The 55,718-nt window shown below is 64.3% G+C and carries 45 protein-coding genes (1 of these 45 running past the window's edge); 21 read left to right on the top strand and 24 right to left on the bottom strand.

Annotated elements, in window-relative coordinates:
• From FHS82_RS02950 to ilvC, 5 genes are all read right to left on the bottom strand, one after another.
• The coding region (locus FHS82_RS02950; protein WP_208394046.1) for a hypothetical protein at nt 1-474 on the bottom strand (474 nt) is incomplete at its 3' end.
• Nucleotides 475-909: 435 nt separating this feature from the next.
• Nucleotides 910-1,131, bottom strand: a complete 222-nt coding sequence (locus tag FHS82_RS02945; RefSeq protein WP_166948500.1) for a hypothetical protein — start codon at nt 1,129-1,131, stop codon at nt 910-912.
• Nucleotides 1,132-1,646: 515 nt separating this feature from the next.
• Nucleotides 1,647-3,512, bottom strand: coding sequence for a hypothetical protein (locus tag FHS82_RS02940; protein WP_166948498.1), 1,866 nt, complete (start codon nt 3,510-3,512; stop codon nt 1,647-1,649).
• A gap of 593 nt (nt 3,513-4,105) precedes the next feature.
• Complete coding sequence (locus FHS82_RS02935) at nt 4,106-5,806, bottom strand: hypothetical protein (RefSeq protein ID WP_166948495.1); 1,701 nt, start codon at nt 5,804-5,806, stop codon at nt 4,106-4,108.
• A gap of 493 nt (nt 5,807-6,299) precedes the next feature.
• Entirely contained in the window at nt 6,300-7,319 is a 1,020-nt protein-coding gene (ilvC, locus tag FHS82_RS02930; protein WP_166948493.1) for a ketol-acid reductoisomerase, read from the bottom strand.
• A gap of 185 nt (nt 7,320-7,504) precedes the next feature.
• Between ilvC and FHS82_RS02925 the strand changes: the two genes are divergently transcribed.
• Nucleotides 7,505-8,062, top strand: a complete 558-nt coding sequence (locus FHS82_RS02925; RefSeq protein WP_166948491.1) for a DUF924 family protein — start codon at nt 7,505-7,507, stop codon at nt 8,060-8,062.
• Nucleotides 8,063-8,394: 332 nt separating this feature from the next.
• On the opposite strand, the gene ilvN is transcribed toward FHS82_RS02925, so the two are convergent.
• The 4 genes from ilvN to FHS82_RS02905 all read right to left on the bottom strand — a co-directional run bounded on the left by ilvN (nt 8,395) and on the right by FHS82_RS02905 (nt 12,983).
• Nucleotides 8,395-8,928, bottom strand: coding sequence for an acetolactate synthase small subunit (gene ilvN, locus FHS82_RS02920; RefSeq protein ID WP_166948489.1), 534 nt, complete (start codon nt 8,926-8,928; stop codon nt 8,395-8,397).
• 110 nt (nt 8,929-9,038) lie between these two features.
• The gene (locus FHS82_RS02915) at nt 9,039-10,799 is read right to left on the bottom strand and encodes an acetolactate synthase 3 large subunit (protein WP_166948487.1); all 1,761 of its coding nucleotides are present in this window, start codon (nt 10,797-10,799) and stop codon (nt 9,039-9,041) included.
• 301 nt (nt 10,800-11,100) lie between these two features.
• Nucleotides 11,101-11,841: an SAM-dependent methyltransferase gene (locus FHS82_RS02910; RefSeq protein WP_166948486.1), complete on the bottom strand. Its 741-nt coding sequence runs from the start codon at nt 11,839-11,841 to the stop codon at nt 11,101-11,103.
• Nucleotides 11,838-12,983, bottom strand: a complete 1,146-nt coding sequence (locus FHS82_RS02905; RefSeq protein WP_166948964.1) for a Ppx/GppA phosphatase family protein — start codon at nt 12,981-12,983, stop codon at nt 11,838-11,840. Before FHS82_RS02905 ends, FHS82_RS02910 begins: the two co-directional genes overlap by 4 nt.
• A gap of 409 nt (nt 12,984-13,392) precedes the next feature.
• Between FHS82_RS02905 and FHS82_RS02900 the strand changes: the two genes are divergently transcribed.
• The 3 genes from FHS82_RS02900 to FHS82_RS02890 are packed head-to-tail and all read left to right on the top strand — an operon-like array spanning nt 13,393 to nt 21,184.
• Nucleotides 13,393-14,775 carry an MdtA/MuxA family multidrug efflux RND transporter periplasmic adaptor subunit gene (locus tag FHS82_RS02900; protein WP_166948485.1) on the top strand — a complete coding sequence of 461 codons (1,383 nt, stop codon included), beginning with the start codon at nt 13,393-13,395 and terminating at the stop codon, nt 14,773-14,775.
• Between the two features lie 44 nt (nt 14,776-14,819).
• Nucleotides 14,820-17,939: an MdtB/MuxB family multidrug efflux RND transporter permease subunit gene (locus FHS82_RS02895; protein ID WP_166948962.1), complete on the top strand. Its 3,120-nt coding sequence runs from the start codon at nt 14,820-14,822 to the stop codon at nt 17,937-17,939.
• The gene (locus FHS82_RS02890; RefSeq protein ID WP_166948484.1) at nt 17,936-21,184 is read left to right on the top strand and encodes an efflux RND transporter permease subunit; all 3,249 of its coding nucleotides are present in this window, start codon (nt 17,936-17,938) and stop codon (nt 21,182-21,184) included. Before FHS82_RS02895 ends, FHS82_RS02890 begins: the two co-directional genes overlap by 4 nt.
• Here FHS82_RS02890 and FHS82_RS02885 read toward each other — a convergent pair.
• Both FHS82_RS02885 and FHS82_RS02880 read right to left on the bottom strand, forming a co-directional pair.
• On the bottom strand, nt 21,160-21,945 hold the full coding sequence (locus tag FHS82_RS02885; protein WP_166948483.1) for a gamma-glutamyl-gamma-aminobutyrate hydrolase family protein: 786 nt from the start codon (nt 21,943-21,945) through the stop codon (nt 21,160-21,162). The genes FHS82_RS02890 and FHS82_RS02885 overlap by 25 nt on opposite strands.
• A gap of 11 nt (nt 21,946-21,956) precedes the next feature.
• Nucleotides 21,957-22,658 (bottom strand): exopolysaccharide biosynthesis protein, encoded by a 702-nt coding sequence (locus FHS82_RS02880; protein ID WP_246224985.1) that lies wholly within the window; start codon nt 22,656-22,658, stop codon nt 21,957-21,959.
• Between the two features lie 146 nt (nt 22,659-22,804).
• On the opposite strand from FHS82_RS02880, the gene FHS82_RS02875 reads away from it, so the two are divergent.
• Nucleotides 22,805-23,980, top strand: coding sequence for an O-antigen ligase family protein (locus tag FHS82_RS02875; protein WP_166948478.1), 1,176 nt, complete (start codon nt 22,805-22,807; stop codon nt 23,978-23,980).
• 52 nt (nt 23,981-24,032) lie between these two features.
• On the opposite strand, the gene rpsD is transcribed toward FHS82_RS02875, so the two are convergent.
• From rpsD to FHS82_RS02860, 3 genes are all read right to left on the bottom strand, one after another.
• Nucleotides 24,033-24,650 (bottom strand): 30S ribosomal protein S4, encoded by a 618-nt coding sequence (gene rpsD / locus FHS82_RS02870; RefSeq protein ID WP_166948476.1) that lies wholly within the window; start codon nt 24,648-24,650, stop codon nt 24,033-24,035.
• 176 nt (nt 24,651-24,826) lie between these two features.
• Nucleotides 24,827-25,678, bottom strand: coding sequence for a glutamate racemase (gene murI, locus FHS82_RS02865; protein ID WP_166948474.1), 852 nt, complete (start codon nt 25,676-25,678; stop codon nt 24,827-24,829).
• 35 nt (nt 25,679-25,713) lie between these two features.
• Nucleotides 25,714-26,514 (bottom strand): RNA methyltransferase, encoded by an 801-nt coding sequence (locus tag FHS82_RS02860; protein WP_166948472.1) that lies wholly within the window; start codon nt 26,512-26,514, stop codon nt 25,714-25,716.
• A 333-nt stretch (nt 26,515-26,847) separates the two neighbouring features.
• Here FHS82_RS02860 and FHS82_RS02855 point away from each other — a divergent pair, with 333 nt between their 5' ends.
• The 13 genes from FHS82_RS02855 to FHS82_RS02795 all read left to right on the top strand — a co-directional run bounded on the left by FHS82_RS02855 (nt 26,848) and on the right by FHS82_RS02795 (nt 40,522).
• Nucleotides 26,848-27,756 (top strand): LysR family transcriptional regulator, encoded by a 909-nt coding sequence (locus tag FHS82_RS02855; protein WP_166948960.1) that lies wholly within the window; start codon nt 26,848-26,850, stop codon nt 27,754-27,756.
• Between the two features lie 219 nt (nt 27,757-27,975).
• Complete coding sequence (locus FHS82_RS02850) at nt 27,976-29,136, top strand: ABC transporter substrate-binding protein (protein ID WP_166948470.1); 1,161 nt, start codon at nt 27,976-27,978, stop codon at nt 29,134-29,136.
• Nucleotides 29,137-29,457: 321 nt separating this feature from the next.
• Nucleotides 29,458-30,447, top strand: coding sequence for an ABC transporter ATP-binding protein (locus FHS82_RS02845; RefSeq protein ID WP_166948468.1), 990 nt, complete (start codon nt 29,458-29,460; stop codon nt 30,445-30,447).
• Complete coding sequence (locus FHS82_RS02840) at nt 30,444-31,424, top strand: ABC transporter permease (RefSeq protein WP_166948466.1); 981 nt, start codon at nt 30,444-30,446, stop codon at nt 31,422-31,424. Before FHS82_RS02845 ends, FHS82_RS02840 begins: the two co-directional genes overlap by 4 nt.
• On the top strand, nt 31,414-32,229 hold the full coding sequence (locus FHS82_RS02835) for an ABC transporter permease (protein WP_166948464.1): 816 nt from the start codon (nt 31,414-31,416) through the stop codon (nt 32,227-32,229). Before FHS82_RS02840 ends, FHS82_RS02835 begins: the two co-directional genes overlap by 11 nt.
• Nucleotides 32,230-32,258: 29 nt before the next feature.
• Nucleotides 32,259-33,686, top strand: a complete 1,428-nt coding sequence (locus FHS82_RS02830) for a gamma-aminobutyraldehyde dehydrogenase (protein ID WP_166948462.1) — start codon at nt 32,259-32,261, stop codon at nt 33,684-33,686.
• A 264-nt stretch (nt 33,687-33,950) separates the two neighbouring features.
• Nucleotides 33,951-34,535 (top strand): helix-turn-helix domain-containing protein, encoded by a 585-nt coding sequence (locus FHS82_RS02825; RefSeq protein ID WP_343042488.1) that lies wholly within the window; start codon nt 33,951-33,953, stop codon nt 34,533-34,535.
• Between the two features lie 121 nt (nt 34,536-34,656).
• Nucleotides 34,657-35,709, top strand: a complete 1,053-nt coding sequence (locus FHS82_RS02820; RefSeq protein WP_166948957.1) for an extracellular solute-binding protein — start codon at nt 34,657-34,659, stop codon at nt 35,707-35,709.
• Nucleotides 35,710-35,891: 182 nt separating this feature from the next.
• Nucleotides 35,892-36,791 carry an ABC transporter permease gene (locus tag FHS82_RS02815; RefSeq protein ID WP_377592105.1) on the top strand — a complete coding sequence of 300 codons (900 nt, stop codon included), beginning with the start codon at nt 35,892-35,894 and terminating at the stop codon, nt 36,789-36,791.
• On the top strand, nt 36,791-37,579 hold the full coding sequence (locus tag FHS82_RS02810; RefSeq protein WP_166948458.1) for an ABC transporter permease: 789 nt from the start codon (nt 36,791-36,793) through the stop codon (nt 37,577-37,579). Before FHS82_RS02815 ends, FHS82_RS02810 begins: the two co-directional genes overlap by 1 nt.
• Before the next feature lie 3 nt (nt 37,580-37,582).
• Complete coding sequence (locus tag FHS82_RS02805; RefSeq protein ID WP_166948456.1) at nt 37,583-38,707, top strand: ABC transporter ATP-binding protein; 1,125 nt, start codon at nt 37,583-37,585, stop codon at nt 38,705-38,707.
• Between the two features lie 25 nt (nt 38,708-38,732).
• Entirely contained in the window at nt 38,733-40,118 is a 1,386-nt protein-coding gene (locus FHS82_RS02800; RefSeq protein ID WP_166948454.1) for an NAD(P)/FAD-dependent oxidoreductase, read from the top strand.
• A 44-nt stretch (nt 40,119-40,162) separates the two neighbouring features.
• A complete protein-coding gene (locus tag FHS82_RS02795; RefSeq protein WP_166948452.1) occupies nt 40,163-40,522 on the top strand; it encodes a cupin domain-containing protein in 360 nt (119 codons plus the stop codon).
• 158 nt (nt 40,523-40,680) lie between these two features.
• Here the strand turns inward: FHS82_RS02795 and FHS82_RS02790 are convergent, their stop codons facing one another.
• Nucleotides 40,681-41,421, bottom strand: a complete 741-nt coding sequence (locus FHS82_RS02790) for a GntR family transcriptional regulator (protein ID WP_166948450.1) — start codon at nt 41,419-41,421, stop codon at nt 40,681-40,683.
• A gap of 674 nt (nt 41,422-42,095) precedes the next feature.
• Here FHS82_RS02790 and FHS82_RS20890 point away from each other — a divergent pair.
• Together FHS82_RS20890 and FHS82_RS20885 are read left to right on the top strand one after the other, a co-directional pair.
• The gene (locus FHS82_RS20890) at nt 42,096-43,466 is read left to right on the top strand and encodes a type I glutamate--ammonia ligase (protein WP_208394044.1); all 1,371 of its coding nucleotides are present in this window, start codon (nt 42,096-42,098) and stop codon (nt 43,464-43,466) included.
• 12 nt (nt 43,467-43,478) lie between these two features.
• Nucleotides 43,479-44,759: an NAD(P)/FAD-dependent oxidoreductase gene (locus FHS82_RS20885; RefSeq protein ID WP_208394043.1), complete on the top strand. Its 1,281-nt coding sequence runs from the start codon at nt 43,479-43,481 to the stop codon at nt 44,757-44,759.
• Nucleotides 44,760-44,799: 40 nt separating this feature from the next.
• Here FHS82_RS20885 and gabT read toward each other — a convergent pair whose 3' ends face one another.
• From gabT to FHS82_RS02740, 9 genes are all read right to left on the bottom strand, one after another.
• Nucleotides 44,800-46,104, bottom strand: a complete 1,305-nt coding sequence (gene gabT, locus FHS82_RS02780; protein WP_166948448.1) for a 4-aminobutyrate--2-oxoglutarate transaminase — start codon at nt 46,102-46,104, stop codon at nt 44,800-44,802.
• Between the two features lie 138 nt (nt 46,105-46,242).
• Nucleotides 46,243-46,452, bottom strand: coding sequence for a hypothetical protein (locus FHS82_RS02775; RefSeq protein ID WP_166948446.1), 210 nt, complete (start codon nt 46,450-46,452; stop codon nt 46,243-46,245).
• A gap of 3 nt (nt 46,453-46,455) precedes the next feature.
• A complete protein-coding gene (locus tag FHS82_RS02770; protein ID WP_166948444.1) occupies nt 46,456-48,153 on the bottom strand; it encodes a hydantoinase B/oxoprolinase family protein in 1,698 nt (565 codons plus the stop codon).
• A gap of 14 nt (nt 48,154-48,167) precedes the next feature.
• On the bottom strand, nt 48,168-50,192 hold the full coding sequence (locus FHS82_RS02765; RefSeq protein ID WP_343042487.1) for a hydantoinase/oxoprolinase family protein: 2,025 nt from the start codon (nt 50,190-50,192) through the stop codon (nt 48,168-48,170).
• A gap of 13 nt (nt 50,193-50,205) precedes the next feature.
• Entirely contained in the window at nt 50,206-50,940 is a 735-nt protein-coding gene (locus FHS82_RS02760) for a GntR family transcriptional regulator (RefSeq protein WP_166948440.1), read from the bottom strand.
• A gap of 25 nt (nt 50,941-50,965) precedes the next feature.
• Nucleotides 50,966-52,048, bottom strand: a complete 1,083-nt coding sequence (locus FHS82_RS02755; protein WP_166948438.1) for a branched-chain amino acid ABC transporter permease — start codon at nt 52,046-52,048, stop codon at nt 50,966-50,968.
• Nucleotides 52,048-52,962, bottom strand: coding sequence for a branched-chain amino acid ABC transporter permease (locus FHS82_RS02750; RefSeq protein WP_343042486.1), 915 nt, complete (start codon nt 52,960-52,962; stop codon nt 52,048-52,050). Before FHS82_RS02750 ends, FHS82_RS02755 begins: the two co-directional genes overlap by 1 nt.
• 186 nt (nt 52,963-53,148) lie before the next feature.
• Nucleotides 53,149-53,907, bottom strand: coding sequence for an ABC transporter ATP-binding protein (locus tag FHS82_RS02745; RefSeq protein ID WP_166948436.1), 759 nt, complete (start codon nt 53,905-53,907; stop codon nt 53,149-53,151).
• Nucleotides 53,908-54,042: 135 nt separating this feature from the next.
• Complete coding sequence (locus FHS82_RS02740; RefSeq protein ID WP_166948434.1) at nt 54,043-55,245, bottom strand: ABC transporter substrate-binding protein; 1,203 nt, start codon at nt 55,243-55,245, stop codon at nt 54,043-54,045.
• Between the two features lie 223 nt (nt 55,246-55,468).
• Here FHS82_RS02740 and FHS82_RS02735 point away from each other — a divergent pair, with 223 nt between their 5' ends.
• Nucleotides 55,469-55,718: the 5' portion of an ABC transporter ATP-binding protein gene (locus tag FHS82_RS02735; RefSeq protein ID WP_166948432.1), read on the top strand. The gene runs 467 nt beyond the window's last position; the window shows 250 of its 717 coding nt (coding positions 1-250); the start codon lies at nt 55,469-55,471; the stop codon falls past the right edge of the window.

Genomic DNA, 55,718 nt, shown 5'->3' with positions numbered 1-55,718 from the left:
CTGCGCGGACGTTTCCTTCAGCTCGGGACGCCGCGGCGGAACATCGGCGGCGACCGTCTGCGCGGACGTTTCCTTCAGCTCGGGACGCCGCGGCGGAACATCGGCGGCGACCGTCTGCGCGGACGTTTCCTTCAGCTCGGGACGCCGCGGCGGATCGCCGGCGACGACCGTCTGCACGGATATTTCCTTCAGCTCAGGACGCGGCGGCGGAACATCGGCGGCAAGCGTCCGCGACGGCGACTCCTTCGTTGCAGGATTCTCCTGTCGTATATGCTGCAGCAATAGCTCTTTAGACTTGCGGTAATATGCATCGGCATATTTGATCATACGACTGTAAGTCTGCCTGATGCCGTTGATGAGATCCTCATCAGCCCGCAAACGGACGGCCCGGCCCTGAAGCTCCCTGCCGTTGCTCGCCGCATACAGAACACCGCTCGCCGCGCGCGCCGGCAATCGCTGCCCGACATCACCCACGCCAACGCCCCTGACAGCGCCGCCCGGGCACGGCCCTCCGTCTTGGGCAGGGTTGGGATTGACAGGAAACTGAACAGAAGTAACAGGAGAATAAATCATAGTCATTTCAATGACCTTCTAAATAATTAATAACAAAAACCAACGGCATAACAGCTGTCATCACAAATTTTTATGCAACATCAGGCTACAGAAAACGACGTCCTGCAAAACACAAAAAAACATGCCAGCGATCAGCGTTATCAAAGCAACTCACACCATGGCGTCAGTACCATCATATACTACACGCGACAAGTCACATTCGTCATAATTCCGTCGTTTCTGCTTGCGTCGCCCATGAAAATGAGAAACGCGGAGGCGAGGCGCTCGCCCCCGCCGCCGGCGCCCGATCAAATCGAACAAAGACTTGTACGCCGTGCCGGGCGGCGCCCTGGCACCTCAACTGCGGGTTCGGGGAACCGGTCCTGCGGTCTTCTCGTCATCCCCGGCGGGTGTATCAATGCTGATGACGTCCGCCAGAGGCCTACCCGACGAAAAATCCCATTTCATTTTCATCCGCGCGAGCGCGAGGCCGTCCTGCTCGCATTCCTCGTCTGAAACAAGCGGCTCCGCTTCGTCGGGAAGCGGCTGCAATCGCGCCGCAACAGCCTCGGACTGCATGGCAACATTCTCACCGACAGCCCAACTGACCGTCCGTCCCTGAAGCTCCCCGCCATCCCTTGCCGCATCGAGAATGCCGGCGGCCGCATGCGTTTGCAGCCGCTGCGTGAGCCCGGCGATGCCGCTGTCCGCGATCGGACCGTCGGGCGACCGAGCCTGGCCCTCCGCCCCGGGTGCGCCCAGTTCCTGAATGGCAGGCAGAGGAGCCGCAAAAGAAATCTGAGATATAGCCATGTCAGAGACCCTTCAAGTGCTTGATAGCCCATCAATACAACCAGTCATATAGAATAAAATTCATATAAATAAAAAAGTTAACATTTAATTCAAATATAAAAACAAAAATAACATAAAAATTTTTATCATCTTTGAAATTATTTACATGAAATTATTATCACAATATCTTTCGTATAACAAGAAATATATTTCACAATTCTGCCTTTCGCTGTCGTGACTTCCATAAGAGAGGGCCGCCGACGGGCGGCCCTCGTCCGTTTTCGAAATGGCTGGAGCGCGGCTTATCCCGCCTGGGATTGCAGCGTGTCGTTAACCAGGCCGAGCATCTCGTCGAGGACTTTCACGTTGTCGGCCTGCACTTCCTGCTGGATCTCCGTGTAGGCCTTCGTCTCAGCCTCTGAAAGACCGGCCGGTGGCTTCGCCGGCATCCAGCAGGCAAAGTTGACATGTGTCAGCGTCGGCATGTCGCTGGCCCGACTCGGGAACACGATCCTGTAGCCGGAGTCGAGGAAGGCGTCTCCGGAGGCCTCGAAGAGCTTCTTACGCGCCCCGATATCGTCCCGCAGGTATTGGAGCTGATCGCGGGAAAGCCTGGAAAGATTCTCCTTCATGATGGCGTAGGTATCGGCCGCGTCGCCGGGACCGTCCTCCATGGCGGCATCCGGCCCAGGCAGCGTTGGCACAACTTGAAGGTGCTTTCCGCCTGCCTTCCGGACCATGCCGTCGTATTGCAGGGAAACTCTTACGCCCCACGGCAAACCGTCCTGATCGTCATTGGCCTGAATATCAATCCAGTGAGCAATGCTTCCGCCCGCCTGCAGATCGACGGCGTTGCCGCCGATCTCCCGACCATTGTTATCGTAGCGGGGGTTTTTCAGGATGACGAACCTGTTGGCGCTGCCCGCGACATCCTCGTATTCGCCGACATCCCAGGCGTTCACTTCGTCGGCAGGGCCGTTATCGAAATACGCCTTCAAAGTCCGCACGATCGTGTCCGCGTCATATCTCTCCAGCAGGAACTGCTTTTCCATGAATGGAATGGTCTTATCCGCAATCCCGTCGAAAGACGACTTGATATCGTCAAGCTCTCCCGCGTTCTCGTGCCCCGAAACCAGACGACGCGCCTCATGGTGCTCCAGAAGCTTCCTGTAGGCGATGCCGGTTTTATATTTCGCTACTTCGGTCTCGCTGCAGCCGAACTTGATGCAGATCGGCGTGCCTTCGATCAGCAGGACCGGCTCTCTTTCCGGCCCCAGCGTCTCTGTGCGTATCTCGCCGAACCCGTTGATCAGTTCGTGGTCACCGCTCGTCAGTCTATTCACCACCCCCTCGAGATCACGCGCTTTCAGCAGGAGGCTCGCGAGGACGTCCGTATTGAATCTTCCTCCATTGACAGTGAGACTGGGAATCACCTCACCCCCGATGGCGCGAACCGCGCCAAGAAGGCCGGCCCGGAGCGGCTGGCCATTCAACTCGAGGCACCCCTCCCAGTGGAGCAAGGACTTGTACGCCGGGACGAGCGGCTCATCGACATCGCCGACGGGCTGGGGAACCGGCCTGGCGGCGCCAACCCCCTCGGTTGCCCTGACCTGAACCCCGCCGGGCATCTGCGCAGGCGCGCGGTTTGCGAAAGGCGCCATCGTAGAATAGTCCCATTTCGCTTTCATCAGCGCGGGTACGGCATCAGCTGGAATGAACATGTCGTAAGGCGGCGGAGCGCTGGCAGCCTCATCCGGAAAGCCCGGATTCTCTCCGGCAGCAGGCGACGCGAATGACGCCACGCCAACGGCGGGCGGCCGCACCGGCGAAGCCTCGCGTTGCTGCCGCGCGGCTCCGTCACCTGTCTGTATGACCGGCTTCCTCGCGGCGAGAATCTTCTGCCGCTCCGACATGTAACCCTCGACCTCCGTCTGTGAAGGCGCATCTTCCGCTGCAAGATCCTGCTGCTGCATCGACGCCGTAACGCCTTCGGGTCGCCCGGCGATTGTCGGGTTCGGCAGCTTGCCGTTCGGTCCGAGATCTTCGGCAGACCCTTCCTCGCGACCCGCGCGGACAGCCCGGCCGGAAAGCTCCCTGCCGCCGCCCGCCGCGTCGAGAACGCCGGCCGCCGCGCGCGCAGGCATACGCTGCGTCAGCAGCACGTCCACGCCGCCGTTCGTGTCCTGACCGCCGGGACCAGTCGCCTCTTCCTCGTCAAGCTGCGGGTCAGCGGGCAGGGAAGCAAAAGAAACGGAATAAATAGTCATCTCAATAACCTCTCGAATAATGCATAACCAACCTGAACAGCGTCTCGGACGATATCCAATTTGTATAGAGCGCCGCGTTGTGGCTAAAATATTTCCTGTTTACGTTGAAACAGGACAGATTCCAGGTTCCTTATCTTGAGCGAATTCTGATCGATCATATGATTCCATATGATCGGAACGCGCTCTAACGGCCGCCCTCCCTCAAGACAAAAAACAAAGACGCACCATCCGATCGACACCATCGATCCGACGTTCGATGTGTCGTTTTATCATTGTATGTCGCGAAATAAAGTCATATTTGTCACAGCCCGGCCTGCTTTCAGGCCGGGCTGGCCACAAAAAGGGAATCGCGGACGGCCCTCATCCGCCACCGGAATGGGCCGGAGCGTGGCCTGTAGCATTTCGACATTTCATTGAAATGCCGAAATGCTATAAGTTTTTGATATTACATGTTTTCTTCACGAAAACTGGTATCCGCTTTGCTTGAAAACGCTTTATTGCGCCCGGGATTTCAGCGCATCGTCGACGAAGTGGAGCATGTCGCAGAGTCCCATTATCTGTCCGGTGGCCGCTTCCGCGTGATGCAGCTGGTAGTTTCGCGCATCGGCTTCTGAAAGATTGGCGGGCGGCTTCGCCGGCATCCAGCGTGTGACATTGACGTGCGCCATCGTGGGCATATCGTCTTTGTTTGTCGGAAACACGATCCTGTATCCGGAGCCGACGAAAACATCATTGGTTGTATCGAGTGTATTTATACACGCCAAGATACTGTCATGTAGATAGCTGAGCTGGCTGTCGGAAAGCCGGGAGAGATGCGCCTTCATGATGCTTTTGGTATAGGTCTCGGCGCCCGGATCATTCTCAGCCGCCGGCTGCGGCATGGGCACAACATGAAGTACGCTGCTGCCCAATGTCCTGGCCGCGCCATCGTTTTCTACGCGGACCTCGATACCCGCGATCTTGCCGACAGCCTGTGCGTTCTCGATGCATTTATTGTCGCTGCCGTTGACCTGGGCTTCGATCCGGCTTGCAAGGACGTGCCCGACCATCAGATTGACTGCGTCGCCGGACACCTTCTGCCCCCGGTTGTCATAGGAGGGGTTTTTCAGGATGACGAACCTGTTTAGCATGCCTGCCGCATCGAGGTATGCTCCGGTAGAGTAGGCATTCATCTCGTCGGACGGCCCGTATTTGAGATACGCTTTAAGAGACTCCGCAATATTTTTATCAGTATATTTATTATACAGGATACGCATTTTCTGACGGAGAGGACCGGATTTTATACTGTCGATGAATGCCATGATACGGTCGATTTTCCCGACCTCATCAGGTTCCATGTTTCCACAAGACAGCTGATAGTTGTTCAGCAGCCGCCGATAGGCGAGGCCGACGTCGTACCTCGCCAGTTCGTTGCCGCTGCCAAACTTGATGGCGATAGGCGTGCCACTGATCAGCACCAGCTTCTCCCTGTCGGGCCCGATCGTCTCCAGGCGCACCTTGCGGAACTGCGCCTCCAGCCGTTCCGCGACCTCGTCCAGATTTTTCGCGCCTTCCAGCAGGCGCGCGAGTGTGCGCGGGGTAAGCTCGTGCCCGTTGACAAAGAGCGGATAGAGGGGCCCCTCTTTCAGGATAAATGCCCCCCTGAGGCTCTCCGCGTTCCCGCTGAGCATCTCTCCATGTCGTCCACGGCACTCATTCCAATTGAACAGGGACTTGTACGCCGGGCCGGACAACGCATGGACATCGGCGCCCTCACCTGGCGCCCGCACCTCGGCGGCATCCGTCTGCGTGCACACGTCCCTTGTCACAGGACGCACCTGCTGCCGCTCCGGCACCTTACCCGCGGCCGTCTGTGTTGACACTTCCGTTGTCCTGACGTTGTCGAACCGCCTCAACAACGCCGTAGCGCTCGCGAACTGTGTCTCGATCAGTTTACCCAGCTGCTTGTAATCTTGCCCGATTCTTTCACAATCCTGCTCAATTTTAACGAGATCCTCCTCATAGGGGGACCGCCGGATCGCCCGGCCCTGAAGCTCTCTGCCGCCGTTCGCCGCGTCGAGAATGCCGCCCGCCGCGTGTACCGGCGGCCGAAACGTGAGCCCGGCCATGCCGCCGGGGCCCTGCGCCCCTTCATAGACCAGCGTCGGGATAACGGGTGGAAGGGCAGCAGTAGAAGGAACAGGAAGCATGCTCATATCAATAACCTTTCGAATAATGGATAGTCAGCCTGAATATCGCTTCACGCACCATCGCAACCTGTATGGAGCGCCGCAGAACGGCTGACGAAAGCGCCCTGCAAAACGAAAACAAAGAAGTGCTGGAGTGGCGGACGTAGAGCGGGAATTGCATGGCCACGCCACCTATTTAGTTTCGCATCAAATTTATCCAGAAACGGCAGTCGTTCCGCGATTCGATGCACCGTCGATCGGCACCATCGGAACAATGCGCGACATGGCGTTCTTATCGCCATATCTTGCGGATAACAAGTCGTTTATGTCTTGTTCCAACCTGCCTTCGCGCGGCCATAAAAAAGGGCCGCCCCGGGGCGGCCCTCGTTCACCATCCAGACGGCGCGCTCTAAAGCGTTTTCAAGCAAAGCGGATACCGGTTTGCGTGAAGAAAGCGCGTAATATCAAAAACTTATAGCATTTCGGCGTTTCAATGAAATGTCGAAATGCTATAGGCGCATCAGTTCTTCGTCTTGTCGACGAGCGCCTTTTCCTGAATCCAAGGCATCATCGCGCGCAGCTTCGCGCCCACTTCCTCGATGGGGTGGGCGTTGTTGCGGGCACGGGTGGCCTTGAACGACGTCTGGTTGACCTTGTTCTCCAGCATCCAGTCGCGCGTGAACTTGCCGGACTGGATGTCCGTGAGCACGCGCTTCATCTCAGCCTTGGTCTCGGGCGTGATGATGCGCGGGCCGGTGACATACTCGCCGTATTCCGCCGTGTTCGAGATGGAGTAGTTCATGTTGGCGATGCCGCCCTCATAGATGAGGTCGACGATGAGCTTCGTCTCGTGCAGGCACTCGAAATAGGCCATCTCGGGCGCATAGCCGGCTTCCACCAGCGTCTCGAAGCCGGCGCGGATCAGCTCCACGAGGCCGCCGCACAGCACCACCTGCTCGCCGAAGAGGTCGGTCTCGCACTCTTCCTTGAACGTGGTTTCGATGATGCCGGCGCGCCCGCCGCCGTTGGCCGAGGCGTAGGAGAGCGCGATGTCGTGGGCGTTGCCCGTCGCGTCCTGGGCGATGGCGATCAGCGTCGGCACGCCGCCGCCGCGCACGTATTCGGAACGCACGGTGTGGCCGGGGCCCTTGGGCGCCACCATCAGCACGTCGAGATCCTTGCGCGGCTCGATCAGGTTGAAGTGGACGTTCAGGCCGTGCGCGAAGAGGAGCGCCGCACCCTCGCGCAGGTTGCCGCGCAGGCTCTCGTTGTAGATGTCGGCCTGGAGTTCGTCGGGCGTCAACAGCATGACGACGTCGGCCCACTTGGCGGCCTCTGCCGGCGCCAGCACCTTGAGGCCCTCGGCCTCGGCCTTCTTCACGCTGGAAGAATCCGGACGAAGTCCGACCGCGATGTCCTTCACGCCGGAATCGCGCAGGTTGAGCGCATGGGCATGACCCTGGCTGCCATAACCGATGATCGCGACCTTCTTCCCCTTGATGAGATTGATGTCCGCGTCACGATCGTAATAAACACGCATAAGATGCCCTTTCCCTGGCAATATCGTTGTGGCCGAGACGCCACGCACGGTTACTTTCTTCCCCGCCTTGCTGATAATGAGCGAATGGCGGGACGGTCAAGCGGATTTCCGGCCCGCGCCATGAAAGCGCGATACGGATCCTGTATACTGTCACGGCATCACAACGACCTGGCGGAGGAAATGCCATGACGGAAGCTGTCGAAACGGTCCTCGAATTCTGGCGCGAGGCCGGACCGTCCCTGTGGTTCGCGCACGACGAGGCTTTCGATGAGGCCGTGCGCGAACGCTTTCTCGCGCTTTACGAGACCTTCACGGACAACGATCATATCCGCGACCACCGCCATCCGTGGGAGGCGACGGCGGACGGTGCGCTGGCGCTCACCATCGTGCTCGACCAGTTTCCCCGCCAGATCTTCCGCGGCACGGCGCGGGCCTTCGCGGCCGATCCGCTGGCACTCGCCGTGGCACGGCGCGCGCTCGACGCGGGATACGACCACCTGGTGGCGCCCGATCTGCGCGGCTTTTTCTATCTGCCGTTCATGCATTCCGAAAACCTCGCCGACCAGGACCGCTGCGTTGCGCTCTATGAAGCGCTCGGCAATGAGGAAGGATTGAAATACGCGCTCATCCACCGCGACTGCATCGCCCGCTTCGGCCGCTTTCCCCACCGCAACCCGATGCTGGGGCGCGAGATGACGCCCGATGAACAGGCGTATCTCGACGGCGGCGGTTTCAAAGGCTAGAGTTTTTCTCATTTTGATTGAAGCAAAAAGCTGAAAAACTCTTGAGCCCACGCGGCGCTTGAACGTTGGAAAACGACGTTTTCAGCCAGAGACAAACGTCGGCGTGCTTCCGTTTCCAGCGGAAGCACGCTAGAGCATTTTTCAATCACCCGTGATCGCCAAATGCTCTGCGATTCTTTCATTCAAGCGCTTTCAAGCAGAGTGGATACCGGTCTGCGTGAAGAAATCGCGCAATATCAAAAACTTATAGCATTTCGGCGTTTCAATGAAATGTCGCAATGCAATAAGCGAATTCTTATCGATCCGATGATTCCATCTGATCGATAAGCGCTCTAGAGCGGTTCCGCGCCCCGGCTGAGCGCCGCGATGCCGGTCCGCGACACTTCCACGAGGCCGCAATCGGTCATCAGGCTGATGAACCGCTCGGCCTCGTCGGACGCCCCGGTGAACTCGAAGATGAACGACTTCAACGTCGCGTCGACCGTCTTCGCCCCGAACGCCTGCGCCAGCCGCAGCGCCTCCAGGCGATGCTCACCCTGCCCCACGACCTTGAGCAGCACGAGTTCGCGCTCCACCGCCTCGCCCTCGACGGTCAGGTCCGTCACCCGGTGAACAGGCACGAGGCGCGAGAGTTGCGCCTTGATCTGCTCGATGACAGCGCGCGTCCCCCCCGTGACGATGGTGATGCGCGACAGATGCGCCTCGTGCTGCGTCTCGGAAACGGTGAGGCTTTCGATATTGTAGCCGCGCCCGGAGAACAGGCCCGCGATGCGCGCCAGCACGCCCGGCTCGTTGTCGACGATGACAGCAAGCGTGTGGCGGAATTCGGGGGTCGGCGGCGGTGCGTCGGAATAGATCGATGACATGGAAAGGGTTCCGCGGGATGACGTTCCGGTGGGTGAAGATTGCAGCAGTGAAGGCGAAAAATGTTTCATGACGGTTACCAGTTCTGCCCGGTGTTACGGCGGCGGCGCCGTCACACCAGCGCCTTGCCCTTGTCGTCGATGACGGAGCCGATGTCCGTCGCCGCGTCGCCCAGCAGGATTTCGTTGTGCGCCTTGCCGGAAGGGATCATCGGGAAGCAGTTTTCGGCCGGGTCCACAATGCAATCGAAGATCACCGCGCGCGGCGCGTCGAGCATCTGGGTGATTGCGGCGTCGAGATCCTCCGCCTTGTCGCAGCGAATGCCGGTTGCGCCATAGGCCTCGGCGAGCTTGACGAAATCAGGCAATGCGTCGGAATAGCTTTCCGAATAGCGCCCGCCGTGCAGCAGCTCCTGCCATTGGCGCACCATGCCCATGTATTCGTTGTTCAGGATGAAGATCTTCACCGGCAGCCTGTATTGCAGCGCGGTGGACATCTCCTGGATGTTCATCTGGATCGAGGCTTCGCCCGCCACGTCGATGACGAGTGCGTCCGGATGGGCGATCTGCGCGCCGATAGCCGCCGGCAGGCCGTAGCCCATGGTGCCGAGCCCGCCGGACGTGAGCCAGCGGTTCGGCTCCTCGAAGTGCAGGAACTGCGCCGCCCACATCTGATGCTGACCGACTTCGGTCGTGATGTAACGGTCGCGGCCGCGCGTCAGCGCCTCCAGCCGCTCCAGCGCATACTGCGGCTTGATGAAGCGGCCGTCAGCGCGGTAGGCGAGGCAGTTGCGGCCGCGCCAGCGGGCGATGTCCGCCCACCAGGGCGCATAGCGCTGCCTGTCGATGGCGGGTGCCGTCTCCTTCCACACGCGCACCATCTCGCGCAGCACGTGGGCGCAGTCGCCGACGATGCCGATGTCGATCTTCACCGTCTTGTTGATGGACGAGGGATCGATGTCGATATGGATCTTGCGCGCGTGCGGCGCGAAGGCGTCGAGCCGCCCGGTGATGCGGTCGTCGAAACGCGCGCCGACCGCGATGATCAGGTCGGCATCGTGCATGGCGAGATTCGCCTCATACGTGCCGTGCATTCCGAGCATGCCGAGGAACTGCGGGCTGGATGCGGGGAAAGCGCCGAGCCCCATCAGCGTGGAGGTGACTGGGAAGCCGGTGAGGCGTGCCAGTTCCCGCAGCAGGGCCGAGGCCTCCGGCCCGGCGTTGATCACGCCGCCGCCGGTGTAGAAGACGGGCCGTTGCGCGCGCGTCATCAGCTCCACAGCCGCGTTGATGCGCACCGGATCGCCCTGCACCGCGGGCCGGTAGGTCTTGTGCTGGTTGTCGGCGAGCCGCACGTAGGCGCCGGCCTCGAACTGGATGTTCTTCGGAATGTCCACAACCACCGGGCCGGGCCGGCCGTGGCTCGCCACATAGAACGCCTCGTGCAGGATGCGCGGCAGGTCGGCGATGTCCTTCACCAGATAGTTGTGCTTCGTGCAGTGGCGGGTGATGCCGACCGTATCCGCCTCCTGGAAGGCGTCGGAGCCGATGAGATAGGTCGGCACCTGCCCCGTGATGACGACGAGCGGGATCGAGTCCATCATGGCGTCGGTGAGGCCGGTAACCGCGTTCGTCGCGCCCGGGCCGGAGGTCACGAGCACGCAGCCCACCTTGCCGGACGAGCGCGCGTAGCCCTCCGCCGCGTGCACGGCGGCCTGCTCGTGGCGGACGAGGATATGGCGGACCTTGTCCTGATGAAACAGCGCGTCGTAGATCGGCAGGACAGCGCCGCCCGGATAGCCGAAAACATGCTCGACGCCCTGATCCTGGAGCGCCCGTATCACCATTTCGGCGCCGGTTATCGTTTCACTCATCGCCTTAGACTCCGTTACTTCCTGCCGTCGCTGCGGCATTCTCCCGTTTCCGATGCGGTGGCGATCCGTTTCAGGCAACAAAAAAGGGCCCCGAAGGACCCTTGTGCGCCATCAGCCGGATCAGCGGGTTATTCCCGCTCCGTCGATGGCGCCCCCGTTACGATAAGGTTCATGTGCATGATGCGCGTGCTTTCCTCAAAGTTGCTGAAAAGCTAGTCCAGACGAAACGATCGGTCAAGCGCAAACCCGTCAAAAAAGGGGAAATAAGATCGCCCCGTTGCATCGGCGCGGCAGCGCCGCGTCATGCCCCGTCGTCCGGCGTCAAGATCTCGGTCGGCCTGCCGCGGTAGCCGATCGCGAGTACGTAGAGTTCCGCCGAATCGCTGCGGCTCGCCGCCGGCTTGACGTGGCGCACGGTGGTGAAATCGCGCTTCATGTCGGCCAGCAATGCGTTCTCGGTGCCGCCCTGCAGCACCTTGGCGAGGAAGCCGCCGCCCGGCGCGAGCACCTGCCGCGCGAAGTCAAGCGCGGTTTCCGCCAGCCCCATGATCTTCAGGTGGTCCGTCTTCTTATGGCCGGTGGCGTTGGCGGCCATATCGGACAGCACGAGATCGGCCGGCCCGCCCAGCAGTTCCATCAGCCGCGCGGGAGCCTCGGGGGCGAGGAAGTCGAGCTGGATGAAATCCACACCCGGCATGGGCTCGATCTCCAGCAGATCGATGCCGACGACCCGGCCCCTGCCAGCGCCGATGCCGACCTTGCGCGCCGCCACCTGCGACCAGCCGCCCGGCGCGGCGCCGAGATCGACGACGCGCTGGCCGGGCTTCAGCAGCTTGTATTTCTCATCGATTTCCAGCAGCTTGAACGCCGCGCGCGAGCGGTAGCCCTCGCGCCTGGCGCGTGCCACATAGGGGTCGTTCAACTGGCGTTCCAGCCAGCGGGCGGAAGCGACGGAGCGCTTGGCCGCCGTCTTCACACGCACCTTCAGCGCGCGCGTGCCCTCGCCGGCCTTGCCCTTGCCGCCGCTCCGTTCCGTACTCACGCCTTCGGTCCCCTGTCCCAGACGTTATCTTCCCGCATCATGTTGAGCAGGATGCCCTCGCGCAACCCCCTGTCGGCGACGCGCAGGCGCGGGCTCGGAAACGCGCGGCGGATAGCCTCCAGAATGGCGCAGCCTGCGAGCACGAGGTCCGCCCTGTCATTGCCGATGCACGGGTTGGCCACCCGCTGCGCATAAGAGCAGTTCAGCAGATGGGCAATGGCCTCGCTGACGTCGCGGTCTTTCATCCACAGGCCGTCAACCTGCCGCCGGTCGTAGCGGGGCAGGTCGAGATGGACGCCGGCGATGGTGGTGACGGTGCCCGAGGTGCCCAGCAGGTGGAAGCCCTTCATCCGCGATGCGTCGCGCGCGCGCCAGGCGAATGGCGCGAGGTGGCGCTCGACCTCCCTCACCATGGCGGCGAACACCGCGGGCGTGACCTCGACGCCGCCATACCGCTCGGCGAGCGTGACGACGCCCATCGGCAGCGATTCCCACGCGCGCACGCAATGGCCGCTGTCGTCCCTGCCGTGATGGCCATTTTGGCGCGAGGCGCCGCCGTGGTGGCGTCCGCGCCCCTGCGCCCCCTGGGTGCGGCCGTTGCCGCGTCCCGCATGCTTGCGCGCGCATGTCCAGACGAGTTCCGTCGAGCCGCCGCCGATGTCGAACACGAGCACGCTCTCCGCCGCCGGGTCGGCGAGCCCGGTGCACCCGCTGACAGCGAGCAGCGCTTCCGTCTCGCGGTTGACGATTTCGAGCATCAGTCCCGTCTCGTCCTCGACGCGGTCGATGAAGTCCTGCCCGTTGGCCGCGGCGCGGCAGGCTTCGGTCGCGATCATGCGCGCCCGCCCCACCCGGCGCGCATCCATCTTCGCCCGGCAGACCTTCAACGCCTCTATGGCGCGGGATATGGCGTCCTCACCCAGCCGGTTGACGCTGGTCAGCCCCTCGCCCAGCCGCACGATGCGCGAGAAGGCGTCGACGACACGGAAACTATCGTAGGTTGGTTCCGCCACGAGCAGGCGGCAGTTGTTGGTGCCAAGGTCGAGCGCGGCATAGGTGCGCGCGGCCTCCCGCTGTCTGGAGGCAAGACGCGGCCCTGGCTCGCGCGTCGTCCGCGCTCCAACTCCGGATGGCTCCGCCATCCTCGCCGCGCCGCGCCGCTGACACACGTCAGCCGGCTCGGCCGTGGCTACGGCATAGCTGCCCACAGCTTCGTCATTGACCGTCACGGCCTTGATCCTGTCGGGATGCTGCCGGCGCGCGCAGTCTTCGCCGCATACACGTCGGGGAGCATCCCAGAATTGTTAGTTGCGAACACACTAGCAGCCCTCGCGCCGTGTTGCCAAGTCCTCATTTCCCGTCCGTCGCCGACGCGAAAGGCAGACGTCGCCTTACTTTGCCGCAATATGAGCAAATCTTAATCCGAGAAAGAGCGCAAAGGCCTTGATCAAACGACTTCCATGCCCCCATAGCTCAGGCACGGGATGCGGAAACCGTCGTCCTGCGGAACGGTGACGACCGCCGGACGAGAGAATTGCGGGAGAGCGACGGATGCTGTCACCCACCGGGCCGCAGCAGCATGAAGCCACAACGGCGGCCGGCGGCGCACAGGGCAGCGGCAAGCGCCGGCGGCCGTGGCTGGTGCGCATCGTCTGGCTGCTGGTGCTCGCGGCGGCAACGGCGGCAGTCGTCGTCTTTCTGCGCCCTGCCGAAAACGCGCAAACCGCGCAGCGCTCGTTCGGCCCGCGCTCCGGCCAGCCGGCGGCGATGCCCGTCGGCGCGGCGGCGGTGACACGCGCCGACATCCCGGTCACCGTGCAGGCGCTCGGCACCGTCACGCCGCTCGCCACCGTCACCGCACGCACGCGCGTCGCCGGCCAGATCACGCGCATCGCGTTCTCGGAGGGGCAGCAAGTGGAGAAGGGCGCGCTCGTCGCAGAGGTCGACCCGCGTCCCTACCAGCTTGCGCTCGATCAGTCGCGCGGCCAGCTCGCGCGCGATGAGGCGGAGCTGAAGAGCGCGCTGACCGACCTCGCCCGCTACCAATCGCTGGTGCGCCAGAACGCCATCGCCCGCCAGCAGCTCGACACGCAGACCGCCACCGTCAGCCAGCTTCAGGCCACGGTGCAGGCCAGTGCCGCCGCCGTGCGCACCGCCGAACTCAACCTGGAATACACCCGCACCACGGCGCCGATCGCCGGCCGCGCCGGTCTGCGCCAGATCGACGAGGGCAACTACGCCCAGACGGGCGACACGAACGGCCTCGTCACCATTACCCAGATGGCGCCGATTTCGGTGCTGTTCAGCGTGCCCGAGGATCAGGTCACGGCCATCAACCGCCGGCTGACGTCCGGCGAGACGCTGCCCGTGACGCTCTACGACCGCAACCGCGTCAACAAACTGGCGGAAGGGCGACTCGCCACTCTCGACAACCTGATCGACACGACCACGGGCACCGTGCGCCTGCGCGCCGTCTTCGACAATGCGGACAAGGCGTTGTTTCCGAACCAGTTCGTCAATGTCGAGCTGCGCATCGACACGGTGAGGGACGCTGTCGTGATCCCGGCCTCGGCGCGGCTCAGCGGTGCGCCCGGCACCTATGCCTGGCTGATCGACAAGGACAGCAAGACCGTCAGCATCCGTCCCATCACCACTGGCTATTCCACCTCCGACGTCGTGGCGGTGCAGGAAGGGCTCCAGCCGGGCGATCTTGTCGTCACCGACGGCTCGGACCGGCTGCGCGAGGGAATGCAGGTCTCCCTGCCGGGCGACAGGCCCCCGGCTCCCGCGGCGTCTCCGGCCGCACCGGCCGCAGCCGGGCAGCCGCCGCGCGAATCGCGTCAGCGCCGCACCCCGGCGAACGGCGGCAACAACCCCGCCGGCCGCGCCTCTCCGGCGGGCGGTGCTTCGCCAGCCGGCGGCGCTTCGCCATGAGCGATGCTCGGGATGCCGGCGCGCCGGATGACGGCGGCACGTCGGTGAACATCTCCCGCCCGTTCATCCTGCGGCCGGTGGCCACCACGCTGATGATGCTGGCGCTGCTGATCGTCGGCGTCATCGCCTTCCGCAACCTGCCTCTCGCGGCCCTGCCGGAGGTCGACTATCCCACCATCCAGGTGCAGACTTTCTACCCCGGCGCCTCGCCGGAGGTCATGGTCGCGTCCGTCACCGCGCCGCTGGAGCGCCAGCTCGGGCAGATGCCGGGTCTGCGGCAGATGTCCTCCACATCGGCGGCGGGCGCGTCCGTCATCACGCTGCAATTCAATCTCGATCTCGGCATCGATATCGCGGGCCAGCAGGTACAGGCGGCGATCAATGCGGCGGGCAACCTGCTGCCCTCCGACCTGCCCGCGCCGCCGATCTATGCCAAGGTCAACCCGGCCGATGCGCCGGTGATGACGCTTGCCCTGACTTCGGCCACCCTGCCGCTGACGCAGGTGCAGGACATGGTCGAGACACGCCTCGCGCAGCGAATCTCGCAGGTGGCGGGCGTCGGGCTGGTGACGCTCGCGGGCGGACAGCGCCCGGCCGTGCGGGTGCGCGCCAATACGCTGGCGCTGGCCGCCTATGGCCTCAACATCGACGACCTGCGCTCCACCATCGGCAACGCCAACGTGAACACGCCGAAGGGCAGTTTCGACGGCCCGCAGCAGGCCTACGCCATCCAGTCGAACGACCAGCTGAAGGGCATCGACGAGTTCCGGGATATTGTCGTCGCCTACAGGAACGGTGCGCCGGTCCGGCTTTCGGACGTGGCGGAAGTCGTCGACGGCGCGGAGAACGAGCGCCTTGGCGCGTGGGCGGGGCACAGCGGGGCAGACATCAGGCCGGCCATCCTCATCAACATCCGCCGCCAGCCGGGCGCAAATGTCATCGACGTCGTGGACAACGTCAAGGCCATGCTGCCCGCGCTCACGGAAACGCTGCCCGCCTCGGTCGACGTGGCGGTGATGTCAGACCGCACCGAGACTATCCGCGCTTCCGTGCAGGACGTGCAGCGGGAGCTGATGATGGCCATCGGCCTCGTGGTGCTCGTCATCTTCCTGTTCCTGCGCAACATTCCCGCCACGGTCATCCCGAGCCTTTCGGTGCCGCTGTCGCTCGTCGGCACCTTCGCGGTGATGTATCTGTGCGGCTTCAGCCTCAACAATCTGTCGCTGATGGCGCTGACCATCGCCACCGGCTTCGTCGTGGACGATGCCATCGTGATGATCGAGAACATCGCCCGCTACATCGAGAAGGGCGAAAAGCCGCTGGACGCAGCGCTGAAGGGTGCGCGGCAGATCGGCTTCACCATCATATCGCTGACCCTTTCACTCATCGCGGTGCTGATCCCCCTGCTGTTCATGGCCGATGTCGTGGGGCGGCTGTTTCGCGAATTCGCCATCACGCTCGCCGTCACCATCCTGATCTCGGCAGTGGTCTCGCTGACGCTGGTGCCGATGCTGTGCGCGAAAATCCTGCGCCGCGCGGGGCACGATCCGCGCGCGGCGCGCCGGACATGGTTCGATGGCATCGTCGACGGCTACGGCCGCATGCTCGACGTCGTGCTGGACCACGGCTGGATCACGCTCATCGTCGCCGCAGGCACGCTGGCGCTCACCGTCTGGCTTTACATTGTCGTTCCGAAGGGCTTTTTCCCGGTGCAGGATACGGGCCTCATTCTCGGCGTCTCCGAGGCCGGGCAGTCCGTCTCCTTCGCCGGCATGGCGGAGCGGCAGCAGAAGCTCGCCGCCGTCATCCTCGCCGACGCGGACGTGGCGAGCGTCACGTCGTACATCGGCGTCGACGGCACCAACCTGACGCTCAACACAGGCCGCTTCCAGATCGAGCTGAAGCCGCGCAGCGAGCGCACTGCCCCGGCGAGCGAGATCGTGCGCAGGATCACCGCCGAGGCCGCCGGGGTGCCCGGCGTCAGCCTCTATATGCAGCCGGTGCAGGACCTCACCATCGATTCCACCGCGAGCCGCACGCAATACCAGTTCGTACTCGACGATGCCGATCCGGACGTGCTGTCCACGTGGGTGCCGCGCATGGTGGAGTCGCTGCAGGCCCTGCCCCAGCTCGAAGACGTGACGAGCAACCTGCTGGAGCGCGGCCTCGCGGCGCAGGTCACCGTCGACCGCGACACGGCGGCGCGCTACGGCATCACCACGGCCACCGTCGACAACGCGCTCTACAGCGCCTTCGGCCAGCGCATCGTCTCCACCATCTTCACGCAGGCGAACCAGTACCGTGTCATTCTGGAGGCCGATCCCGCGCTGCAGTTCACGCCTGCCTCGCTGCGGGACATCTACCTGCCGTCGGCGGGCGGCGGGCAGGTGCCTTTGTCGGCCATCGCCACGGTGACGGAACGGCTCGCGCCGCTGCAGCTCAACCACCGCAGCCAGTTCCCGACCGCCACCATCTCCTTCAACCTCGCGCAGGGCGTCGCGCTGGGCCAGGCGGTGGACGCCATCCGCGCGACCGCCGCGGGCATGGGCTTGCCGGCGAGCGTCACGACCTCCTTCCAGGGTTCGGCGCTGGCGTTCGAGGCGGCGCTCACGAACCAGGTGCTGCTGCTCGTCGCGGCTGTCGCGGCCATGTATATCGTGCTCGGCGTTCTTTACGAGAGCTACGTGCACCCGGTCACGATCCTCTCCACGCTGCCCTCGGCCGGCATCGGCGCGCTGCTGGCGCTCATCTGGATGCAGCGCGAACTCGATATCATCGGCATCATCGGCATCGTGCTGCTGATCGGCATCGTGAAGAAGAACGCCATCATGATGATCGACTTCGCGCTCGACGCGGAGCGCAACCGGGGCCTGCCGCCGCGCGCGGCGATCCATGAAGCGTGCCTGCTGCGCTTCCGCCCCATCCTGATGACGACCTTCGCGGCGCTTTTTTCCGGCCTGCCGCTGATGCTGGGCGACGGCGCGGGCTCGGAACTGCGCCAGCCGCTCGGCATCACCATCGTCGGCGGCCTCATCGTCAGCCAGGCGCTGACGCTGTTCACGACGCCCGTCATCTACCTCGCGTTCGACAGGCTGGCGCGCGTGCTCGACACCCGCACAAGGGACGAGGAAGAAGACGAGGAGCCGGACAGGGCGCTGCCATGAACATTTCCGCGCCGTTCATCCGCCGACCGGTCGCGACGACGCTGCTGACCATCGGCCTCGCGCTCGCAGGCATGCTCGCCTATTTCAGCCTGCCGGTCTCGCCGCTGCCGCAAGTCGACTTCCCCACCATCCAGGTGACGGCCTCGATGTCCGGCGCGAGCCCGGAGATCATGGCCACCAGCGTCGCCATGCCGCTCGAACGCCATCTCGGACAGATCGCGGACGTGACGGAGATCACCTCGTCGAGTTCGCAGGGCTCGACGCGCATCGTGCTGCAATTCGGCCTCAACCGCGACATCGACGGCGCGGCACGCGACGTGCAGGCGGCGATTTCCGCCGCGCGCGCGGACCTGCCCACCGCCATGCGCTCCAACCCCACCTACCGCAAGGCGAACCCCGCCGACGCGCCGGTGATGCTGCTCGCCCTCACCTCGCAAACACTGGGCCTGGGCGATCTCTACGACGCGGCTTCCACCGTGCTGTCGCAGAAGCTGTCGCAGGTGGAAGGCATCGGGCAGGTGGGCGTCAGCGGCAGTTCGCTGCCGGCGGTGCGCGTGGACATCAACCCCACCGCCCTCTTCAACTACGGCATCGGGCTCGAAGACGTGCGCGCCGCGCTTTCGGCCGCCAACGCCAACAGCCCCAAGGGCGCCATCGAATACGGCGACCGGCGTTGGCAGATCTACACCAACGAGCCCTATCGCCTCGCGGAGCACTACCGCCCGCTGATCGTCGCCTGGCGCAACGACGCGCCGGTGCGGCTGTCCGATGTCGCGGCCGTCACGGACTCGGTCGAGAACGTCCGCAACCGGGGTCTGTTCAACGGCGAGCCCGCCGTGCTGCTGACGCTTTCGCGCATGCCCGGCGCCAACATCATCGAAACCGTCGACGCGGTGAAAGCCCTGCTGCCGCAGTTGCGCGCCGCCATCCCGGCGGGCATCGATCTGTCCGTCGCGCTGGACCGCACCACGACGATCCGCGCCTCGATGGTCGACGTCCAGTTCACGCTCGTCGCCTCCATCGCGCTCGTCATCCTCGTCGTCTATCTCTTCCTGCGCGACTGGCGGGCAACGCTGATCCCCGCGGTGGCGGTGCCGGTGTCGCTCGTCGTCAGCTTCGGGGCGATGTACTGGCTCGGCTACAGCCTCAACAACTTCTCGCTGATGGCGCTCATCGTCGCCACCGGCTTCGTGGTGGACGACGCCATCGTGGTGCTGGAAAACACCATGCGCCACGTGGAGGCCGGCACGAAGCCGATGAAGGCCGCGCTCACCGGGGCGCGGGAGGTGAGCTTCACCGTGTTGTCCATGAGCGTATCGCTCATTGCCGTCTTCATTCCGCTGCTGCTGCTCGGCGGCCTGCCGGGGCGCATGTTCCGCGAGTTCGCGGTGGTGCTGTCGGTGACGATCGTCGTCTCGCTTCTCGTCTCGCTGACCACGACGCCGATGATGTGCGCGCGCCTGCTCGGGCGCTCGCAGGCAACCCGGCGACCCTCCCGCCTGATGAGCGCGACGACGCGCATCTACGGGCGCACGCTGCGCGCCGCCCTGCATCACCCCTGGCTGCTGGTGCTCACGCTCGCGGTCACAGCGGGCCTCAACGTCCATCTGTTCATGATCGTGCCCAAGGGCCTGCTGCCGCAGCAGGACACCGGCGCGCTGATCGGCGGCGTGCGGGCGGACCAGAGCACCTCCTTCCTCAACCTGCGCGACAAGATCGCCGAGTTCGAGAAGATCGTGCGCGCCGACCCGGCGGTGGAGAACGTCGTCGTATTCACAGGTGGGCGCGCCAATTCGGCCTTCCTCAACGTGTCGTTGAAGCCGTTGGCCGAGCGCGGCATTCCGGCCGGGCAGATCATCAACCGGCTGCGCCCGCAGTTCGCGCGTGTGGAAGGCGCGTCGACCTTCCTGTTCCCGGTGCAGGACCTGCGCGTGGGCGGCCGCGAGAGCAGCTCGCAATACCAGTTCACCCTGCAGAGCGACGATCTCGGCGCGCTGCGCGCATGGGTACCGAAGATCACCGAGGCGCTGAAGAACGAGCCGCTGCTGACCGACATCGACTCCGACCGCGAGGAAGCCGGCCTTCAGGTCGATCTCGCCGTCAACCGCGACGCCGTGGCGCGTTTCGGCCTCAGCATGAGCCAGATCAATGGCGCGCTCTATGACGCCTTCGGACAGCGCGCGGTCTCCACCATCTACGACCGGTTGAACCAGTACAGCATCGTCATGGGGCTGGCGCCGCGCTATCTGGAGAGCCCCCGGTCGCTCGACACCATCTACATCAGCGCGAAGGGCGGCACCATTAGCGCCACCCAACAGAGCGGCGCGCTCGCGGGCACGGTCTCCTCCGGGGGCGAGGCGGCAAGCGCTGCCGACGTCGCCAACGATCCGGTGCGCAACCAGATGCTCAACCAGATCGCGGTGACGGGGCGCGTGCAGGCTTCCACCGGCTCCGCCGTCAGCACGGCCAAGCGCGACATGATCCCGCTTTCCGCCATCGCGAGCCACGCCTTCGGCACCACGCCGCTCTCCGTCAACCATCAAGGGCTGTTCGTTGCCTCCACCATCTCCTTCAACCTCGCGGAAGGGGCGGCGCTGAGCGACGCCGTCGTCGCCATCAACCGCGTGATGGCGGAATTGAACGTGCCGCGTTCCATCCATGGCAGTTTCGAGGGCACTGCGCGTACCTTTCAGCAGATGTCCTCATCGATGGCGTGGCTGATTCTCGCGGCCCTTCTCACCATCTACATCGTGCTCGGCATGCTCTACGAGAGCTACATCCACCCGCTGACGATCCTCTCCACCCTGCCCTCGGCGGGCATAGGCGCGGTGACGGCCCTGATGCTGGCAGGCATGGAATTCAGCCTCGTGGCGCTCATCGGCGTGTTCCTGCTCATCGGCATCGTGAAGAAGAACGCCATCATGATGATCGACTTCGCCATCGAGGCCGAGCGCAGCCGCGGCCTCGCGCCGGAGGCCGCCATCGTGGAGGCCTGCCTGCTGCGCTTCCGCCCGATCATGATGACCACGTTCGCCGCGATTCTCGGCGCGGTGCCGCTCGCCGTCGGTCTCGGGGAAGGGGCGGAGATGCGCCAGCCGCTGGGCGTGGCCATCGTGGGCGGGCTCGTGCTCAGCCAGTTGCTGACGCTTTACACCACGCCCGCCGTCTACGTGCTGTTCGACCGCCTGCAGACCCGCCTGCGCGGCGCCCCCGCCGGCGGTCAGCGCGAACGCGCCGCCGCGTAGCCGCGCGCGGCATCTCCGAACGCGCGGAACAGAGCCGTCGACAGCGGATCGGCCCAGACCCGCCATTCCGGATGCCACTGCACGGCAATCGCGAAGGCTCCCTGCTCCCGCGCCGCCGCGACGTGGAATGCCTCGATCAGCCCGTCCGGCGCATACGCCTCCGCCACGAGGCCCGGCGCCAGCCGGTCGATGCCCTGGCTGTGCAGCGAATTGACGCTCACCCGCCCCGCTCCGGCGAGCCCGTGCAGGACGCCGCCCTCGACGAGTTCCACCTCGTGCGCCAGCCCATATTGCGTCTCGACGTCGCCATCCGGCTCGCGATGGTCGCCGAAGCCGTCGATGTCCTGCACATGCTGGTGCAGCGTGCCGCCGAGCGCGGCGTTGATCTCCTGAAAGCCGCGGCAGACGCCGAAAAGCGGCAACCCCCGCTCCACCGCCGCGCGCACCAGCGGCAGCGACAGGTCGTCCCGGTTACGGTCGAGCAGTTCGTCGGCAAACGTGCGCTCGTCGCCGTAGATGGCCGGATCGACGTTCGAGGGGCTGCCTGGCAGGAACACGCCGTCGAGAAACGCCAGCAAGCGGTCGGGATCGGGGCTGATCGCCCGTTCCTCCGCGTCCACGGCGGAGAGGCGGCCGGGCAGGATCACCACTTCCGCATCCGCGCCGCGCGCGACTGCGTAGAGATACTTTTCCTGCACCTTGTGCCAGACGTACTTGCGCGAAGGCTTCACATCCGCAACGACACCGATCACGGGACGCATGGCGTCTTCTCCTAAAGAACGGCCGTGAGGCCGGAAACGACGGCAGCGACGAAGCTGGCGCTCAGACTGACGCCGACCGCCCCCACCGCCAGGCCGCAGATGACGACGAGGCCATCGCGCTCCACGAGCCCCAGCCCGACGAGGCAGATCGCGATTCCGGGCGGGATTTGGCCTATGATCGGGGCTGCCGTCAACAGGCTGACGGCGATCAGCACCAGCGCGACCCCGGTGAGGCGCATCCGCGCCGGCGTGTCAAAAAACGCGAGGCGCGGCCGCGACCATTGCTCCAGCCGCCGCACATAGGGCAAGGCCCGCTCCACCGCCCGTGCGACTTCGGCCCGCGCCACGGACCTGTCAAGGAGGCGCCTGGGAATCCACGGCGTCTTGCGCCCGTAGACGATCTGCGCCGTGACGCCGAGCAGCAGAAAGCCGCAGATCAGCGGGATCGGCGGCGGCATCGGCAGGCAATTGGGCAGGCCGAGCACCACGAACAGCAGCGCGAACGCCTGCGGCCCCAGCGCATCGACGATCTCGGAGAGCGTTACACGCTCCCCCTCGCCATCCCTGAGTGCGATCAGAACAGAAGAGGTACGGGAGGCGGGTGACGACAGGATGGCGATCCGCAGATTGGTCGGGTGGCGCTTCCGCGCGGTTGTGACGTGCAGGCCAGACTGCATAGACCATGACAGGCCGCCGGCCAAGTGAGATATCAAGTGACATATCGAGACAGCCGCCATCGGCGCGCCGGCCCGGTCCTCGGGGAAAGCGGCGTTTCCCCGGCAGGCCTGTAAATTAATCCCGCCGGCGCGCGAAATCGGCTACACATCACGGCGGAATTCATGCGTTCAACAGAGTGTCCATGCCGTTTTCCAGCCGCCCCCTCCTCGACCGCGCCGCGCTGAGCCTGCTGGCAATCCTGCCGTTGGCTATGGCGCTTGCCAACCGTTCCGCCGCCGCCATCCTCGCCGTGGCGGGCGTGCTGGCGCTTCTCGCCCGAATCACCAGCGGCGGACGCCTCACGCTGCCGCCGCCCGCACCTGCTGCCGCCGCGCTCACCTTCATCGCCTGGGCCGCCGTCTCTCTCGCCTGGAGTCATGCCCCGGCAACCTCGCTGTTCGTCGCGGCGGAGGCGGGCCTGCCATTTCTCGGCGGCGTGCTGCTGCTGATCAGCCTGCCGCGCGACATCCCGGCCGCCTTCGTGCGCTGGGCGGCCATCGCATTCGCGGCGGCCTGCGTGCTGATCGTCGCGGAACTCGCCGCCGGCCTCGCCCCGCGCGAGGCGCTGGGGCTGCGCGCGCAATCCTTCATCTTCAACAGGCCGGTGATGACGCTGCTGCTCATCTTCTGGCCGCTCGCTATCCAGATGAAGCGTCTCGGCTGGGGGAGATGGGCGCTCGCGCTCGGCGCGCTGCTGATCGTCACCGTCGAGCGCGCCACCTCTGGCGCGGCCATGCTGGGGCTGCTGCTGGCGCTGCCGGCGTTTCTCGTAGCCTCGTGGAGCCGGCGCACCGGCCTTCTGCTCGCGGGCGCCATGCTGGCGGGATGCCTCGTCATCGCGCCCTTCAAGGGCGTGCTGCTGGAGCGCATCCTGCCGCCCTCGCTCATCGCCCGGCTCGAATCCGTGCATGCGGCCGACCGCATCGAGATCTGGCAGGACTTCGCCGCCATCGTCCAGCGCCGCCCGCTGACCGGAGCGGGTTTCGGCGTGAGCGCGAAAATGGCCGAGGCGCCCGCCGCCGCCGAGATCCCGCCGGAACGTGGACGGCTGCTCGCCGCGGGCCATCCGCACGACGGCTTCCTGCAGATATGGGCGGAGCTGGGGCTGGTGGGCGCGCTGCTCGCGGCGCTGAACGGCTTCTTCATCCTGCGTGCCATCGCCCGCCTGCCCCACGACATGATCGCCGCCGCCGCCGCGAGCACCATCGCCGCCGCCGCCGTGGTGAGCGTGTTTCACGGCGCCTGGCAGGGATGGTGGATCGGCCTGCTGATGGCGACAGCCTTCTGGTGCAGCCGCGAGACGCGGCGCGAGTCATGAAAAAAGCCGCCCCGGAAGGGCGGCTTCTCCGAAATCCGTCTTGCCGGACCGATCAGCGCGAGTAGAACTCGACGACGAGGTTCGGTTCCATGTGCACCGGATACGGCACGTCGCTGAGGGTGGGAATGCGCACGAAGCGGGCGCTGCCCTTGTGGTGATCCGCCTCGATGTAGTCCGGCACGTCGCGCTCGCCGAGGGCGGCGGCTTCCAGCACCACGACGAGCTGGCGGGACGCCTCCTTGATCTCGATCACGTCGCCGGGACGCACGAGATAGCTCGGGATGTTCACGCGGCGACCGTTGACCTGGATGTGGCCGTGGTTGACGAACTGGCGGGCTGCGAACACGGTCGGCACGAACTTGGCGCGGTAGATGACCGCGTCGAGACGGCGCTCCAGCAGGCCGATCAGGTTCTCGCCGGTGTCGCCGCGCAGGCGCGAGGCCTCGACGTAGTAGCGGTGGAACTGCTTCTCGGAAATGTTGGCGTAGTAGCCCTTCAGCTTCTGCTTGGCGCGGAGCTGGGTGCCGAAGTCCGACAGCTTGCCCTTGCGGCGCTGGCCGTGCTGGCCGGGGCCGTATTCGCGGCGATTGACGGGGCTCTTCGGGCGGCCCCAGATATTCTCGCCAAGGCGGCGATCGATTTTATACTTGGCCGAAATTCTTTTCGACATCGCGTGTCCTCTCAAACAGGCTCAACATGAGGAACGCGCCCTCCTCTTCCCCGGTGAGGGAGACGACAGGTCCGCCGCCTTCCGGAGAAGGCGCGGACCACGGGAGCGCAAAACGGCAACGCGAGCCGTCTAGGCCCGCGCTGATGGCTGCTTCCTATCGCTGATTCCCGCCGATGTCAAACGGCTGTCACATCCGAAAGCAGATTTTCGCGCGCGTCGACGACGAGCCCGCGCTGCATCAGCGCCCGCTCCAGCGCTGCCGGCGGCCGCCTGCCGGAGGTGAACAGCGCCTGCGCCGCCGGCTGTGCCGGCCCCCCCGACGCCTCGCCGATCAGATGCACCATCCGCCGCGCGATGGCGGGCGCGGGGTCGATCCACGTCACCGGCCAGGGCGCGAGACGGCGGAAGCGTTCCAGCAGCAGCGGATAGTGCGTGCAGGCCAGCACCACCATATCCGTGCGCGCGCCGTCACGCTCGACGAAGACGGGCATCAGTTCGTCCCGCAGCTCCGGATCGCCGATGGGCTGGCCGGCAAGCTCCCGTTCGGCGAAGCCTGCGAGCCGCGTCGAGCCCACGAGATGCACATGGCTCGAATCGGCGAACTTGCGGATGAGGTCGTGCGTGTAGTCGCGCGCCACGGTGCCCGGCGTCGCGAGGATGGTGATCTCGCCGGAGGCCGTCTTCTCCGCCGCAGGCTTGATGGCGGGCACGGTGCCGACGAACGGCAGCGCGAAGCGCGACCGCAGCGCGGGCAGCACGAGGGTAGACGCGGTGTTGCAGGCGATCACCACCACATCCGGCGAAAAACGTCCGATCAGCCCGGCCATCAGGTCGACGACCCGCGCCAGCAGCGTTTCGGCGTCCATCCCGCCATAGGGAAAGCCTGCGTCGTCCGCCACATAGACGAATTGCGCATCGGGACGTGCCTTGCGCAGTTCCGAATAGACGGTCAAACCGCCGACGCCCGAATCGAACACCAGCACGCGGGGGGCAGCCGCTTCGCCTTTCGCAACACGATCAGCCGTCATCCAAGACCGCTCCTCACCTGCGACTCGGCGCGACTCTATTCCCCATCCGTTAACGGTTCATCCCTTTTCGCGGGCGGTATCGGCCCGCGCCGCAGCGCGCCGGCCGCGCCGCGCAGGGTCTTGACGTCCTGCTCGGTCATGGAAAGACGCAGCAGGATGTCGCGCAGGTTGCGGATCATGGCGGGCTTCTTCTCCGGCGCGGGGAAAAAGCCGCAGGCGTCCAGCTCCGTCTCCAGCCACCCGAAGAACGACACGATCGCCTCCCGCTTCGCCGGCGGCGAGCGCTCCTCCAGATTGAACGGCAGTTGCCCATGCGCCTTCTTGAACCATTCGTAACCGACGAGCAGCACCGCCTGCGCCAGGTTGAGCGAGGCGTTGGCGGGATCGACCGGGAAGGTGATGATCGCGTCCGCCAGCGCCACCTCGTCGTTGTCGAGCCCGGTGCGCTCACGCCCGAACAGGATGCCGACCTCCTCGCCACCGTGCATGCGGCTCACCACCTGCGTCACCGCCTCGTCGGCATCCAGCACGCGCTTCATCTGCCCACGCTCGCGCGCCGTGGTGGCATAGACGGCGTTGAGATCCGCCACCGCCGAGAGCAGATCGGGAAATACCTCCGCCTTTTCCAGCACATGGGCGGCATTCGCCGCGGTCACGACGGCGCGCTCGTTGGGCCAGCCGTCGCGCGGATTGACGATGCGCATCCCGGACAGGCCGAAGTTCGCCATGGCACGTGCCGCCATGCCGATGTTCTCGCCCATCTGCGGCTCGACAAGGATGATTTTCGGTCCGCCCGTCAGGGGCGAGAGGCTGTGATTGGTTCCGGCGCCGGTCATCAAGGTTCTTTCGGACTGCAGGTTCAGAAAGGGCCTTTTAGCCCTTTACCCGAAAGCTGCAACCCTCCGCCGCGCGCCGTCCCGGAAGCCGCGAGCTTACGGCCACGACATCGTCGTTTCCAGCGGCCGCCCTGAAAGGCGGCGCGTGCCGGCCCGTTAAAACGGAGTATACATGATACATATTATAAAATACTTCGTTTTTATAAACAATCCGTTGATTTTCACTTTTCCGGATTTTGCGATGCATCCATAATAGTTGCAAAATACGAATAAGCGGCTACCATGCGGGAAAAATATGCCGGACGGGAATTCGATACATACCTTGCCATAGACATGTCGTTCACGCTCAGACAATTGCAGTATTTCGTGGCGGCGGCGGAGCTGGGGTCGGTCACCCGTGCCGCGCAGAAACTGTCCATCTCACAATCGTCCATCACCGAGGCCATCAAGGAACTTGAGACCGACCTCAATGTGGAACTGTTCGAGCGCCATCCGCGTGGCCTCACGGTGACACATAACGGCCACCAGTTTCTCCGTCACGCGACGAAAATTCTGGCCGATGTCTCCGATGCGCGCCGATCCTTTTCGGACAAGCGGGTTGCGAGGAAGGGCAGGCTCAATCTGGGTGTGACGTCCCTTGTCGCCGGCTATGTGCTTTCAGACCTTCTGGCGCGCTATCGCCGTGCCTTCCCGGGCATCGAGGTCAGCGCCATCGAGGATAACGGCTCCTATCTCGAACACCTCCTCATCGGGGGCGAGCTGGACGTGGCGGTCATGGTCATTTCCAATCTGCGCGACCGGATGGCGCTGCACGCGGAGATTCTGGAAACCTCGCCCTACAGGCTGTGGCTTCCCCTCGGGCACCCGCTGGTATCGGCCGACAGCATATCCGTGAGCGATATCGCCAGGGAGCCTCTCATCATGCTGACCGTGGACGAAATCGAGGAAAATACCGGCAAGCTGCTCGCCGCGCTCGGTGCGCGCCCGCATGTCGCCTTTCGCACCCGCTCGGTCGAGGCCGTGCGCAGCCTCGTCGCCACGGGCGCTGGTGTCGCGTTGCTGCCCGATCTCGTCTACCGCCCCTGGTCGCTGGAAGGCGACCGCATCGAAAGCCGGGACGTTTCCGGCTCCCTCCCCGTCGTGCAGATCGGCATGGCATGGCGGAAGGGCTCCAGCCTGCCGCAATCGGCCCGCGATTTCATCGGCATTGCCGAGGCCTCCCGCTCGGGCCGGCTGCGCTGAAATCGCTCCCGCCTAGCCGGTTAACAATCGTCACTACCGGGGTTTCCACGCGGCTCACCAGCTTCCCGCGTCAACAGAGATTATCCAGCTCCGGCACCCGATATCGGAAAAAGCGATAGCAGGTTTCCTGTAAATGAATTTGCGAATACGGGTAATTCGGATCACCATCCGTGCCGGGGAACAAAGCATCACGTCAAGTGAGCAAAACGGGAGTGATCAATGAAGTATTCTCTCAGGTCCTGTACGGCGTTGATGGCTGTTGCCGGCTTTACCGCGCAGGTATGCGCCGCCGAACCGCTGAAGGAACTCGGCAAGGGCGAAGGTGCGCTCAGCATCGTGGCATGGGCGGGATATATCGAACGCGGCGACACGGACAAGAACTACGACTGGGTCACCGAATTCGAAAAGGCGACAAGCTGCAAGGTCAGCGTGAAAACCGCCGCCACATCCGACGAAATGGTGGCGCTGATGAACGAGGGCGGTTTCGACCTCGTCACCGCCTCGGGTGATGCTTCCCTGCGCCTGATCGCCGGAAAGCGCGTCCAGCCGATCAATACCGATCTCATTCCCAGCTGGAAGACTATTGACGAACGCCTGCAGAACGCGCCGTGGTTCACGGTCAAGAGCGTCCACTACGGCGTGCCGTATCTGTGGGGACCGAACGTCCTCATGTACAACAAGGCTGCCTTCAAGGACACGCCTCCCGAGAGCTGGAAAGTCGTTTTCGAGGAAACGCAACTGCCCGACGGGAAGTCGAACAAGGGCCGCGTGCAGGCCTATGACGGGCCGATCTATGTTGCCGATGCCGCCCTCTATCTCATGAAACACAAGCCTGAACTGGGCATCAGGAACCCGTTCGAGCTGAACGAAGACCAGTACAAGGCAGCGCTCGAACTGCTGCGGGGGCAGCGTAAACTCGTCAGCCGCTACTGGCACGACGCGATGATCCAGATCGATGACTTCAAGAACGAGGGTGTCGTCGCCTCAAGTTCCTGGCCTTTCATGGTCAACCTCCTGAAAGGAGAGAATGCGGACATCGGCTCCACCTTCCCCGAGGAAGGCACCACCGGCTGGGCCGATACCACCATGCTGCACGTGGACAGCGAGCACCCCAATTGCGCCTATATGTGGATGGAGCATTCGCTCAAGCCGAAGGTTCAGGGCGACGCGGCCGCGTGGTTCGGCGCGGTGCCGTCGGTGCCCGCTGCCTGCAAGGGCAACGCGCTTCTCACGGACCAGGGCTGCGCCGCGAACGGGTTCGACAATTTCGAGAAGATCAGTTTCTGGCGCACCCCCACCGCGAAGTGCGAGACCCAGGGCGAATGCGTGCCCTATCATCGCTGGGTGTCCGACTATATCGGCGTGATCGGCGGACGCTGACAACCCCACGGCAGACGTAACCGGCGCCTCTCCTCCCGTAAAGGAGGGGCAGATGGAAGCTGTACTCCAAAAAATTTCCCGATTTTGAGCGAATTCTTATCGACCAAATATTCCATCTGATCGGAACGCGCTCTATCGCAACTCCAGCAATATCCGGTGTACCTTTTTCATCCTAAATTGCTTTAAAATAGAGATAAAAACACATCTTCCCGGGTTTAAAAATCCGGCTTGCCGCTTCCTTTATCTGTTTCTGTCCAGAATAACCCTGAAGCAGGCGGCTCCTTCACGTCATTACTTCCAGTGTCAGAACGGTCAGAAAACATGACAGCAGCCGTCCGCTTCGACAATGTATGCCGCCATTTCGGTGCAGTCCGCGCCGTGGATCGGGTCAGCCTGACGATCGCACCGGGCGAATTCTTCGCGATGCTCGGCCCCTCCGGCTCGGGCAAGACGACCTGCCTGCGGCTCATCGCCGGTTTCGAGCAGCCGACCGGCGGCGTAATCGAGATCTTTGGCGAAAGCACGGGCGGCGTGCCTCCCTACAGGCGCAACGTCAACACCGTGTTTCAGGACTACGCGCTTTTTCCGCATCTCGACATCATCGACAACGTCGCCTACGGGCTGATGGTGAACGGCATCGGCAAGACGGAGCGACATCGCGCCGCCGCGGAGATGCTGGAACTGGTGAAGCTGCCGGGCTACAGCGCACGCAAGCCGGGGCAACTGTCCGGCGGGCAGCGCCAGCGCGTCGCGCTCGCCCGGGCGCTCGTCAACAAGCCGAAGGTGCTCCTCCTCGACGAACCGCTCGGCGCGCTCGATCTGAAGCTGCGCGAACAGATGCAGGAGGAGTTGAAAAGCCTGCAACGGGCCCTCGGCATCACCTTCGTCTTCGTCACGCACGATCAGGGCGAGGCGCTTTCCATGGCCGACCGCGTGGCTGTGTTCAACGACGGCCGCATCGTGCAGGCGGGCACACCGCAGGAAATCTACAACCGCCCGAAAACCCGCTTCGTCGCGGATTTCGTCGGATCTTCCAACGTGGTCGCGCCGGACGTCATGGCGGCATTGGGCGGCGAGCGGCGCTGGGCGAGCCTCAGGCCCGAAGTCATCCGGCTCGCGGAAGGCGGCAGGGTGCCGGCGCGCGTCGAAACCGTGAACTTTCTCGGCGCCGCAACCCGGCTCGCTGTCGAGACGGCCGGCACGCGCTTCCACGTCATGCTGCCCGCCGGCGCCGCAGTGCCGGAAGCGGGCACAGACGTTTACCTCACCTGGCTTCCGGGTGATGTTCACTACATGGATCAGGCGGCATGAACGCTTCTCCCGCTACAACGCTCCCGGGACCGGCGGCGCCCCGGACATCCATCCTGCCGCAGCGCGGCGGCTTCCTCGGCCGGCTTTCCGATCTCTTCTGGCGCCGTCCCGGGCTGCTGCTGTTCCTGATGCTCACGCCGCCCCTGCTCTGGCTCGGCATCATCTATATCGGCTCGCTGATCGCACTGCTGCTGCAGAGCTTTTTCTCGATCGACGATTTCTCCGGCATGATCGACTATCAGTTCACGCTGTCGACCTATGCCCAGCTCCTGCAATCGGCGAATCTCGACATCATCCTGCGCACGGTGCTCATGGCGGCACTGGTCACCATCGCTTCCGCCTTCATCGCCTTCCCCATCGCCTATTATGCGGCGCGCTATGCCCGCGGCCGATGGAAGGCGCTGTTCTATATAGGCGTGATGATGCCGCTCTGGTCGAGCTATCTGGTCAAGGTCTATGCGTGGAAGCTGATCCTCGCCAAGGAGGGCATCCTCACCTGGATTTTCGCCAGGCTGCACCTCTCATGGCTGCTCGAAGGCATGCTCGCGCTGCCCGTCGTCGGCGGCAACTCGCTGTCCGTCAGCTATATCGGCACCTTCCTTGTCTTCGTCTATATCTGGCTGCCCTACATGATCCTGCCAACGCAGGCAGCTCTTGAGCGCGTGCCGGGCAGCCTCATCGAGGCCTCCTCCGATCTCGGCGCAACGCCTGCGCAAACCTTCCGCACCGTGCTGCTGCCGCTGGCGCTCCCCGGCGTGATCGCGGGCTCGATCTTCACCTTCTCGCTCACGCTCGGGGATTACATCATTCCGCAGATCATCGGCTCCTCCCGCCTTTTCATCGGCCAGGCCGTCTATACCCAGCAGGGCACCGCCGGCAACGTACCGCTTGCCGCCGCCTTTTCCGTCGTGCCGATCGTCATCATGGCCATCTATCTCTGGATCGCCAGGAAACAGGGAGCTTTCGATGCGCTCTGATCGCGGCAACCGCGCCTCGCTCACCCTGAAAATCGCCGCCGGTTGCGGGCTGGCCTTCCTGCACCTGCCGATCCTGCTCATCTTCGTCTATGCCTTCACGACCGAGGACAAGAGCTATCAGTGGCCACCTCCGGGCTTCACGCTGAAATGGTTCGAGGCGACGTGGAACCGGCCAGACGTCTGGTCATCGCTGGCGCTTTCCCTCCAGGTGGCCGCCATTGCCACCCTGATCGCGCTGGTGCTCGGCACGCTCTGCGCCGCCGCCGTCAGCCGCACGCGATTCTTCGGGCGGGAGAGCATTTCGCTGCTGGTGATCCTGCCCATCGCCCTGCCCGGCGTGGTCACCGGCATCGCGCTTCGCTCGGCATTCTCGCTGCTCGACGTCCCCTTCTCCGTCTGGACCATCGTGCTCGGCCATGCCACCTTCTGCGTGGTGGTGGTCTATAACAACGCGGTCGCCCGCTTCCGCCGCACATCGGGTTCGCTGATCGAGGCCTCGATGGATCTCGGCGCGGACAGCTTCCAGACCTTCCGTTATGTCATCCTGCCCAATATAGGGACGGCGCTGCTCGCCGGCGGCATGCTCGCCTTCGCGCTTTCCTTCGACGAGGTCATCGTCACCACCTTCACCGGCGGACAGCAGACGACCCTGCCCATCTGGATGCTTCAGGAGCTGATCCGGCCCCGCCAGCGGCCGGTCACCAACGTGGTGGCCATGGTGGTGGTGCTCGTGACCTTCCTGCCTATCCTCGCCGCCTATTATCTCACGCGCGACGGCGACCAGATCGCCGGTCATGGCAAATAATCCCGGATAACGACATGAGGGAGAATATCATGGATACTGAAATGCTGATCGGCTCGCGCTTCGAGGCCGGAACGGAAGCGGAGGAAAGCATCCTCAACCCCAGGACGGGGGAAACCGTGCTGAAACTGCCGGAAGCCTCCCTCGGCCAGGTCGACGCTGCCGTGGAAGCTGCCGGAAAGGCCTTCGAGCGCTGGTCGCGCACGACGCCGGCCGAACGCTCCAACCATCTCCTCAGGATCGCCGACGCCATCGAGCGAGATGCCGCGGGCTTTGCCGCGCTTGAGGCGCTCAACTGCGGCAAGCCGATCAACGCCGTCCTTAATGACGAGCTGCCGGCCGTCGTCGATTGCTACCGCTATTTCGCGGGCGCGGTGCGCAACCTGCACGGGCCTGTCTCGGCCGAGTACCTCCCGGGGCATACCTCGATGGTCCGCCGCGATCCCGTCGGCATCGTCGGCTCGATCGCGCCGTGGAACTATCCGCTGATGATGATGGCGTGGAAGATCGCACCCGCCGTCGCGGGCGGCAACACGGTTGTATTCAAGCCGTCCGAACAGACGCCGCTGACTGCCCTCAGGATGGCCAGGCTCCTTGCCGGCATCCTGCCGGAAGGCGTGGTGAACATCGTGCTCGGACGGGGCGAGAGCGTGGGCAACGGGCTCATCAACCATCCCGGCATAGACATGGTTTCCATCACGGGTGACGTGGCGACGGGCAAGAAGGTGCTGCAGGCGGCGGCAAAAACCGTGAAGCGCACGCATCTGGAGCTTGGCGGCAAGGCGCCGGTGATCGTCTTCGACGACGCCGATCTGGAGGCCGCGGTCAACGGCATCCGCACGTTCGGCTACTACAACGCCGGGCAGGACTGCACCGCGGCCTGCCGCATCTATGCCGACGCGCGGATCTACGACCGCTTCGTCGCCGACCTGTCGGCGGCGGTCTCGACGATCCGCTACAACATCGAGGACGACACCTGTAACGAGATCGGCCCCCTCATCTCCCGCCGTCAGCGCGACCGTGTGGAGAGCTTCGTCGCACGCGCCCGCGACCACAAGCACATCGAGGTAACAACCGGCGGCAAGCCTGCCGGCGAAAGCGGCTTCTTCTTCGAACCGACGGTCGTCGCCGGCGCCTTGCAGGAGGATGAAATCGTGCGCCGGGAGGTGTTCGGGCCGGTGGTTTCCGTGACCCGTTTCCACGATGTCGAGGAAGCCGTCGGCTGGGCCAACGACAGCGATTACGGCCTCGCCTCGTCGGTCTGGACAAAGGACGTCGGCAAGGGCATGCAGACGGCGGCACGGCTGCGCTATGGCTGCACCTGGATCAACACCCACTTCATGCTGGCCAACGAAATGCCGCATGGCGGCCTGAAGCAGTCCGGCTACGGCAAGGACATGTCGATCTATGCGCTGGAGGACTACACCGCCGTGCGCCACATCATGGTCGCCCACGGATAGGGCGGCCGGATGCGATGTCGACTTCACACCGCGTGAAGATCACCTTCCGGAAGGCCATCGGAAATCAAGGGAAATCGCTTTTGTGGAGGAGCTACAAGCATCGGCGGCGTCGCGTTCGGGCAGAATTGCAGCAAATAGCACTTTACACGATGTAAAGAGCTTGCTAGCCTTTCAATCATGACGGAAGCGAGCAATGCTCTGGCACAAACACAGCCTGAAGAAACTGCCTCGGCAGGGCAAGATGCAAGCGTTCTGGCTGCACGATTGAAACGTTTCAGGCTGGCGCGCCGGCTGTCGCTCCGTCAGCTCGGCGAGATGACGGGAACGAGCGCCAGTTTCCTCAGCCAGCTTGAGCGCGGGCGTTCCGGCGCAAGCGCCTCAACCCTCATCCATATCGCGGTGGCGCTGGGCATTCGCGTCGCCGACCTGTTCGAGGATGCAGACGCCCGGACCCATATCGTCCTGAAGCGCAGCCAGCGGCCCGCGCTTCCCGAAAACAGGGGCTGCCGCAAGACACTGGTATCGCAGCGGCCGCTTCACGAGTTCGAGGTCTATATCGGCGAGTTCGATATCGGCGGCTCGACGGGAGAGTTACCCTACACGCACGGCGGCAACCATGAGATGCTGGTGGTGCTGCGCGGCATCGTCGAAGTCAATCTCGGAGCCGACAGCCACGTGCTGGAGGAAGGCGACAGCATCGAATACGCACCGTCGACGCCGCACAAGACGACCAATATCGGCAACGGGCGCGCGGAAGTCATGTGGATCATCGCACCCGCGACATCGGCGGCGGCTGAACTCGATCGATACGTTGCATGGAAACCGCCCATCAATGGCGGAAAAGCATAACCTGAACGATAAACAATAAAAAATAAAATAAAACGGCAACGATACAAACGATACAGAGGGAAATACAATGCTGTACTCGCGAAAAGAGTTTGGCAGGAGCCGGCTCGTGGCCCTGCTGGGAATGCTGGCCGTCTCCATGCCACTGGCGACGGCGACGATCGCCGCCGCGCAGGATAAGCCGGTGGCGGGCGAGGTGAAGGAAGGCTCCCTCAAGGGCAAGACGCTCACTTTCGTATCCTTCGGCGGGATCTATCAGGACGGGCAGATCGCCGCGCTGCAGGAATTCATCGACAGGTCCGGCGTGAGGCTTCTCAGCGACGGCCCCACCGAGATGGCCAAACTGCAGGCGCAGGTGGAGTCCGGCAACGTAACGTGGGATGTGGTCGACACCGCCGACTTCGCGCCCTACGTCCATTGCGGCAAGCTGTTCCAGAAACTCGACCTGTCGAAGCTCGATACATCGCACATTCCGCCCGGTCAGGTCGGTGAATGCAACGTGCCGGCGATGAACTACGGCATGATCATCATGTACAACACCGAAAAGTACAAGGATAACCCGCCGAAGGACTGGAAAGACTTCTTCGATACGGAGAAATTCCCCGGCGTGCGCGCTATCGACGGCAGCGGCGATCCGATCGCGGGCCTGATCGAACAGGCCTTCATCGCCGCCGGCGGCGACGCCTCGAAGATGACCGCGGCGGACATCGATAAGGGCATCGCGAAGATCAGGGAACTCGGCCCGGACACCATCTTCTGGAAAACCGGCGCCGAATCCCAGCAGCTCGCCGAGGCGGGCGAAGCCGACCTGATCATGATGTGGACGGGCCGTGCCATGACGGCGGCGCGCAACGGTGCGAAGTACACCCCGGTCTGGAAGGACTGGCTGGTGGTGATGGACCATCTCGCCATTCCGGTCGGCGCCAGGGACCCCGATGCCTCCTATGCCCTCATCAACGCCTATCTCGGCCGCAAGTCGCAGGAAATCCTGACCGAGAAGACCTCCTATTCGCCGATCCACAACGAGGCGCAACCGAAAGTCGACGAGACCACGGCCGCCTACCTCACCAGCACGCCGGAGCGGATCCGTCAGGGCTACCAGCACAACATCCCGTTCTGGGTGCAGCACTACGCGCCCACCGTCGAAAAGTGGACGGAATTGATGGCGGGGAACTGAGGCCGATAATACCAGTCCCATCATATCGGGGCGGGTTGAAGGAGGGGCGGTCGCTTCGCCCCTCCGGGCGGCTCCGCACGCCTTGACGGAGCATGCGACATTTTCCCGGGAACTGGATTCAGGCCCGCGAAATCCCGCTCCATATCCGCGACACCCATCCGTGCGAGGTATTCGGCGTGAGTATTTCCCAGACAGGTTTGGCATCCACGGCGGAAGCGGCGAGCGAGCCGGCAAAACCGCCTCCGCGACGACGGCTTCATCTGGCGGGCAACGCCCTGTGGCTGACGGTGCCGGCCCTTCTGCTTCTGCTGGGTGTCGTCGGCTATCCGTTACTGACCATCGTGCTGCGCAGCTTTTCCGAACCCATGTGGGGCCTTCAGAACTACGTCTGGTTCTTCGGGACACCGGTTAACCTCGTCGTGCTGCAACGCACCTTCGAGGTCTCGGCCTGGGTGACGCTGGCGTGTGTGATATGCGCCTACCCCTACGCCTATATGATGACCGCCGTGGGGCCGTTGTTGCGGATGCTGCTCGTCCTGTGCGTGCTGGTGCCGTTCTGGGTCAGCGGCGTGGTGCGCACCATGGCATGGGTGATCCTGCTGCAGGATTCCGGCGTGATCAACTCCGCGCTGAGGTGGGCCGGGTTCGGCACCGTGCGGCTGATCCGCACCCAGCAGGGCGTCGTGATCGGGATGACGCAGGTGCTGCTGCCCTTCATGATCCTGCCGCTCTATTCGGTGATGAGGGGCATCGACCTGCGGCTCGTGCAGGCCGCCCGCAGCCTCGGCGCCCGGCCCTCCCGCGCCTTCCTGCAGGTCTACCTGCCGCTGTCGCTGCCGGGCGTTTATGCTGGGGCCATCATCGTCTTCATTCTGGCGCTCGGCTTCTACATCACCCCCGCGCTGCTCGGCGGCCCGCGCAGCACCATGCTCTCGACATTGGTGCAGAACCAGGTGCTGAGCCTGCTGAACTGGGGGCGCGGCGGCGCCATGGGCGTCGTGCTTCTGGTCGCGACATTCATTCTGCTGGCGCTTGCCGCGCCCCTGATGCGGCAGCGCCACAGGCAGGGAGCGCGCCGCTGATGCAGATACACACCCGCATCGTCCTCGGCCTCGTCTGCATGCTGGTCGCCGTATGGCTGGTCGCGCCCACGCTGGTCGTCATCCCCATGTCGTTCAACGAGAACAAGTCGCTTGCGTTTCCGCCGGTAGGCTTCTCGTGGCAGTGGTACGAGAACTTCCTCACCAATCCGGAGTGGTCGTCGAGCTTCTTCAACTCGCTGAAGGTGGCATCGCTCGTGGCCGTTGTGGCCACCGTGCTCGGCACGCTCGCCGCCTTCGGTCTCGACCGCATGAGGAACGTCACCACGAGCGGCTTCCTGCGCATGCTGCTCATCACGCCCATGGTGGTGCCCGGCGTCGTGCTGGCCATCGGCATCTACGCCGTCTATCTCGACACCCGGCTTGTCGGCACGCTCACGGGCTTCGTGCTGGCCCATACCATTCTGGCGATACCGTTCGTGCTCATCGCCGTTTCCGCCAGTCTGGAGGTATTCGACAAGCGGCTGGAAACGGCGGCGGCGAGTTGCGGCGCCGGTCGGCTGACGGCGTTCCGCACCGTCACGCTGCCTTTGATCCTGCCGGGCATTCTTTCCGGCCTGCTGTTCGCCTTCGTCACGTCCTTCGACGAGATCATCGTGGCGCTGTTCATCTCCAATCCATATCTGAAGACCCTCCCCGTGCAGATCTTCACCAGCATCACCCGCGACGCCGATCCCACGGTGGCCGCGGTCGGCACCATCCTGTTCCTCGCCACGTCGTTCATCATCGCAGGCGGCCTCCTCCTTGGAAACCGGCAGAGAAAGGGCTGATCCATGACGAGCATTTCCGCAACCGGTGCTCCCGCAAGAGGCGCGGCCATCGACATCGTCTCCGCGAGCAAGCGCTACGGCGGTTTCGTCGCGCTGGACAACGTGTCGCTCCACATCGAAGCAGGCGAGTTCATGACGCTGCTCGGCCCCAGCGGATCGGGCAAGACGACCACGCTCAACGTCGTCGCCGGCTTCACCGAGGTCACCTCCGGCAACCTCGACGTCGGCGGTGCCAGCATGGTCGGCACGCCAGCGCACAAGCGTAACATCGGCGTCGTGTTCCAGCACTACGCGCTGTTTCCGCACATGAACGTCGGCCGCAACGTGGCCTATCCGCTGACGCTGCGCGGAATCGGCCGGGCGGAACGCGAGAAGCGCGTGGCGCGCGCGCTCGACATGGTGAAGATGGCGGATTTCGCCCATCGTTATCCGAGCGAGCTTTCGGGCGGCCAGCAGCAGCGTGTGGCGCTGGCCCGCGCCATCGTGTTCGATCCTCCGATCCTGCTGATGGACGAGCCGCTCGGCGCGCTCGACAAGAAGCTGCGCGAATGGCTGCAGCTCGAAATCAAACGCATCCACCGGGAACTCGGCACCACCTTCGTCTACGTCACGCACGATCAGGAGGAGGCGCTGGTGCTCTCCGACCGGATCGCGGTCTTCAACCAAGGCAAGATCGAGCAGATCGGCACCGGCCGCCAGCTCTACGACGAACCGGCGACGCTCTTCGTCGGCAAGTTCATCGGCGATTCCACCGTCTTGCGTGGCGACGTCCGGACCTCGGGCGAGGAAACCGCGATCGCGGTCGCGGGCGAAACCGTGGTGACGCGCAAGCGCCTTCCCGGCACCATGAAACCGGTGATGCTGCTGCGCCCGGAAAAGCTCTCCCTCACGCGCCCCGGCCAGGCCGCGAACGGACGCAACCGGCTTCCCGGCCAGATCACCGAGGCGATCTACCTCGGCTCCGGCTCGAAATACGAGGTCCGGCTGCGCGACGGCTCGACAGCCATCGTCCGCTCGCCGCTGGAGGCGGAGATTTTCGCCATCGGCGATGCCGTATCGCTCACCTTCGCAGAAACCGACGCCAAGCTTCTGGCCGACGACGGCCGCGCCGACCTCACCCTTACGTAGAACAGTTTTGAAACGAGAACTTGTCATGGATGTCAAAACAAACGGCAATATCTCTTTCTGGTACGCCGACATCGGCGGCATACCGGCCTATCGCGGCGCGCTCCCCGGCGATATCGAGGCAGACGTATGTATCGTCGGCGCGGGCTTCACCGGCCTGTGGACGGCCTACTACCTTCGCAAGGCCGATCCGTCGATCCGCATCGCCGTCGTCGAGCGGGAATTCGCCGGCTTCGGCGCGTCCGGCCGCAACGGCGGCTGGCTCTCGGGCGGCTTCTGGTGGTCGCGGGAAAAGTATCTGAAGTCGTCGACGCGGGGCGCCGTCATCGACATGCAGCGCGCCATGGCGGGAACCGTGGACGAAGTGATCGCCGTCACCGGCGCGGAAGGCATCGATGCCGATATCCGCCGGGTCGACAATCTGAACGTGGCGGTCAACAAGCCCCAGCTCGATCGCGCCCGGGCTGAATACGAGGAGTTCCTGCGCTGGGACATGCCGCCCGAGCGGATGGAGATGATCGGTGCGGCCGAGGCCAAGGCGCGGATCAACATTCGCAACGCGCAGGGTGCATTCGTCATCCGCGACATGGCACGGGTGCAGCCGGCGAAGTTGGTGCGCGGCCTCGCCGACGCCGTAGAGCGTCTCGGCGTACCGATCTATGAGCAAACCGAAGTCACCGGCATCGAAAAGGGCAAGGTGACGACCCGGCGCGGCACGGTGCGCGCGCCCGTCATCATCCGCGCCACCGAGGGGTTCACGCCGGGGCTGCCGGGCTACGAGCGGGCGATCCTGCCGCTCAACAGCGCGCTGATCGTGACCGAACCATTGCCGCAGGCGCTCTGGGACGAGATCGGCTGGAACGGCCACGAACTCCTCGGCGACACCGCCCACGCCTATTGCTATGCCCAGCGCACCCGCGAGGGCCGCATCGCCATGGGCGGGCGCGGCGTTCCCTATCGCTTCGGCTCGCGGACAGACGTGCGCGGACAGACGCAGCAGGCCACCATCGAGAAGCTGCACGCCATCCTGACCCGGCTGCTGCCGCAGGCGTCGGGCGCGAGGATCGACCATGCCTGGTGCGGCGTGCTCGGCGTGCCGCGCGACTGGTGCACGAGCGCCGGTCTCGACCCGCAAACCGGCATCGGCTGGGCAGGCGGCTACGTGGGGCTCGGCGTGTCGAGTTCCAACCTCGCGGGCCGCACGCTGCGGGACCTCATCCTGCGCCGGGACACGGAACTCACGCGGCTGCCATGGGTGAACCGCACCGTGCGGCAGTGGGAGCCGGAGCCGCTGCGCTGGCTCGGCGTCCATTCCATGTACCAGCTTTACCGCATCGCGGACGCGCGTGAGGAAGCCGGGCTCGATCACACCTCGCGGCTCGCACACCTCGCCGATCTCATCACCGGGCATTGATCCGGCTTCCGGACGGATTCGCCCCCACCGCTTTGGAGCTTCGCATGATTGATCTGGAAACCTATCTCGATGCCGCCGCCATCGATCTCGGGCCGGCGCACCCCAAGCCGACATCGACGAACGGCGATCAGTTCGAGGCCACGCGGACGCTGTTCACCTCGGAGGACGGGCTGGTCGAGATCGGCGTGTGGGAGTGCACGCCCGGCCATTTCACCGCCGACCGCTCCACCTCCTCGGAGGTCTGCCATATCATCGCCGGCCGGGCGACGCTGGCACGCCGCGACGGCGAGGTGCGCGAGATCGGCCCCGGCGACGTGCTCGTGCTGCCCCGCGGCTGGACGGGCGCATGGACCGTGCTGGAAAAGACCCGCAAGCTGTACGTCATGCACCACGACGGCAGCTGACCCCGCCCTCACTTCAGGAAGGCGCTTTCCGTCCCGAGGAACGTCGATCGCTTGCCCGACAGCCGTACCATGGATATTTGTCGCACGACTGTTCGGGCAAGGGCGCTTCACGCAGGCAGGAGGCGCCGGTTACGCATCCTGCCGCCGGCACATTTTGATCATATCGCTCTGCGCCTCGGCGGCCTTTCGGCGTCAATTGCCTGCGTGTACGCATTCAGCAGATCGGCAGTGCCCACGTGCATGATGCCGTCGCGGATGTCGGCCTCTATGGCCACACGCAGGGCGATAGGATCCCGGCGGCGAAGCGCTTCCATCGCCTCCACATGCCGGTCGATCTGATAGAAGCCGCCCAGCTTCGCGAGAGCCAGACGCAGGAACGGGCCGAGTTGCAGCCACACGCTCTCGATGAGCGGAAGGCTCTCCTGATAGGGATTGGCCGTATAGATCGTGCGGTGAAACTCCTGATTCACAACGATCGCCTGCTCGAAATCCCCCCGCGCGTTGGCTTCGTCGATATCGATGCGGCGATCGAGGCCTGCGAGGGTGGCGAGGCGTTCGGCCGTGACATAGGACATGGCGCCCAGCGCGGCATGGGTTTCCAGCACGACACGCAGCTCGCAGAGTTCGCGGAAGCGTATTGCAGTCATGTTCGGAACCTGAACGCGGCGATTGTCGCGCATCTCCAGCGCCCGCTCCGCAGCCAGCAGCCTCAACGCTTCGCGCACGGGCATCATGCTCACGTTCAGCGCTTCGGCAATTTCCCGAATGGTCAGCGCACGGCCAGGGGAGACGCGCCCGATCATGACAGCATGTCTGAGGCACCTGTAGACGAACTGGCTGGCTGTCTCCTTCTCCAGTCTGGGCAAGAGAGGAAGATCGAGGCAGGAATTTGATTTCATCCGGTCTCCGGAACCCGAATAGCGCATGTGTACGCTCAAAAGCGACAGAGGAAAAAAGGCTATCACGGCGAGCGCCCCGCCCGCACTCACACAGCGTCTAACACAAGCGTTCACCCCACTCCAACAGGATAGATTATGATCACATTAACATGGATTGAAAACTAAAAATTTGATCATATTTTTCAGCCCTTCGGAAGAAGGCACAAGAGACGCCTAAGCGCCCTTTCGTTCGTTAGGTCCGGCAACGAATGAGAACTCGTCATATAGAAACCCGGGAGACATTCAAACCCAGTTCCCGCCAAACCGCATATTATTTCCTGAAGTCATATAGATTTCTATTTTAGTAGAATAAATTATAAATTTATTCCATTTTCGCTACATGTCAACGACCTTTATTTCTCCCGCGGGGAATTTGCGGGAATCATCCTGCCCCCTCTTTCGGTCCAAATCTGATGGAAAGCCCCCGGCCGCGCCGCTTCTCAAAGGTAATGAAAAGGGACGGCGACAATAACGACGCTTCCGCACGATTTTATGATCAAAATCCGATTGACTAAACCACTCGCTTTTGATCACATTATAGGAGACTGCTGGAAGAAGGGCCTCGCGATGCCCGGTGTGGTCGCGTGCATCCAACGCCTACGCTTCCGGATCAGTAACAATAAGGGGAAGATATCGTGTCATTGGACCTTGAGCAGGCGCACGCATTCCTGCGTCGGAACGAGAACATAGAGGAGGTCGACCTGCTGATCTCCGACCTGAACGGCATCCTGCGCGGCAAGCGCGTTCCCATCTCCAGCCTCGACAGACTCTACGAAAGCGGCATGAAGCTGCCACGTTCTGCGCTCGCCCTCGACATCTGGGGAGAGGACGTTCCGGAGAACGGCCTCGTATGGGAAACCGGTGACAGCGACGGCTCCTGCATGCCATGCGGCTCGGGGCTGACCTCCGTGCCGTGGGCGCAGCGCCCGAGGGCACAAATGCTGCTCTCCATGAACAACCCTGATGGCACGCCCTTCATGGTGGACCCGCGCCAGGTGCTGGTGCACCAGGTAGAACGCGCCCGGACAATAGGGCTCAGGCTCGTCGTGGCCACGGAGCTGGAATTCTATCTGATGAACGGCGATGTACTGAAGACAGGCCGTCCACGCCCCCCGGCCGCGCCGGAATCCGGCTACCCTATTGAAGTCTCTCAGCTCTACTCGATGGATGAACTCGACGAGTTTTCCAGTGTCTTCACGGAGATCCGGGATGCCTGCGCGGCCCAGGATGTCCCTGGCGACACCTGCATCGTCGAGAATGGGCCAGGACAGTTCGAGATCAACCTCGAACATATCGATGATCCGGTGCTCGCGGCCGATCAGGCGGTGCTTTTCAAGCGTATCGTGCGCAGCGTCGCCCGGCGTCACCAGTTGCACGCCACCTTCATGCCCAAGCCCTACGGCAGCCAGTCCGGATCGGGTTTCCACATCCATTGCAGCGCGCTCGACGCGGAGGGAAACAACATCTTCGACGACGGGACCGAGCGCGGGTCCGATGCCCTGCGACACGCGGTGGGCGGCGTGCTCGAATTCATGGGGCCGTCGATGCTCGTCTTCGCGCCCAACCTCAACGGATACCGCCGCTTTCAGGCCGGCACCCATGCGCCCACCTACGGCAACTGGGGTTACGAGAACCGCACCGCCTCCGTGCGCATCCCCAACAGCAGCCCGAAGGCACGGCGTTTCGAGCACCGCGTCGCCGGCGCCGATGGCAACCCCTATCTGGTGCTCGCTGCCATCATAGCCGGCGTGCTCTACGGGCTGGAGAACAAGTGTGACCCCGGCGAGCCGGTGCAGGGCAGCGCCTACGTGCGCTCTTCCGTCAACAAGCCGCTGCCGAGCGACTGGGACTGGGCGATCGACCTTTTCCGCGACAGTCCGCTGCTGCGCGACAGCCTCGGCGTGGACTTCCACAAGGTGTTTCTCGCGGTGAAATGGCAGGAGCGCAACAAGATGGCGCGCCGCGTCACCGATGCGGAATACTCCTCGTATCTCGGCGTGCTCTGAAACGGAACTTCGATGACCAGCCATATTGCCTCCTACTACGCCGCGACGGCAAACCCGTTCCCCTTGCGCAACTCGCTGGAAGGCAGCATCGAAACCGATGTCTGTGTCATCGGCGCGGGCTATACGGGCCTGTCGACCGCACTTCATCTATCCGAGCGCGGGTACAGGGTGGTTGTCCTCGAAGCCGCGAAAGTGGGCTGGGGCGCGTCCGGCCGCAACGGCGGGCAGATCGTCAACGGCTACAGCCGCGATCTCGAAAACATCGCCTGGCGCTATGGCAACGCAGCGGCGAAGGCGCTGGGCGCCATGTCGCTCGAAGGCGGGGACATAATCCGCGAACGGATCGAAAAGTACGGCATCGCCTGCGACTATCGCCCCACCAACGTCTTCGCGGCCTTCAACGCCAAGCAGTTGCGCGAACTCGCGCATGTCCGCGACCACTGGGCGGGCTTCGGCCACGACGGGCTCGAACTGCTGGACAGGGAGGGCCTGCGCCGGCAAGTGAAGGCCGATTGCTACGTCGGCGGCCTCATCGACCACCGCGGCGGGCACATCCACCCGCTCAACCTCGCGCTCGGCGAGGCCGCCGCCGTCGAATCTCTTGGCGGCAGGATTTTCGAGCAATCCCCCGTGATCGGCGTGCGGACAGAAGGCGGCAAGGCCGTGGTGGCGACAGCGACCGGCGAAGTGCGGGCCACCTTCGCCGTGGCGTGCGGAAATGCCTATCTCAACGGCGTCATCCCGTTCCTTGAGGACAAGGTAATGCCGGTCTCCACCCAGGTCGTGACCACGGAGGTGCTTGGCGAAGCGACCATCAGAGACCTGTTTCCGACGCTCACGGCGGTGGAGGATGCCAACTACGTGCTCGACTACTACCGGCCGACAGCCGATCACCGCATCCTGTTCGGCGGCGGCATCGTCTATGGCGGCGACGAACCCGCCGACATCGAGGCGCGGCTGCGGCCGCATTTCGCGAAGGTCTTCCCGGCGCTGCGGAACGTCCGTTTCGACTATCTGTGGAGCGGCAACTTTGCGCTGACGCTCACCCGCATTCCGCACCTCGGCCGCATCGGCAACAACCTTTACTTCGCGCACGGCTGCAGCGGCCATGGCGTCACCAGCACCCACCTCGCCGGCAGGCTGATAGCGGAGGCCATCGACGGCGATGCCACGCGCTTCGACGCTTTCGCGAACCTGCCCTATGTCCCCTTCCCCGGCGGTCGCGCCCTGCGGGTGCCGCTCACGGTTCTCGGCGCCTGGTGGTACGGGCTGCGCGACCGGCTAGGCATCTAGAGTCCCGGCGGCGGCAGAGCATGCTCCCGCCGCCGGATCGTCATTGCACGGACAGCTCTTGCAGCGCTTCATGCAGGCTGCGTTCCATGATCGCGATCCCTTCGTCGAGAATCGCGTCCGGAATCGTGAGCGGCGGGAGCAGCCGGATTACATTGCCGTGAACGCCACAGGTCAGCAGGACGAGACCGTTGGCCGCGGCCTTTCGGGTCAGCAAGCGTGTCAGTTCCGGCCACGGGCGCTCGCCGTCCCGATCGTGCACAAGCTCAAGGGCTGCCATGGAGCCCAGGTTGCGGATATCGCCGATGCAGGCCGCGAAGGCGTTGGAGCCCTGCCAGCCATCCAGAACAGTGCGAATCCTGCTGCCGATGTCGGCTGCACGCGCGACGAGACCCTCCTCCTCGATGACGTCGAGCACGGCGAGCGCGGCGGCGCAGGACAAGGGGCTGCCGGCGAACGTCCCGCCCACGCCACCCGGCGGCACCTTCTCCATCACGTCGGCGCGGCCCGTGACGCCGGCGATGGGAAAACCGCCCCCGAGACCTTTCGCCAAGGTCACGAGATCCGCGGCGATGCCCGCGTGCTCGATGGCGAACATGCGGCCCGTCCGGCCGAAGCCCGTCTGGATTTCGTCGGCGATCAGCAGGATGCCGTGGGTATCGCAGACCTTGCGCAGCGCCTGCAGGAACTCGGGCGGGGCCGGATTGAAGCCGCCCTCACCCTGCACCGGCTCGACGATGATGCCCGCCACACGCTCGGGATGAACGCTTGTCCTGAACAGGAAGTCGAGCGCAGCCAGCGACTGTTCGACGCTTACACCGTGATAGGCGCTCGGAAAGGGAACATGGAAGACGTCGGGCACCAGGGGCCCGAAGCCGTACTTGTAGGGCGTCGTCTTGCCGGTCAGCGTCGTCGCCATCAGCGTGCGGCCGTGGAAAGCGCCGGCGAAAGCAACGAAGGCCGGGCGTCCGGTGGCCGCGCGGGCGATCTTGACCGCGTTCTCGACGGCTTCGGCGCCGGTGGAAACGAGATAGGTCTTCTTGGCGAAGTCCCCGGGCACCAGCGCGTTCAGCCGCTCGCAAACCTCGACATAGCTGGCGTAGGGCGTCGTCTGGAACGAGGTGTGCGTGAAGGAATCGAGCTGCGCGCGCACGGCAGCCAGCACACGAGGGTGACGGTGGCCGGTATTGGTCACGGCGATGCCGGAGGCGAAGTCTATGTAGCGGTTGCCCTCGACATCCCACAATTCCGCGTTCTCGGCGCGGCTGATGAAGACGTCGAGGTGCCGCGAGAGGCCGGTCGGGATGGCGTCGATCCGCCGTTGCGTCAATTCTGAATTGGTCGTCATGATAGAAGTCCTCGGGACGAGCCGAAGCGCACGGCGCATGGAACATGCGTCGCTAAGATCGCCGTGCATCCGGCCAGATGAGACGGGAAACGACGGCGGGCGCCCGGGCCCGCCATCACACTTCAGGGTGCCGGCGCCTCAGGGAGCGTGCTGCGCAAGCTTCTCCGCAGCAGCATGACGCGCCTCGCGGTCGAGCTTCCAGTCGACGCAGCGCCGGGAACAATAGGTCTTGCCTTCGTGAGTGACACGGCGCGCGCGATCCGCCTCCGCATCCTCGTACATCAGCTGGCCGCAGTTCGGGCACTTGCTGTAGCTTTCGATATAGAAGCCGTTCTGAGAGAATTTCATGTCTTATACCTCCCGATACCCATAGAGTTTCCCGGCAGCCTCGGGTGAGATGTAGCCTTCGCGCAGGTCGTGGGCGACGGCCGCGCGGTCGCGCGCAAGCGGATTGCCGTAGCCGCCGCCCCCGGGCATGACGAGACGTACGCGATCGCCTTCCTTGATGGCGACGTTCGAATAGCGGCTGGTCGACGGCTTGCCGTAGGCATCGCGCATCGTCTGCCAATCGTCACGGCCGGCCTTCTGCACCAGCGTGGCGCCGCACCCGCCCTCAAGGCCGCCCTCAAGCCCCCACGGGGGCAGCACGTGCCGGTCCGTCATCTGCGAGCAGATGATTTCCCTGTTCACGCAGAGCATCTGCTTGGTATAGCCCACGCCCCCGCGGTACTCGCCCGCCCCGCAGGAGTCGACGTTGAAGGCGAGGCCTTCGATGAGCCACGGGAAGCGGGTCTCGTAAACCTCCACCGGCGTGATGCGGCAGTTGCCGTTGATGGAGTCGACCGCGTCGTTACCGTCCGCGAATGCGCGGCCGCCCCAGCCCACGCCTTCGAGATCGTAGCAGGCGAAGTACTCGCCCGTTTCCGCATCGACCCCGCCGAAGACGAAATTGCAGTGCGTGGCGCCTTCCGCCGCCATGACACGGTTCGGCACGGCACTGTGCATGGCGCCCAGGATGGTGCCGACGATGCGCGGATGCGTCTCCGTGTTGCCGCCCACCTCGGGCGCTGGGAAGTCCACGTTCACGATGGTGCCGGGAGGGGCCATGACCTCGATCGGGCGGAAGCAGCCGGAGTTGCGCGGGATCGTCGGGTCGGTCATGTGCAGCACGGCGTTGTAGGCCGCCGACGTCGCAACGCCCAGCGTCGCATTGATCGGACCCGCCGCCTGTGGCGAGGAGCCGTGGTAGTCGACGATGATCGAGCCCCCCTTCTTGTGAACCTCGACCTGGATACGATAGTGCCTGTCAGAGTCGACGCCGTCGCTTTCCACGAAATCGTGGAAGGAATAGATGCCGTCGGGAATGGCCTCCAGTTCGGCGCGCATGCGGCGCTCGGAGTAGAGCAGCAGGTCGGCGACGGTCTCGCGGATCTTCTCCTTGCCGTACTTGGCGTAGATGCCGCGCATCTGCCTTTCCCCGAGATCGACGGCCGCGATAAGGGCCTTGAGGTCGCCGTAGTTCACGCGCGGGGTGCGCACGTTCGCCAGCAGCAGCTTCCACACCTCGACGTTGTCGACGCCGCGTTTGACGATCTTGACCGGGGGGATGCGCAGGCCTTCCTGAAAGATCTCCGTCGCCTCGCCGCAGAAACCGCCGGGCGCCATGCCGCCGACCTCCGCGATGTGGCCGATGGCGACTGCAAAGCCCATGACCTCGCCCTCGACGAAGATCGGTTTGAAGAAAGTGTGTTCCGGCGTATGCAGGCCGCCCCGATAGGGATCGTTATGGAGGATGATATCCCCTTCCTCCAGCTCGGCGATCGGGATTTCCTTGAGGCAGGACTTCACCAGAAGCGGCATGCCGCCGATCTGGGCCGGGCAGTAGTCGGCCACGGCGATCATGTCGCCGCTCATGTCGGCAAGACCGCAGGTGAAGTCGAGCGCTTCGTTGAAGATCGTCGAGTAGGACGTCTTCATGAGGGTGATCCCCATTTCCCGGCAGATGGATACCATCGCCGAATCGAGGATGTTCATCGTCACGAAATCCATGGTGCGGGCTCCTCTCAGGCGGAGATGATCAGGTTGCCGATGCGGTCGACGCCAAGCGCCTGGCCGGGCTGAAGGATGGTCACGGAGGCGCTTTCCTCGACCACGGCGGGGCCGGCGATCCTGTCTCCCTGCCGGAAGGTCGCGCGGTCGTAGACCGGCACCTCGTGCCAGCCGTCGGCGAAGTGCACCTTGCGGCGCGAGGCAGGCTGCGGCGGCGCGTCCGTCACCGGCAGCTCGCGCATCTCCGGCTTGTCGGAAACGGCTACAGCCACGACCTTGAGATTCACCGTCTCGATAGTCTCGCCGGGGATCGAGAAGCCGAAGCGGGCCTCATGCTCCCTGTGGAAACGTTCCCACATGTCGGCGATGTTGTCCTCGCTGAACTCGTCGGCCGGAAAGGAGAGTTCGAGTTCGTGGTTCTGCCCCATGTAGCGCGCCTCAATCGAGCGGTGGATCTCGATGCGCTGCGTGTAGCCCTGCGATTTCAGCTCATCGATCGCCCCCTCGACCAACTCGGTCATGGCGCGGGTGGCGCGCTCCCCGTCGAAGTATTTCGAGATTTGCTGCACGGTGCGATGCCGGTCGACGCGAGCGTCGGTCATGATGAAACCGAAAGCCGAGAACTGGCCGGGATAGTTCGGGACAAGGCCCTGCGGAATGCCCGCGATCTCCATGAGATCGCAGATGTGGACCGGCCCCGCGCCGCCGGAAGCGACGAGCGTGAAATCACGCGGGTCGAGGCCGCGCTGCAGAAGGACAGCGCGCAGCGCGCCCAGCATGTTGTTGTTGGCGATCTGGACCATGGCGAAGGCGCACTCGTCCACGTCCATGCCGAGCTTTTCGGCCACGCGCGCGACGGCCGCGCGGGCGGCGGCGGCGTCCAGCTTCATCTGGCCACCGAGAAAGTTGTCGGGCGAAATGCGGCCCAGAACCACGTTGGCATCGGTCACGGTCGCGTCGGTGCCGCCGCGGCCGTAGCAGGCAGGGCCCGGCACGGCGGCAGCCGATTGCGGCCCCATGCGCAGCATGCCGCCCTTATCGATCCATGCGATCGAGCCGCCGCCCGCGCCGATGGTGTGAATGTCGATCATGGGTATCTGGATCGGGATGCCCCATTCGATCTCGAAGCTCGTGGTGACGTGCTCCTTGCCGGCGACCACCGTGGAGCAGTCGGTGGAGGTGCCGCCCATGTCGAAGACGACGAGGTTCGGAATGCCGGTGAGTTCCGACATGATGCGCGTGGCGACCACGGCGCCCGTGGGGCCGGAAAGAGTTATCTGCACCGGCGCGTCGGCGGCCCCCGCGAGCGTGGCCTCGCCGCCGTTCGACTTGATCACACCGACCTTGCTGCCGATGCCCGCCTGCGCGAAACGGGCCTTCATCTCGCGGAAGTTCTCGGAAACGACCGGCTTGAGATAGGCGTCGGCGATGGTGGTCGAGGCGCGGTCGTATTCCTTCCATTTCGGCAACACGTCGTAGGAAATCGAGATCGGCATGCCGGGCAGTTCCTCCGCCAGGATTTCGCGGATGCGCTGCTCATGGCCCGGGTCGATGTAGGAAAAGAGCGTACAGACCGCCACGGCCTCGATCGTGCCGTCGGCGCGGATCCTGGCCGCAAGCTCGCGCACCGCCTCCTCGTCGAGAGGCGTGTGCACCGCGCCCTTGGCGGTCAGCCGCTCCGCGACCTCGTGGCAGTCGGCGCGGGCGACGAGCGGGCGCGTCTTGATCCAGGTGATGTCGTAGTGGCTGCGCCGGTCGCCACGCTGGATGAAGGGCACGTCGCGGAACCCCTGCGTGGTGATGTAGGCGACCTTGGCGCCGCGGCGCGTCAGCAGGGCATTTGTGGCGATGGTGGTGCCGAGGCGCGCTTTGCTGACGACGCCGAGATCGTCGAGCTTGCCCAGTCCTTCCATGACGCCGACGATCGGCTCGGCGGGGGTGGTGAGGTTCTTCCAGTTCTCGATATGGCCGGTGTCGGTATCATAGGACACGAAGTCCGTGAAAGTCCCGCCGATATCGATGCCGATGATTGTGCTCACGGCCTCATTCCTTTCAGTCTGGCTTGGGTGGTGGTGTTGAGCCGGCATCATGTCGCTCGTAGACGTCCGCCAGCCGGCTCCAGGAATCCTCGATGTGTTCGCGAAGGGCCGTGCGGGCCTTGTCGAGGTCGCGCGTCTCCAGCGCGCGCACCACGGGCCAATGGTCCGTCGCCGCTTCCTCCAGCGTCTCGAAACGCTGTTCAGCCATGGTGATCACCAACTGCAGCTCGGCCTGGATATTGAGAAAGGCATGCAGGGTCTGGTGATTGTCGGAGAGCTTGCAGAGCGCGAGGTGAAAGGCGAGATCGTTCTCCACCAGCGCGATTTCGTCGTTGTTGCGCGCGGCGTCTTCCATGGCCACGGCATAGGAGGTGATCTCGCGCAGATGCGCGTCCGTCATCGCGGCCAGGCCGTTTTCGAGCGCGAAGTTCTCGACCAGCAGCCGGAATGCGAAGATGTCGTCGATGTCCTTCTTCGTGAAGGTACGCACGAAGGTGCCGCGGCGCGGCGCCGAGACCAGCACACCCCGCTCCTCCAGCCGCCGCACCGCCTCGCGGATGGGGTTGCGGCTGATGCCGAGATGACGCGCGATCTCCGCCTCGTTGATGCGCTGGCCGTGCTTCAGCTTGCCGAGCATGATCTCGCGAATCAGGAAGCTCGCCACCTGGTCCGAGAGCATGCGGTTGTCGAGGCGCGCCGCGCTGTACTCGGCCGAAATTCGTCCTTCGCTTCCAAGGGTCTGGCTCATTTAAGAATGTCTCCGTCGGAGTGGGCTACGTTCCGGCGATCTTGCCCCTATTGCTGGGCCAATGGAACTCGCGCCCGCCCATGAGCCCATCTTTGCGGTAGATGAGGATCAGCAGCATCACGCCCGCCAGGACCAGCTCCTGGGTGCCCGCGGGAAGCGACCAGTTCGCGCCCGCGATGGAGAAGCCGCTTTCCAGGCGGCGGAAGACGTCGATCACGACGCTCGTCACGACCACGCCCGCCACCGCGCCGGCGAGGCTTCCCATGCCACCCACGACCAGCATTGCGAGCGCGATGAAGGTGAGCTTCAGGAAAAAGGAGTTGATCGAGACCGTGCCGAGGAAATGCGCCGTCAGCACACCGCCCAGTCCCATGAGCGCTCCAGACAGGGTGAAGGCCAGCAGACGCGCCCGGTAGAGCGACACGCCGCAGGCCGCCGCCGCCACCTCGTCGGCACGGGTGGCGCGCACCGCGAGCCCGAAGCGGGACGACTGGTAGAGCCATGCCACCACGATGGCGAGGACCGCCGCCCCGAGCGCGACCCAGAGCGTCACGTAGCGCGGCAGGCCGACCATCGAGGCGGTTCCCATCGTGACGCTATCCCAGTTGGAATAGACCACGTTCACGATGAACAGTACGGCGAGCGTGGATATGGAAGCGGCAAGGCCGCTCATCCGCATCAGGACCAGGCCGGTGACGAAAGCCGCCAGCGCCGCCAGCGCCACCGCGGCGAGCGCCGCCGGAAACAGCGAATAGCTGTGGTCGCGCAGGAACTCGGGCAGGCCCGGCATCGTAATCGGCTTGAGCGCCTCGCAGCAGGTCTGCCAGCCGGTTGCATAGGCGGCGATGGCCATGAAGGTCACCGAGCCGAAGGAGATGACACCCGTGTTGCCGACGAAGACATAGATGCCGACCACCACGACAATGCGGATCAGCGCCTCCGTGACCGTGCGCTGGATCATCACCGAGCCCGCGAGATCGCTCACGATCGCGACGGCGAACAGCGGCACGATCAGGGCGAGGACCGGAAACCAGCAGCGGAGCAGGCGCTCGGCCGGGCCCCGGTCCGTCGTCGCCGGGGCATGGGGGGAAAGGGGCGAAACAGACATCACACACGCTCCTTTGCGGCGCGGTCAACAATCAGGCCCTGGGGCCGCACCAGCAGGATCAGAATCACCAGCAGGAAGACGCCCGCATCGCGGAAGGCGCGCAGCTCGGCCGGCAGGAATGCCTGCAGCAGCACCGAGATGAAGCCCACGATGAAGCCGCCGAGCGCCGCTCCGGGAAGCGAGCCCATGCCGCCGATGACGGTGGCGAAGAAGGCGAAGATCACCGGCATCAGGCCCATGCGGATATCGAGCGTGCCAGTCTGGATCACGAGCAGCAGCGAGACCGTTGCCGCCATGATGCCGCTCATGACGAACGCCACGGCGATGACGCGGTTGGCGCGCACGCCCATGAGACGCGCCATCTGGAAGTTCTCCGCTGCGGCGCGCATCTGGATGCCCATGGGTGTCTTCTTCAGGAAGAACACCAGCGCCACCAGCAGCACGGCCGCGACGGCCATGGTCAGGATCTGGTTACCCGGCAGGCGGACACCCAGTACCTCGACCGCCCCCGCAAGGCTGTTGCCGATGCCCACGGATTTCGGTCGGCCCGTGTGGACCATCATCACGAGGTGCTGCAGGAAGTAGCTCACCGCGAAGGACGAGATGAGCAGCGTCGCCGGATTGGCGTTACGCATGGGGCGGAAGGCGAGCCGCTCGGTGGCGAGCGCGAGCAGCGTCACCACGAGCATGACCCCCGGCACCATGAGCGCGACCGGCAGGGCGCCGAGCAACAGCACGGGTGTGACGCTGGCGCTGGGGACGACCAGTGCATAGGCGCCAATGGTGATATAGTCGGCCTGGGCGAAGTTGATGAGCTTCATCACCCCGAAGACCAGCCCGATGGCGAGAGCGACCAGCGCGTAGAGGCTGCCGAGCGAGATCGCATCCGCCAGAATCTGGACGATATTGGACACTGACGTTCTCCTGGACCGATATCCCGGAAGCGGCTCCCGCCTTCCGGAAAGAGATCGTGCGTCAACAAAGCGACGGAGCGGAATGACGTCTCGACGGCAGGCTCATCCCGCTCTGGCAAGCCCCCTGAAATCCTTATCTTGAGCGAATTCTGATCGATCAGATGCTCCATCTGATCGGAACGCGCTCTAGAAGAGGGCGGCGGATTTCGGCGCGGCTTTCTCGCCGAGATAGGCGCGCCGGACAGTCGGATCGTTCTGCACCTCGACAGGGGTGCCCTCGGCGAGGCTGCGGCCGCCGTCGAGCACATGCACGCGGTCGCAGACTCCCATGATGACTTTCATGTTGTGCTCGATGAGCAGCACGCCGCAGCCGAAGCGCGCCGGAAGATGCGCGATTGTATGCATGAGCGCGTCGCACTCGGCGTCGTTCATGCCCGAGGCGGGCTCGTCGAGCAGAACGAAGGCCGGGTCGAGCGCCAATGCCCGCGCGATGCTCACCCGGCGCTCGTCGCCGTATGAAAGCGTGTCGCAGCGCTTTCCGGCCGCCGCGGCGAGCCCCATCCATTCCAGGATCTCGTGCGCGGCGCGGGCCGCCCGGGCGGCCGGCAATCCGGCGCCGAAGGCCGCGACCATGAGGTTCTGCTCCACCGTCATGTCGCGAAAGAGCCGCGCGGCCTGAAACGAGCGCCCTATCCCGGCGCGCGCCATCTTCTGGGGGCCTATGCCGGAGGCGTCGGCACCGTCGAGGTTCACCGTGCCCGAGGTTGGGCGCTGAAAACCGGACAGGACGTTGACCATCGTGGTCTTGCCCGCGCCGTTCGGCCCGATCAGTCCGAAGACGACGCCGCGCCGGAGCTTCATGTTAACACCGGAAAGGGCGCGGATACCCCCGAAGGAGATATGCACATCCCGCGCTTCCAGCGTCTGAAGGGTCTGTGTCGTCATTGCTGCTTTCCGTGAAGATGCACCTCTCCCTCGCCCGGAAGACGGATACGGCGACGACGGAGGGACCGGGACCAGGCGCACCGCAAGGGATTGCGCGGCAAACCTGGACTTATCAGGCCGATGGCGGAAAACGCATCATTGCCCGACGCGGAACAGCAGCTTCATGTCCGGCACGATCGTGTTGCGGAAGAGTTCGACAGCGTGGAAGGAGTCGTTCTCGACCTTCATGATGAGCCAGGGGCGGTTGAGCTGGATGTGCATCTGGTCGGTGAAAGTGGTGGGGCCAGCGGTGAACGGCTCGTCCCGGAAGCTGTTCATCACCGCGAGCACGGGATCGGCCTTCACCGTGCCCGCCTTCTCGACCGCCCGCGCCCAGGCCTCGATCATGCTGTAGCCGAGGACCGCGTAGGAGGAGACCGGCGGCTCGTTCCAGCGCTTCCGGAATGCCTCCAGAAAGGTCGCCATCTCGGGACGCGGGTCGTCGCCGTAGAGCGACATCAGACCGGGCAGATAGAAGTCCTTGAGGCCCGGCACGGCGTTCAGCCAATAGTTGTCGACCATGGCAGTGCTGGCAAGGATCGGCGTGTCGATGCCCGCGGCGCGCAACTGGCGGACGGCCGAGGCGCCACCCGGCGTCACCGAGCAGAGATAGATCGCATCGGGCGCTGCCGGTAGCGCCTTTATGCGGGTGATCTGCGCCGCGATCGAGGGATCCTCGTTGCGAAACGTGTCGGAGCCGAGGATCGCCGCCGCGCCGCCGGCCGCCGTGAAGGCGGACCTGAAGCCCGCGCAGGCGGACTTGTTGTACTCGATGATGGAATCCTCAAGAACATAGGCGGTCTTGAGCCCCATCTTGGTCCGGGCGTATTCCGCCATGGCCACGCCCTCTGCCTGGGCAGCGGAAGTTGCCGTAAAGGCATACGGGCCGACACCCTGAACCCCCATCTTGGGATCGGCGGCGCAGAGGCTGATGGTGATGATGCCGGCCTGATTGGCGGCGAGTGCCGCCGGGGCGCCGAAGTCGTAGTCGCAGGAGACCACGAGCAGGTCCACGCCGCCGTTGACCATCTCGGAACCGATGGAGGCGGAACGCTCCTGGTCGGTCTTGGTGTCGGCGGCGGTATAGGCAATTTGCCTGCCCAGCAGGCCGCCGGCCGCGTTGATCTCGTCAATTTTCGTCACAGCCGCCCGGAACGGGGGCAGATCGTAGTTCGACAGCCAGCCCGATTGCGCGATCGCGAAGCCGATACGGATCGGCTCCTCAGCCCGCGCTCCCGCAGCGGACAGGAGCCCCAGGCCAGCAGCGAACGCCAGCCCAAGTGTAAACTTGGCACCCATATTGCTTTACCCCTGTGGATCAATTTTTATTGTTGTCCACGCTTAAATCGTGGACTGTGGACAGAAGAAACGCACACCGGCCCCGAGTCAACAAAAAATTTCACAACCGGAGGCGTCAAACAGTGGACTGTGGACAGATTTGAAGGCTATGCTCCAACCATCGTCGAGAGAGACGCCCCGGCTCCGACAAGCCGCAGGAGCGTCCGGACAGACAGGGGAAAACATGCTGAAAGTGGAAGGCCTTCGCGCCGGGTACGGGCGCCTGACGGCGCTCGGGGGAATCGATCTTGCCGTCGGCAAGGGTGAAATCGTCTTCGTGGTCGGGCCCAACGGCGCCGGCAAATCGACTCTGCTGAAAACCATTTCAGGGCTGCAGGCGCCCTTCGGCGGCACCATCACCTTCAACGGCAAGAGCATTGTGGGCCGGGCCCCGGAGCAGCTCTGCCGCGAAGGCCTCGTCCTTGTGCCGGAAG

The organism is Pseudochelatococcus lubricantis (assembly GCF_011762225.1).
GTDB lineage: Bacteria > Pseudomonadota > Alphaproteobacteria > Rhizobiales > Beijerinckiaceae > Pseudochelatococcus > Pseudochelatococcus lubricantis.
This window is presented reverse-complemented; position numbering and strand designations above follow the sequence as displayed.

Bases quoted from the DNA above. Each gene is read 5' to 3' on its own strand.
- FHS82_RS02945 (WP_166948500.1), bottom strand. From the start codon at position 1,131: ATGCAGTCCGAGGCTGTTGCGGCGCGATTGCAGCCGCTTCCCGACGAA.
- FHS82_RS02935 (WP_166948495.1), bottom strand. From the start codon at position 5,806: ATGAGCATGCTTCCTGTTCCTTCTACTGCTGCCCTTCCACCCGTTATC.
- ilvC (WP_166948493.1), bottom strand. From the start codon at position 7,319: ATGCGTGTTTATTACGATCGTGACGCGGACATCAATCTCATCAAGGGG.
- FHS82_RS02925 (WP_166948491.1), top strand. From the start codon at position 7,505: ATGACGGAAGCTGTCGAAACGGTCCTCGAATTCTGGCGCGAGGCCGGA.
- ilvN (WP_166948489.1), bottom strand. From the start codon at position 8,928: ATGTCATCGATCTATTCCGACGCACCGCCGCCGACCCCCGAATTCCGC.
- FHS82_RS02915 (WP_166948487.1), bottom strand. From the start codon at position 10,799: ATGAGTGAAACGATAACCGGCGCCGAAATGGTGATACGGGCGCTCCAG.
- FHS82_RS02905 (WP_166948964.1), bottom strand. From the start codon at position 12,983: ATGGCGGAGCCATCCGGAGTTGGAGCGCGGACGACGCGCGAGCCAGGG.
- FHS82_RS02900 (WP_166948485.1), top strand. From the start codon at position 13,393: ATGCTGTCACCCACCGGGCCGCAGCAGCATGAAGCCACAACGGCGGCC.
- FHS82_RS02890 (WP_166948484.1), top strand. From the start codon at position 17,936: ATGAACATTTCCGCGCCGTTCATCCGCCGACCGGTCGCGACGACGCTG.
- FHS82_RS02885 (WP_166948483.1), bottom strand. From the start codon at position 21,945: ATGCGTCCCGTGATCGGTGTCGTTGCGGATGTGAAGCCTTCGCGCAAG.
- FHS82_RS02875 (WP_166948478.1), top strand. From the start codon at position 22,805: ATGCCGTTTTCCAGCCGCCCCCTCCTCGACCGCGCCGCGCTGAGCCTG.
- rpsD (WP_166948476.1), bottom strand. From the start codon at position 24,650: ATGTCGAAAAGAATTTCGGCCAAGTATAAAATCGATCGCCGCCTTGGC.
- murI (WP_166948474.1), bottom strand. From the start codon at position 25,678: ATGACGGCTGATCGTGTTGCGAAAGGCGAAGCGGCTGCCCCCCGCGTG.
- FHS82_RS02860 (WP_166948472.1), bottom strand. From the start codon at position 26,514: ATGACCGGCGCCGGAACCAATCACAGCCTCTCGCCCCTGACGGGCGGA.
- FHS82_RS02855 (WP_166948960.1), top strand. From the start codon at position 26,848: ATGTCGTTCACGCTCAGACAATTGCAGTATTTCGTGGCGGCGGCGGAG.
- FHS82_RS02850 (WP_166948470.1), top strand. From the start codon at position 27,976: ATGAAGTATTCTCTCAGGTCCTGTACGGCGTTGATGGCTGTTGCCGGC.
- FHS82_RS02845 (WP_166948468.1), top strand. From the start codon at position 29,458: ATGACAGCAGCCGTCCGCTTCGACAATGTATGCCGCCATTTCGGTGCA.
- FHS82_RS02840 (WP_166948466.1), top strand. From the start codon at position 30,444: ATGAACGCTTCTCCCGCTACAACGCTCCCGGGACCGGCGGCGCCCCGG.
- FHS82_RS02835 (WP_166948464.1), top strand. From the start codon at position 31,414: ATGCGCTCTGATCGCGGCAACCGCGCCTCGCTCACCCTGAAAATCGCC.
- FHS82_RS02830 (WP_166948462.1), top strand. From the start codon at position 32,259: ATGGATACTGAAATGCTGATCGGCTCGCGCTTCGAGGCCGGAACGGAA.
- FHS82_RS02820 (WP_166948957.1), top strand. From the start codon at position 34,657: ATGCTGGCCGTCTCCATGCCACTGGCGACGGCGACGATCGCCGCCGCG.
- FHS82_RS02810 (WP_166948458.1), top strand. From the start codon at position 36,791: ATGCAGATACACACCCGCATCGTCCTCGGCCTCGTCTGCATGCTGGTC.
- FHS82_RS02805 (WP_166948456.1), top strand. From the start codon at position 37,583: ATGACGAGCATTTCCGCAACCGGTGCTCCCGCAAGAGGCGCGGCCATC.
- FHS82_RS02800 (WP_166948454.1), top strand. From the start codon at position 38,733: ATGGATGTCAAAACAAACGGCAATATCTCTTTCTGGTACGCCGACATC.
- FHS82_RS02795 (WP_166948452.1), top strand. From the start codon at position 40,163: ATGATTGATCTGGAAACCTATCTCGATGCCGCCGCCATCGATCTCGGG.
- FHS82_RS02790 (WP_166948450.1), bottom strand. From the start codon at position 41,421: ATGAAATCAAATTCCTGCCTCGATCTTCCTCTCTTGCCCAGACTGGAG.
- FHS82_RS20885 (WP_208394043.1), top strand. From the start codon at position 43,479: ATGACCAGCCATATTGCCTCCTACTACGCCGCGACGGCAAACCCGTTC.
- gabT (WP_166948448.1), bottom strand. From the start codon at position 46,104: ATGACGACCAATTCAGAATTGACGCAACGGCGGATCGACGCCATCCCG.
- FHS82_RS02775 (WP_166948446.1), bottom strand. From the start codon at position 46,452: ATGAAATTCTCTCAGAACGGCTTCTATATCGAAAGCTACAGCAAGTGC.
- FHS82_RS02770 (WP_166948444.1), bottom strand. From the start codon at position 48,153: ATGGATTTCGTGACGATGAACATCCTCGATTCGGCGATGGTATCCATC.
- FHS82_RS02760 (WP_166948440.1), bottom strand. From the start codon at position 50,940: ATGAGCCAGACCCTTGGAAGCGAAGGACGAATTTCGGCCGAGTACAGC.
- FHS82_RS02755 (WP_166948438.1), bottom strand. From the start codon at position 52,048: ATGTCTGTTTCGCCCCTTTCCCCCCATGCCCCGGCGACGACGGACCGG.
- FHS82_RS02745 (WP_166948436.1), bottom strand. From the start codon at position 53,907: ATGACGACACAGACCCTTCAGACGCTGGAAGCGCGGGATGTGCATATC.
- FHS82_RS02740 (WP_166948434.1), bottom strand. From the start codon at position 55,245: ATGGGTGCCAAGTTTACACTTGGGCTGGCGTTCGCTGCTGGCCTGGGG.